Below are 55,849 nucleotides of genomic sequence, written 5' to 3' on the forward strand. Positions count from 1 at the left end.
AGATAGACTCTTTCAGAACACTTTTTCAGTCGCTAAGAAAGTCCGCACTGACACTGAAATTGGCGCCGCTGCAGTTTCTGTGGCATTTGCCGCGGTAAGCATGGCGAAACATATTTTCTCATCGATATCGACCACTAAAGTACTGTTGATTGGCGCAGGTGAAACCATAGAACTGGTTGCGAAGCATCTTAAAGATAACGGCGTGGCTTCAATGGTCGTAGCAAATCGGACGTTAGAACGTGCCCAAGGCATGTGCGAGGAGTTTGGCGCAACAGCAATTACACTGGCGCAGATACCAGATTATCTCCCAAAAGCCGATATCGTGATATCCTCTACCGCCAGCCCTCTGCCTATCCTAGGTAAAGGCATGGTCGAAAAAGCGCTAAAGCAGCGTCGCCATCAACCTATGTTATTGGTTGATATAGCAGTTCCCCGGGATATTGAGCCGGAAGTCGCCGATTTGGATGACGCGTTTCTGTATACAGTGGACGACCTGCATAGCATTATTGAACAGAATATGGCTTCTCGAAAAGAAGCCGCCGAGCAAGCTGAAGTAATTACTGAAGAACAATCTTTCCTATTTATGGATTGGATCCGTTCTTTAGAGTCGGTCGACAGTATTCGCGAGTATCGCAGCCAGAGCATGGCGGTAAAAGATGAGTTAGTGGAACGCGCCTTGAATAAATTAGCCCAGGGCTCAGACACTGAGCAGGTATTGATTGAACTAGCCAATCGCCTGACCAACAAACTTATCCACGCACCGACACAGGCCCTCACGGCAGCGAGTCGTCAGGGCGATTTGAATACTCTCGGTCAGTTAAGATCAGCGCTTGGATTAGATAAAAACTAAGGTTAGCGAGTTAAATGAAGGAATCCGTTATCCGCAAGCTGGAAGGCTTGCTCGAGCGCAATGAAGAAGTCATGGCTTTGCTGGGTGATGCTAGCGTCATTTCCGATCAAGACAGGTTTCGTGCGTTATCGAAAGAATATGCTCAGTTAGAAGACGTTGTTGCTGGCTTTAAAGCCTATCAGCAAGCGCAGGCCGATCTCGATTCTGCCAAAGAAATGCTGGAAGAAGACGATGCTGAAATGCGTGAAATGGCGCAGGAAGAGATGAAAGCCGCTAAGGCCAAACTCGAGCAGCTCGAAGACGAATTGCAAATTCTATTATTGCCAAAAGATCCTGACGACGATAAAAACGCCTTCGTTGAGATCCGCGCTGGTGCAGGCGGCGATGAAGCGGCTATTTTTGCCGGTGACTTATTCCGCATGTACAGCCGTTATGCTGAAGCGAATCGCTGGCAGATCGAAATCATGAGCTGCAACGAAGGCGAACATGGTGGCTTTAAAGAAGTGATCATGAAGGTCAGCGGTGAAGGCGTATACGGCAAACTTAAATTTGAATCCGGCGGCCACCGTGTACAGCGTGTGCCAGAAACCGAATCCCAAGGACGTGTGCATACTTCAGCGGTTACTGTAGTGGTACTTCACGAAGTGCCTGAAGCGGAAGCGATTTCAATCAACCCAGCCGATCTGAAAGTCGATACTTATCGTTCATCAGGTGCGGGTGGTCAGCACGTTAACAAAACTGACTCAGCTATTCGAATCACCCATATTCCAACTGGGATCGTGGTGGAATGCCAAGATCAACGTTCGCAACACAAGAACCGTGCCCAAGCCATGAGTGTACTGGCTGCACGTATTCAAGCTGTTGAAGACGAAAAACGCCGTAGCGCCGAAGAATCGACCCGTCGTAGTCTGGTTGCCAGTGGCGATCGCTCCGAACGTGTACGTACTTACAACTTCCCGCAGGGCCGCGTGAGCGAACACCGCATCAACTTGACCTTATATCGCTTGAACGAAGTGATGGAAGGCGATCTCGATGCTATTTTATTGCCTCTGATGCAAGAGCATCAAGCCGATCAGTTAGCCGCACTGGCTGACGAGCAGGGGTAATTTTGTCAGATCAATCTAGCATAGCCGAAGCCCTGCAATGGGCTTATGTGCAGTTAGCATCAACCTCTGAATCCGCTCATTTGGATGCAGAGGTTTTGTTGTTATATTGCCTCAATAAAAGCCGCAGCTATTTATACACTTGGCCTGAAAAATCCTTGACGGTTGAGCAGTGGAAACGCTTCCAGCAAATGGTACAGAAACGCCAAAAAGGCGTACCTGTGGCACATATTGTCGGTGAGCGCGAATTTTGGTCGTTGCCTTTTATCGTGAACGACACCACTTTGATCCCGCGTCCTGATACGGAAATTCTGGTTGAAACCGCCTTGAACCTGCTGCTTTCCACCTACGCCAAAGTGCTCGATTTAGGCACAGGCACTGGGGCGATTGCGCTGGCGTTGGCGTCTGAGCGTGAGTCATGGCAAATCACCGCGGTCGATAAAGTCGATGATGCCGTGGCTTTGGCTATCGCGAACCGCGAGAACTTAAAGCTGCCACAGGTCGAAATTCTCCAGAGTGACTGGTTCAGTGCTGTAAAGTCACGGGACTTTGATTTAATCGTTTCAAATCCGCCCTATATTGATGAATCAGACGAACACTTGCACCAAGGTGACGTGCGTTTCGAGCCCCAAAGCGCGTTAACCGCCGCCGAGGAAGGCTTTGCCGATCTTTATTATATTGCCAACACTGCCCGAGATTACTTAAAGCCTAACGGCTATATCCTGCTCGAACATGGTTTTGAGCAAGCTGTAAAACTCAGAGCTAAGCTTATCGAACTGGGCTACGAGAATGTCGCCACAGTGCGAGACTTTGGCAGTAATGATAGATGCACTATGGGTAAATGGGCGGAGTAAGTTACTAAAAATAAATTCGATGACCCAGAGAATAATGATGAGACTTTAGACTTATTAACTTGTCATCTTAAATATAACGCTATTGCCAATCTGCAATAGCGTTTTTTATGTGTAGGTATTTTCTTAAAATAGTGTCTTCAGTCAATATAAGATGACTATTCTTAGGAGATATAGTTATAGGATATAGTTTAATCAGCTGTGGAATGGGACATTTTTCTTCAGCATTTGCTATAAATTTTATATAGCGTTAATAGAAATAACGTAATTAATTATGATGAAAATGGATTTTTTATCGAATTCTAAATTAAATTTTTATTGGGAATATAATGCCAGTATTTACTGGCATTAAGGTTTTAAATTTATAGCCTTAGAAGCTGTAGCCTATTCCTACAGTGAAGCTCGTCATTTCAAATACTCCAGAATCCTGGTAGGCTAATGTTGTCATAATTTCGAAGCCATTATAAAAACGACAACGCCAACCTAATGCGGCATATAAGCCATATCCATCGTCTGAATACTCCTCTATAGTTATAACATCATCACTACTATTTTCGTAGTCATTCAATTGATAATTAGCTTTAGATTGAGATAATCCGGCCTTAAATATCGCATTATGTCTTGCTGATATTTGGTATGTATATGTGCCAGCAAGCCGAGAGGAATAAGAGTTCTCCAACACGTAATCGTCAAAAACACCATGTATTGCTGCGGTAAAAGGCTCACTTTGAAATGGTGTGTAACCTACTTCTACTCCCCAATCTGGGGTGAATTGATAGCGATAGGCAAAATCATAATGGGTAATGCCCCCATAGTCTTCTGTTGAGCCTAAACCCAAGCCTGCAGAGAAGCCATGGGTTTCGTCTGCGCTAGATGCTGTAGTGGAAATGAGTAAAGCTAAAAGTATAAATAAGCGTTTCATTGTACTTCCTGTAATCACATTAATCCATGAACTCTAAAAGTAATAGATTTGGTTGCTAATTGTAAATTTTTTGATTTTTATTTATTTCGTATGGTCTCCCGATAAGTGGGCAGATGTCAGTAAGCTTATATTGAAACAAATGTAATAATTTATTATTTCTTATTAGACTTCAGTAATTCGCTATGTATTTTACTTGGTAAACAGTGATTATTGTTAAATCCTCATTGTTTCTAAATGAACTAAATTAGATTTTTATAGTATGTTTTGTGTTGGTTGTATTCGTATACAGTGTGCGGAAATACATTTTTAATGAATGGGAGTTATTTCATTCAGATTTAAGGTTTGATTTTTATGTTAACGCTATTTTTGATAGCCACGAGTTCAAATCCGAAGTGCGAGATTTGGCAACTAAACCACTACTTTATTATCCAGTTAGAACACTAGGTTACTCGCTCCTTCCTGCATACCGTTCTATTTTTTCGAATGTTTAGGCCGTGATTTCGCGTTATTCTTTTGTAAACTTCCTTGTTATTCTGCCTGCATCAGCAAAGCGTTTGCGTCTTGTGTTAGCTGTACGGTCTTGGCGTTTCACGTATCGCTTTGCTCAACCGATAGGAGAGCAGCAATGAAAGTATTTAGTCAGTTTTCCGCCAAAGCCGCGATGGATGGCGATGGGGTCAATATTCGCCGTGTCGCCGATTTTGTGACGACTAAATTTGATCCTTTCTTGATGATCGACGAAATAAAATCCGATGATGAACAAGATTTTATTGGTGGCTTCCCCGCACATCCTCATCGCGGGATGGAGACCTTCACTTACATTCGTAAGGGCGGTTTTGAGCACCGTGACCAAATGGGTAATGTGAAGGCGATTTGTGCCGGCGATGTGCAGTGGATGAGTACCGGGTTCGGTGTAGTGCATTCTGAAATGCCACTTGCCGATGCTGTCGATGGTCTGCATGGATTCCAAATTTGGGTCAATATGCCCGCCAAAGACAAGTTGCGTCCAGCGAAGTATCAAGATACCGCGGGTAGCGCGAGCGTTGAAGTGACCAGTAACACTGGCGCTAGCTTAAAAGCCTTAGCGGGTGATTGGGGCTTTAAAGATCAACCGCTTATTAGTGCGACCATCCAAGGATTAGCGGGCGAAGCAGCCATTGCCGATCTGAGCCTAGCACCAAATGCTGAGGCCACGCTTGATTTGTCTCAACACGAGTTTGTCGCCTTGTACTTGTACCAAGGTGACTTAAGTAAAGGTGAAGACTCACAGTGGTCATATCATCAGGGCGAGTTTTTAGTGCTCGATAGCCAAAGTGTGCTTAAGTTTAAAGCCGATGAGCGCGGCGCTGGGATGTTACTGTTTGCGGGTAAACCTATCCGTGAAAAAATCGTCCAAATGGGTCCCTTTGTGATGAACACCCAAGCAGAAATTCAGCAGGCGATCCGCGATTATCAAGAAGGGCGTTTCGGCCACATCGCGTAATTTGTTAAATCTGCCGCGCTGAGCTAATTCTAAATCCAAGCCAATTTAAGTTTAAGCCCTGTATTCCTGCAGGGCTTTTTTGTTGCTGTTTACGCCTGCTATGTCTATTGCTTAAGGACTTGAGGCAAAAGCCGCGCTTTGTTGCTACAATAGCCGTGCTTTTGGGTTGAGCGAGCCTAGCGCTTAAATCTAAACTCAAGCTAGCCCAAAGCTAACCTGAATCTTGATAGACCAGTTTAATCGATAAGTAACGCAATTTCAGTAACCTAGCAGCCGCTTCGTTACCCACCACAGGATATTCACCTTGAGCAACTCTGATACTAAGCCTAATCCATCAATGGCTTTTGCGACTCTTAAGCTAAAACCCGAACTGCTTGAGAACCTTTCTTCTATGGGCTACAACGAGATGACGCCAATTCAGGCGCAAAGTTTGCCACCCATTTTAGCGGGGCAGGATGTGATAGGTCAGGGTAAAACTGGCTCGGGTAAAACGGCCGCCTTTGGCTTAGGGTTACTGAACAAGTTAGACGTTAAACGCTTTCGCATTCAAACCTTAGTGTTATGCCCAACCCGCGAGTTGGCCGACCAAGTGGCGCAGGAAATCCGTACCCTTGCCCGTGGTATTCATAACGTTAAAGTACTGACACTTTGCGGCGGTGTGCCTATGGGGCCACAGGTTGGTTCGCTGGAACACGGCGCGCACATTATTGTGGGTACGCCGGGTCGTATCGTCGATCACTTAGATCGCAATCGCTTAGATTTAAGCAATCTCAACATGTTAGTGCTCGATGAAGCCGATCGCATGTTAGAAATGGGCTTCCAACCCGCCCTTGATGCGATTATCGAACAAGCCCCGCGTGAGCGTCAGACGTTGCTATTCAGCGCGACGTTCCCTGAGCAAATTCAATCAATTGCCAAGCAAATCATGTATGACCCAAGCATGGTTAAAGTTGAAGGTAATCACGACAGCTTGAGCATAGCCCAACATTTTTATCATTTAGACGATGACAAGGCGCGTATGCAAGCGCTGCAATTATTGTTGTTAGAACATAAGCCTGAAAGCGCAGTGGTGTTTTGTAACACTAAACGCGAAACCCAAAAAGTGGCCGATGAGCTTGAAGGTTTAGGCTTTAGCGTATTGGCTTTGCACGGCGATTTAGAGCAAAGAGACAGGGACGAAACCCTGCTGCAATTTGCTAATAAGAGTGCCTGTGTATTAGTGGCGACCGACGTTGCTGCCCGTGGTTTAGATATCGATGCGCTGGATGCCGTGTTTAACTATCACGTCGCCTATGACACCGAAGTGCACATTCACCGCATCGGTCGTACTGGCCGTGCGGGCAGTAAAGGCGCCGCTTATACCTTCTATAACGACCAAGACGGTTACAAAATTGCCTTGTTAGAAGAGTATTTAGAGCGCGAAATTACCAGCGAATCACTGCCATCTGAAAGCCTGCTCGGCAACACGCCTGCAGCGCCAACCATGATCACTTTGCAGATCGATGGTGGTAAGAAGGAAAAACTGCGTCCAGGGGATATCTTAGGCGCGCTGACAGGCGAAAACGGTATCGAAGGCTCACAGGTGGGTAAAATCCAAGTGACCGATTACCGCGCCTATGTGGCCGTAAATCGTAAGGTTGCCAAGAAAGCACTGAACAAAATTACTGGTGGCCGCATTAAAGGAAAATCTTACCGCGCTTGGCCAATGAAGGAAGTTTGGCTTGAGTTGAATCGTACCTCGATTTAATTCGCTCTATTTTTAAAGGGAATAAACTCAGGTTTATTCCCTTTTTTATTGGGTTTTATAGCGGTAGTCACTACACCTTTGTGTCTACTTCACCTCGAATCTTATTGGGCGATTAAGTAACACTTTGTATTTGTCTGCTTAATTGATATGCCCCTCAGCTTGCCTGTGTTAGAAGTGATTCTGAGTAAAAAATAAATGAGCAGATAAACGGCTTTGTCAGGTGATAAGGCGTGCATCGGTTTGGAGTATTTATGTTTCGATGGACTATTTTACTAAGCATCTTTTTAAGCGCAGCGAGCGCTGCATCAATTCAGCCAGAGCCGCAACTGGAGTCTAAGTCAAAGCCGCAACCGTTACAGCACTTCATCTACATTAATCATCGTGAGGCCAACGGAGAAAACATTCGTGCCGATAAGGCGCTGCGCGATCTCCGTTTTGGCGGTGCGCAGATTGTTTATACTTGGCGCAGTTTAGAGCCTAAGCAGGGCGAATATGATTTCAGCGCGATTAGGGCCGATATTGCGTATCTCGATTCGATAGGCAAAAAATTGTGGATCCAGCTGCAAGAGAAATCCTTTACGCCCAGAGTCAATGTGCCGCGTTATTTGCTCGATGATCCGATTTATCAAGGCGGTGTGTTGAAGCAAAGCATGTTGAGTGCACCAGAGCGTGATCCCAATAAACCGGTGACGGATGATGAGTATGGCTGGTCAGCCAAAATGTGGGAGCCCTCAGTGCGTGCACGTTATCAACAATTGGTGCGTCAGCTTGGCCAAGAGTTTGATGGGAAAATTGCGGGCATTAACTTTAGTGAAAGCTCAATTGATGTGGGGACTGAAAACGCCGATGGAACGACCACCTTCCCCAGTGATTTTAATCCTAAAGCCTATATCGATGCGATTGGCGAGAATATGCAGGTATTATCTGAGTCATTTCAGCATTCAACCGCTATGGTGTATTTGAACTTTTTGCCAGACGAATGGCTGCCATGGAATGACAAAGGCTATATGCGAGGCTTATTTGCGCAAGCCAAATCGCTCAACATGGGTGTGGGTGGCCCAGATTTGATGCCTTACCGTAAAAGTCATATGGCACAAAGTTATGCCTTTATTAAAGAGTACCCAGCGACACTGGTGAAAGGTATGGCGGTGCAAGACGGTAATTTGCGGCAGATTAATCCTAAAACGGGTAAAAAGAATACTGTGCCTGAGCTGTTGGATTTTGCACAAAACTACCTAGGCTTAGACTACATTTTTTGGGTTGAAGATGAACCCTATTTTACGGATGAAGTCCTGCAGCAGTTGCCAGATACAAAGGCGAATTAACTTAGGTTGCCGTTTTAGGCTGTTTTTAAGGCAGTGATTGTTCAAAGCGTAGATAACGAGCTAAGCATCGATAAAGACAAACTAAGACAAACAAAAACGTCCAATTCCATACGGAGTTGGGCGTTTACGGCTAAATCGCTAAGCAAGTTCGCTTAGCTTTTGCATTAATCCTGTGAATGTCTTGGACGACTCGCACCGTTATTTGGGCGACGGGTGTTTTTCTTTGGGCCATTGGCGTAAGGATTCTCACCCGCTTGGCCACGATTCTCGCCAGCACCTGAACGGCTTTCACTTGGACGACTAGCGCCTGCGCTATTGGCTCGGCCATCGTTTGAACGTGGGGGACGAGGTTTGGCATCACTGCGGGATGCGCTACTGGCTTCACCGCTGTGTCTTGGATTCTTGTCGTTTGGCTTGTGACCGCGCGCGACGTCACCGCTGCGTTGACCGTCTTTATGCTCGGCGCTTCTTGGGGCACCATCGCGTGAGCTAGGTTGGTTTGAGCTGCGGGTATTTCTACGACTTGGTACTGATTTACCGCTACTTTTCCCGCCGCCACCTAAACGTGATTCTGGCAATTCATGGTTAAAGCCTTCAACCATTTCTCGGTCTAATACGCGATTGATCAAACGCTCGATATCGTTCAGCAGTTTGATTTCTTCGTTACTTACCAGTGACACGGCTTGACCCGATGCGCCAGCGCGGCCAGTACGGCCGATACGATGCACATAATCTTCTGGCACGTTTGGTAAGTCGAAGTTAACCACTTGTGGTAATTGGTCTATGTCTAAACCGCGGGCAGCAATATCGGTTGCTACCAGTACGCGAGCTTGACCATTTTTAAAGTCGGCCAAGGCTTTAGTACGGGCGGTTTGGCTCTTGTTACCGTGGATAGCGGCGGCTTTGATACCTGCCTCTTCAAGGCTTTTCGCCAGACGGTTAGCACCATGTTTAGTGCGCGAGAATACCAACACTTGTTGCCAATCGTTTTGCTTGATGAGTTGGATCAAGAGTGCCGATTTTTGGCTCTTATCAACAGGGCAAACCCATTGTTTTACTGTGGTCGCTGCCGCGTTACGCGGCGTGACCGAAATTTCGACTGGATCATTGACTAGGCCTTTGGCCAGCTCACGAATTTCATCGGAGAAGGTGGCTGAGAACATCAGATTTTGGCGTTGCTTAGGTAAAATGGCCAAAATCTTACGGATATCGCGGATAAAGCCCATGTCGAGCATGCGGTCGGCTTCATCTAACACTAAGATCTCAAGCTGGCTGAATTTCACCGCTTTTTGATTATATAGATCCATCAATCGACCAGGTGTGGCGACTAATACGTCGACACCGTGGCGCAATTTCGCGATTTGTGGATTGATAGGCACGCCACCAAATATCACCGCTGAGCGCAGTGGTAAATTCTTACCATAGGTTTCAACACTTTCTGCAACCTGAGCTGCCAATTCGCGTGTCGGAGTTAACACTAATGCGCGCACTTGGCCTGCTTGGGCACGGTTACCTTTACTCAGGAGTTCGAGCATAGGTAGGGTGAAACCTGCTGTTTTACCTGTTCCTGTTTGGGCGGCCGCCATCACATCTTTGCCTTGAAGCACAGCGGGAATTGCTTGAGCTTGGATTGGCGAAGGTGTGTCGTAGCCTTGTTCGGCAACGGCTTTAAGTATCGGGGCCGATAAGCCCAGGGAGGTAAAACTCATAGATTGGTCTCTTGTGGCAACACTGTGCTGCATTTATGGTCAATAGCCAGGTCTGCTGGCGGGCGTGCAGCTTACAGGATCAGGGCTTTAAGTGCCATCTAATAAAGGTTTTTGGGCTGGGTTTCATTCATATTGGCACATAAATCGCTTGTCGGCGGCTTTCACTCGGCCTCGCTTATCTTTTAGGCGCAAGTTTAGATGGCAGAGTTTGAGGTTATGGAAGTTAATTGATTTCAAGGAATAAGATGACTATTAGGCTTATTTCATAATATCAATTGAAGTCATAGGCATTTTTTATCTAGAGTTAGAATGAGTTAGCGGTAGATCACGCTACAATAATGAGAGTGGTATAAACTAAAGTCGATTGGAGTAGAATTAATCAATGACGCAATTGGTTTAGCTATCTGTTCAGTTCGTGATTGATGTTATTCGCTGAATTTTTAACAATGAACCGAGCGAAAGAATTATTGAGTGTTTTCACGGTCACGTTTAACTGAGTCATTCATGTTTAACTTAGTCATTTAGATGGAGTGGCTTAAGAGCAGTTCTCTGCATGCTTGCGATTTATCTCACGTTTATTTTAGGATGAGGCATTGTGGGAACGGTTAAACGCCTCTCATTTATAGGTGGATTATGACAGCGATACAGCATATTGAACGCCTTGCACGAGGACGCAGTGAACAAGCCGTCGCTGTGATTAAAAATGTGCAGCAGATGTCAAATATCCCCATGCATGAGATGCAACTCGCGCTTAAACAATTGCTCAACTGTGGCCGAATTGCGCTGCATTTTCATCCAGATAGAATTGATAGCCGTGGTATGACTGTTGCCGAAGGTTTACTGCGCGATGGTCAATACCGCAGCCAGTTTGAGACCCATATTTCCAATGGTCAGTTGTCACCTGAGTTAGGTGGCCCACGGGATCATTGGGAAAATCAGCTTTTTGGGGATGTATACAAGGGCACTAAATCTCGGCCTAAATACGGCGCACTCGATCTGGGGATGTGGCAGGACGGTCCCGCCCCACGTTTTGGAAGCTGTTATTTTTTGACTCATACGAGTGCGATGGCGCGCTCAACCTTTAGTTATCTTGACTCGTATCGTAATCCGAAAGAGAAAGGCACGCTGTCATGTTTCGATGATATTTTAGCGGCGCTGCTGACTGAGAGTTTTGAGCGTCACTATGCCTTAGGCAAATCCGACTTTAAGCCGCTGAATGTGATCCATTATTTGGGGCATCAGCTCAATGCTTCCTTGCTTTCACGTTTCGAGCGGCCGCTATCGAATAATCTTGACCATTATATAGAGGCGCAGATCCATGGCGATGTTTCCCTCGATGAAGATATCGCCATGCTGGTGGCGGACCCCAGTTTTAAGGGGACTGATATTGGCGCAAGCTTAAGTAAAATTTGCGATAAATATGATATTGAGCTGCAATATTATGATGGCTTTAGCCTGCATACGGCGCAGATCCCCAGTGATTTCCGTGGGCCAACTATGCCATCGCTGGCTAATCGGATTGCCATAGAAGACAGAGTCGATGCCTATGCCATAGGCGTGGCGGCGCGGGATTTATACCATTCCCCCCAGCATTGGCGCGACCGCGGTAATCGTGCGCAAGTCGCCCATGAACTTAAGTTGCTCTGGCATGTGCTGGTGAAATACGGTGGAGTGTAATAAGCGCGAACTCTTTAAAAATGCTTAATTGTAAACGTAAGCATTAACAACAAAATGAGTTTAGGTCGTAAATAAAACAGCGAGATAACATCAGGTTAATTCGCTGTTTTTTTTCTATAGATATTTTATCGTTAAGGTCGCCTAGCAACCAGTGTCGACTTTTTTATAAGTGGGGACGCCCGTTGTCTCCCATTTATAGTCGATATAACAATTTGTCGCTTCGACTTGCGCTTCTGTGGGCGTGGCAAGGTTCAGTTTTTGCTTTGGTGTGGCGATAACTTCATAGGTGCCGTTGGTGGTGTAAATTCGATAGGACCACTCATTCACATTTAGCCCTGCCGCTTTAAAAATTTCTGGCGGAGTCGTGTAAGCCGTACTTGGCGTTATACCGCTGGTGCTGGCAGCCCAAGGCTGATAGTTTTCGCCACGGATTTCGTCGTAAACGACTCTATTCGTGGTGCCGCTGTTAGCAATTTCCGACTTTGATTTGAATAAAGTGACGGCGGATTTCATCGAAGCCAGTGCACCTGATAGCTGACTCTTATAGGCATCTGATTGTAAATTAATGAATTTAGGTGCAGCTACTACGGCTAATACGCCAAGAATAATAATAACCACAACGAGTTCAATCAGGGTGAAACCAGCATTTTTATTTGGCATAGATAGAGGACATTCAATACAAAGAGCTTCATGCTACCTAAGTTTTTAAAATCAGGCTAGTACTAGGTAAAGTTCCGTTAACTCCTAGATTTATTTATCTTTAGCTCGTTTTTGTGAGTCCGCTAGCAAAAGTCTGTGATAGGGTTTCATCTGTTGTAGATGCCTGCGATACTGCGTCCCTATCGGAACTTTTTAGCTGTTGCAAGCCCCTTAAACTGAATTGTTATCGATAGTCGATCCCCGCTACGAGTCGCTTAATTGTTTTCTTGTTGGAGCACCATGGATAAGTCGTTAGAAAAATCCCTTCTTGTTTGGCTTAAAGCCCAGAAAAAAGCCTGTGGCCTGTTCCTTAAATTGTCGTTATGGCTTGGGATGATAAGCGCCGTCGCTATGGTGGCGCAGGCTTATATTATCGCGACGATTCTGGATGGCGTGATCATAGGGCAAGTTATACCGCTAACTGACAATGCCCAAACGATCAGTTCCAGCGTGAATATTGATACCTATACACCTCATTTTATTGCGCTAATTGCCTTGATGTTACTGCGTGCCTTGCTGGCTTATGGGCGTGAGCGCGCCAGTTTTGAGGCGGGTAAGCGTCTACGTGGCCATATCCGCGCGGCAGTGATGGATAAGCTGACTAAGCTAGGGCCAGCGTTTATTAAAGGTAAACCCGCAGGCAGTTGGGCCAGCATAGTCTTAGAGCAAGTCGAAGATTTACAAGATTTTTATGCCAGATACCTTCCGCAAATCAGCCTTGCTGGTTTTATTCCCATCCTCATTTTAGCGGCGGTATTCCCGATTAACTGGGCTGCAGGCTTAATCCTGTTACTCACAGCGCCATTAATCCCTATGTTTATGATCTTAGTTGGCATGGGCGCTGCCGATGCGAATCGCAAAAATTTCAGTGCGCTAGCAAGATTGAGCGGCCATTTTATGGATAGATTAAAAGGCTTAAGCACGTTGAAACTTTTTCACCGTGGTGATGCCGAGCTTAAGGTGATCGCGAGTGCTTCAGAAGAGTTTCGTAGCCGCACTATGTCGGTGCTACGCATGGCATTTTTAAGCTCGGCAGTCTTAGAGTTTTTTGCCGCGGTATCAATTGCAGTATTGGCGGTTTACTTTGGTTTCAGTTATTTAGGCCATTTGGATTTTGGCTACTATGGTGCCCATGCCAATATTAGCTCGAGTATAGTGCCTGAGGTGGGCGGTATTCCTTTCAGCTTATTTACTGGGCTATTTATTCTGATTTTAGCTCCTGAGTTTTATCAACCGCTGCGCGACATGGGGACTCATTACCATGCCAAGGCGCAGGCTATAGGCGCGGCAGAAGCTTTGATTACCTTGCTCGAACATCCGGAACCTGAATTTGCCGGCCACGTCCGTATCAATATCATAGAGACGCTGAGTGCCGACAATCTTGAGGTGTTCAGTGTCGATGGAACGCGTTTACTTGGCCCGCTGAGTTTTGAGTTAAAAGAGGGTGAACGCTTAGCCTTAGTTGGCCCGAGTGGGGCGGGTAAAACCAGTTTACTCAACGCCTTATTGGGATTTTTACCCTACAAGGGCCATTTGTTGATTAATGGCCATGAGTTATCCGCATTAGACTTAGCCCATTGGCGACAGCACTTAGCTTGGCTTGGACAGGAACCGCAGTTATTTCATGGCACAGTGCGGGATAACGTGGCCTTAGCCGACCCCACTCTGCCCGACGATACGCTGTGGCACTTACTGGCTGAGGCCAATATCAGCGACTTCGTTAAGGCGCAGCCATTGGGTTTAGATGCCCCAGTCGGTGAACAATCCTCCGGTTTATCCGTTGGCCAAGCTCAACGTATTGCTTTAGCAAGGGCGCTTGGGCAGCAGGCGAGTTTGTTTGTCCTTGATGAACCCACAGCCAGTTTAGATAGCCAGAGTGAGCAGGCGGTGAGTTCTGCGCTGAATCGCGCCATGGCGGGTAAGATGTGCATTATGGTGACCCACAGATTAGATCAATTAGATCAAATGGATACTATTCTTGTGCTCGATCAAGGCTTGATAGTGCAGCGGGGCGATTTTGCTACTTTGTCTAACACGCACGGCTTATTCCAAACTTTACTGCGTGAGAATGTTGAGTCGGTGGCGGATATTGAGCTTGTGTCTACAGAAATCGCGACGCCATCCACGACAAATGCCGAAGCCGCGAAAGGAGATGACCTATGAAAGTGCTGATCCCCTTTATCCGTCTGTTCTCGCACCAATGGCTGATGATGTCCGTGGGCTTGCTGCTGACCATTATTACGTTGATGGCTGGCATAGGTTTACTGTCACTTTCGGGCTGGTTTCTTTCCGCTACTGCTGTTGCAGGTTTGACGATAGTCACGGCGCAGTCCTTTAACTTTTTCACTCCTGCTGGCGGGGTACGTTTCTTATCTATTGCCCGAACCGCTAGTCGTTATGGCGAGCGTTTAGCGACCCATGAGGCGACCTTTAAGTTGCTGACTGAACTTCGTGTTTGGGCGTGGCGTAAACTCTTGCCGCTAAGTGCTAAAAATCTGCAAGGTCTGCGCCGTGGTGACATGCTCAATCGCTTAGTGGCCGATATCGATACCCTAGATCATCTTTACCTGCGACTGCTCACGCCTATGGCAGCATCCCTTCTGATGACGGGGCTCTTGTATCTGTTTCTTGCTTGGTTCGATGCCAAACTTGCTCTCAGTCTTTGCTTATTCTTAGTCGCTGTTTGGCTGGTGATGCCACTGCTATTTTATCGCCTTGGACACGGGCCGAGCCGGACTATGCTTGAAACCAAGCGTCATTATCGTGTGCAGTTGCTGGATATGTTGCAAGGCCAAGCCGAACTCAGTCTATTTGGCGCGAACGACAGATTCAGGCAGAAACTGAATGATGCTGAAATTGCACTTTTTCGCAGCCAAAGCGCGATGGCCAATATCACTGCTCTCAGCCAAGTCATGTTGATCCTCTCCACTGGCTCAGCCTTGATCATGATGCTTTATTTAGCCGCTCAAGGCGTGGGTGATGCCGTGCCGCCGGGCCCCATGTTTGCGCTTATGGTGTTTGCCACTATGGCCTGCGTTGAGATGATGATGCCGATTGCGGGCGCGTTTCAGCATTTGTCAGGCTGCGTATTGGCGGCGACACGGATTAATGAAATCACCGAACAAGAGGCCGATATTCAATTTGCTGTCGATACAGGCCTTAAGGCAAAGTCTGGCGCCTTACAGATTGAAGATATCCACTTTGGTTATCGAGACGATCAACACGTGCTGCAAGGCTTGTCCCTTGAGATAAATGCGGGACAAAAAGTCGCGTTACTTGGACCAACGGGTTGCGGTAAGTCGAGTTTACTGGCGCTGATTACCCGCGAATGGCAAGCGCAGCAAGGGCACATCAAGCTCGATAGTCTTCCTCTTTCAGATTACAGCGAGCGCGGCCTTAGGGATGCGATAACTGTGATTAGCCAACGCATCTATTTGTTTGCGGGCACCTTGCGGGAAAATTTAGTATTAGCGCTACCTGTTATCGAAGGTGAGAAACGCACGGCCCACGACGCGCGCTTGATTGATGTGTTACAGCGGGTTGGACTTGGCGCTTTACTCACGGGTGATAAACCGCTGGATATGTGGATTGGTGAAGGTGGACGTCAGCTTTCGGGCGGGGAGCAGCGCCGGATTGGTGTTGCAAGAGCGCTGCTGCGTGATGCGCCGCTGCTATTGCTCGATGAACCGACTGAAGGGTTAGATAAACGTACCGAGAGAGAAATTTTAAGTTTACTATTTGAGTTTGCTCAGGATAAAACCTTGCTGATGATTAGCCATCGTTTAACGGCTATGGCGAAGATGGATCAAATTCATTTACTCGGTCAGGGGAGGATTATTGCGTCTGGTACTCACCAGAGCTTAATTGAAGACAGTGCAGAGTATCAGGCCTTGTACCAAAGACTCGCTTAAGGTTTTGGATTTAATCTTTTAGAATTAAGACGTTGGCGCTCAATATTATAAATAGCGATATATTTTACCCATTAAAAGCGGATATGAATGTAGCGCGGCGCAAAAAGTGATCACGCCTAGCTATTATTATGATCACTTTGTTTTAGGGCTTACTTTACTGCTAAATGCCCACATTAAGTGGCCATTTCCATTTGTTTTACCAATTCCAAATGAGTAGCTCTTGTTGCTCTCCAGAACGTCCTGTACCTCCTACTGTATAACGTATTCCTAGCGTTTTCATTTGTAACCCAGCAAATGCCTCTCGCATTTCGGGGATGTCATTAACGCTGATCACCATCTTACCTTTGATAGTCTTCGCCAGCTCGGCCATCAACGCGTATTGCTCTAGTCCAAACTCTACTCCATAGCCTGTGGTACTCCAGTAAGGCGGGTCTAAATAGAACAAGGTTTCAGGTTTATCGTATCGTCTTACACATTCCGCCCAGTCCAACCGCTCAATATAAGTTCTCGCAAGCCGAAGATGCGCAATGCTGAGATCCTCTTCTATTCGCAGTAAGTTCAAACCTGCTGGGCGTGATGCCGAACTCCCAAAGTTCTGACTAGATACCTTGCCACCAAACGCCAGTTTTTGCAGATAGTAAAATCGGCTCGCTCGCTGAATATCGGTTAAGGTCTCAGGGTTAGTATTCTTCTGCCATAAGAACTCTTCACGACTGATTAAAGCCCATTTAAAGTGCCTTAGAAACTCTTCTAAATGATGTTTAATTACTCGATAAAGATTCACCAAATCGCCATTCATATCATTAACCACTTCCACCCGCGCTTCATCTTTGCTGAAGAACATAGCGGCACCACCGCAGAATGGCTCCACATAGGTATGATGCTCAGGGAATAACGGTAAAATCTCTTTAACTAATCTACGCTTACCACCCATCCAAGGGATGATCGGTTTTGGCATGTGAGCCTCCTTTTTTAGGATTTTTTATGCTAGGCTCGGTTCGCCGTGTCGACGCGGTGAGGGAGCCTTGGTTGGCTCACAGGGTGTTATCCTGTGTGTTGACGGTCTGGGAATGTTGGAAGCATTGCCAGACCGCTCTCTTTTTAAATCTGAATTAAACCTCCACTCCCTCCACTAAAACCGCCCCTTCAAACTCTGGCAAGGCCATGATGTGAGCATAAGCAGCATTCCGCGGTGTCATGTCATCAAAATCTGGATTATCCAGATTAATGCTAAACACCTTAGTGTTGCGGCCATCTTTAAATATCTCGACTGGTGGCTTGCCAGCATCAAACGCGGATTGGTCTTTAAAAACACTAACAATAGCACTACAGCCACGGCCGCCATTTTGTGACTTTAGTATTTTATAAGATTGATTTACTGCATCACCCACGCCGCCTGGCGCGGTCATAATGTCTAGCCGCTCTGAAGCCGATGAATTGTTACTGACGTTAAGTTCTGAAATCACCAGCATCGGATTAGCTAGTTCTAAACCCGATGCCAGCGTAAGTGTTGGTAATGTAAATGCCATAGTGACCTCTTATTGCTCTGTTGAAATGAGTGACAATGTTTGACGTGAAACAACGGTATTTGAAAACGGGCGTGAGTGACTAGAGATGTAAATTCTGTACGTTGCATTTGCAGTAGATGCATTACTATCAACGAATGTCGTACTGCCTGCACAGTTATACGAAACTCGATAAGTGGTCGGCCAAGTTTCTGTATTCACTTCTTTGAAAACGGTACCTGTAAATGTACCACTGGCTCCTGCAACATCTTGCCAGCTTCCTGCTATAAAACGCTGCACTTTCCAGTGCAATATTTCAGCTACTGTTACATTCCCAGGGTCAACTGTTTGCGAGTAACTAGCGCTGCAACTATATGAAACAACCACCGACTTTGGTTTGCCATTCGTGCTAAACGCCCCAACTTCAAGAGCGATTGATGCCGCTGGATAAAGGGCGATTGTGGTATTTTGTGCTCCATTCTTCAGCACTCCAGCACTCAACGAGCCGCCAAAATACTCAGCGCCAGTGACATCAGTCCATCGTGTAGCGTTCGATTTACGAATATTAGGCCAATCAGGATTACCGCCAACTAACAGCCTAGGGCCGCGCCAGTAAACAAGCGAATCAGGGCCAAACGGAGTGGCACTTTCAATTTTCATAATATTTGAGCCGATGAGCCTAACTTCACCGCCCTCAATAATCGGTGAAGTGATTTTTTCACCCGCCTTAATATGGCGGCCGAGAATCGCATCGGATGCAATCGAGTTAGCAGTAAGCCCACCGAACACGGCAAGGCGAGCAACTAGATCATTGAATAGCGCACTGGTACCAAACAGCTTATTGATTAGCGCGGTATCGGCTTGTATTTCATTTGCAGTAAGGCCACCAAACGCGCCTATGCGGGCTTTTAGCTTATCGAATAGGGCACTATTACCGATGATTTGATTAGCAGATATTTGACCGCCTCCAAGGACTGTTACCGATGGATGAATCCATCGGTCAATCCCCAAGACACCGCCATTATAATAGTTCAGTGCTCGAATACTCACGTTTCTACAGTTAGGCGCTAAACGACAAAAATGCTGTGCATTCAATGTCTCTGGAACCGCGTTAATATCAACCTCGCTACCTACTATGTAGCTTCTAATTCTACGCGTTTCACCTGGTTGCATGGTGCCGTTCCAGAAATAAAAATTGGATGCTTCAGAATAGCCACCCGACTCAATTACAAATACTTCTACAGGCCCACCGTCTGAAGTGATCCCGAGAAAATTCATACTGTTTGCGCTGCCAGCAACACGATGAAATGTAAAATTAACTTCGTATATTTTAGTATGATCAATATCGAAAAATGCAGTTTGTCCCGTAACTCCATCATAAGTAGCAACCTCCATAGCCCAAATATGAGTGCCATTGTGATAGTGGTTAACAATAGGGTAATCAGACCAACCAGTACGTTCACCAGTCACACTAAAGTTATTGATTAAGTTACGAGAAAGCACATCAAGCTTATCGACAGTGATAGCTTTAGCTGCAATAGAGTTAGCAGCCAAGCCACCAAACACCGCTAACTGGGCTTGTAGTTGATTGAATAGCGCTGAGTTAGCAACTAATGTAGATATCATTGCGTTTTGTGCAATGAAATTACCCGCAGCAATATCACCAACGGCTAAAAATCTTGCTGCATCAGCTTTAGCGCTTGAATCAGAAAATATGTCATTTGGTGAAGGAGACCAAGCGCTTGCCTTGTTTCCTTCTTCTACTTTATACCAGCTACAATGAACAGCCCCTGTTCGCTCTCCGCCCGACGGCAAGCAATATGAAGTTATGATATAAATCCCCGTTACCGGAGCAATAAAAGACCTGTGGAGCGTTGATTCTATTGTCGAGTTATTATCAAGACCGCGAACAAAAGACCAATCGCCAAGGTAGATCATGCTTGAAAACCAATGGCCTTGGTCTAACGCCAATTGCGTAGCATAACCAGCAGCAGAGAATACATACTCCCTACCAGCGATAAGATAGACAGTTTTATGACCAAATCCGTACTCTGTTGAGTCTATATTGACAAGTGAATAATCAACTAAATTTGTTCCACCAATTTTTATTTGGTCAATTGCAGTAATAGCCGCGTTTTGCGCCGCATCAGCCTTAGCCTGTGCACTGGCAGGCGTTTCACCACCTAATGCTGGCGCGGTAATGCCTTGGTTAAGCAATGACAACGCTGTGATCAAGTTATTCGCTAATGCAGGGTTATTAAGCGCATCTTGCGCGGCCAGCATGTCTTTGTCCGGCGCGTTCGGCAGTTTACCCGCCATCAGGTTATCAAGTTTGGCTTCTTCCTCTGGTGTAAAGACTGGGCCTATATCGGCTTTAATCTTTGACCAGGTATAATCTTGCCAGTTACCGCTTGGGCTGGCAGTTGGCTTATCGGTAGCAAGGCCCATATAGGCTTTACCATCACCCAAGGCTTCGACGGTAGTAAATCCGGTACCGCTTGCATCATCAGCCCAAGCAAACCAAGTGTAGTTTTTAAACGTGTTGCCAATCAGGTCAATGATCGATGAGTTATCTGCCGAGGTTGTCGCTTCTACAGGGCCATACCAACTGCTCACACCGTAGTTATTAATCGTGCGTGCCCAAACATGGTAACGAGTGTTCGGGTGTCTATCTGGCCATACTGCGTCTTTCCCAGTGCCGATAAGCGCGGCTTCAGCGATATTGTTGGTGATACTACCTAAGATCTCAAACTGTGTTGTTTGCGCAATTTGGGCGGCGGTAGTGGGGCGTAGTGTCAGGGTTAACGGCCCAGCAATCACTTCAATTCCTGTTACTGGGGCAGGCAAGGTCGCCCCAATAGTGATGGTCGCAGGAACATTAGAGCGGTTAGCAAAGAGGTTTAGCGCCCAAAGTGATACGGTGTAGAAACCCGTATCTAATTTAGGCAACATCGAGCGGGTAGCATCAGCATTGGTTTGATAAACCACTTCCCCAAGTCCGTTACTCACCTCGATCACATAGCGATAACTACTATTATTTGCGGGTGCGCTCCACGTCAGTTCGCCTTGCCATTGCGGGTCATCTTGATATTCAACGTACTGCAAACCAACGGGCGTTGGTACCGTGGCCGGATTGGGTAAAATCACGTTAGGGGTTAAGTCGCGCTCGGTATAGCTGCCCATGGCGTAGTCGAATAACTCGGGTGAGGTTTCAACCAAAATCAAACTAACGGGCTTACCGTAATCAAACTGCCAATCAACAATTTGAAAGGTACCATCAATCCCTAAGCGTGGCAGACTTAAGCCCACCACTTTACCCACGCTCACCGCCACACCAATCATTTTCACGGGCATAGAGATTTGCATGCCTGCACGCTTCTGTTCTAAGTACAGTTTACCTAGGCGCTGTGCTGTCCATACTGATTGGGTAAAGGGTAGATCTAAATCGTGATCAATATATTCGCCATCGTCTTGGGCACGATAATAGCTAGACTCATAGGGCGGAAAGTCCGTTGGCTGATAGAAGTTGCTAGGGTCAACAAAGGTACCGCGCACCGCGTTACACAAGTCGCTACGCGGCGTATACGGCCTAACATCAATATCACCTGCGGCGTCATCCTCAGTTAACACCAGTACTTCTGGCCCTTGGTACACGCCTGCATATAACCGATACTGGCCACTAACATACACATGCATACCAGCGCCTGCCGTTAGCATTTTCTCCATAATGGATGAAGGCGACACATCCTGGTTATAAGTGCCATTACAGGTATAACGCTTTTCAAACTTGCCCGTTTTATATTCAACCAGTTGATCACTATCGTTGGCAGCCGCCGCAAAATAACTGACGTCGATTTCATGTGCTGCTGCCCCAACGCCTGACTCAAAGCGGTTGTAGTCCAAGCAGCACAATGCCCAGTTATCAGACCATTCCCACGTGGCAGGGTCATTCCAGTTATGTGTGGGTTTACGCGGATCATATATCCGTTTTCCGCGCACCAACGCTTTGATATTGGGCACGCCGTTAGGAAACACTGTAGTGTCGAACTTTAAGCGAGCGTAGAGGTACGTGACACCAAAACCCACATGGGCCGATGTCCACTGGCTGCACTCGGTGGTTAAGTTTGGATCTGATGTGGTTTGATTGCCAAGGTGAATTTTTAGCCGTGCAAAAGTCGCGTACTTAGGCGACATAACACCATTCGACCAAGCGACTTCATCACCAAAATAGATTTTTTCAATGCCATCACATCGATGTCCAGCGAGTGGGATCACTAAATGCAGGTAGGCATTATCCGTTCCCGTTTCCTCGGCAAACACCAAAGGGCCAGATACCATAGCTCGCCCGTAAATCCCGCGCCTAGGTTCAACAGGGCTACGCAGCATTTGCTGCTGTGAGAACGCTTCATTTGCAAAACTACCACTATCAAATTTAGGTGTAGCAGCATAGGTTAGTGCTGCTGCACCAATCCCAATCGCAATGGCCGCAGCGGTAGAGACTACCCCAGCAGCAGCGACACCCGCCGCAATCCCAACGATTACTGGTGGCATGGCAACCTCCAACCAAACTCTACCAGCGTCAGCGGTAACACGACTGCACCTTGCTCACCCATAGCCCACACATTTGCGCCCCACACAATACCGAGCGCGGGTGCATCATCGGCGATCACCAGCGCAATATCGCCACGATTCAACGCTAATGTGGCCACTCGCTCACCAAATGCAGCGTCTGCAATATCACTGATAGAGTTAAAGCCCGCGCGACGTAGTGCCCGCGTTGCGCCCAACTTGCTGTGATAGCGACCGCGAAGTTCTGCCGCTGGGTCAAAACCACACATCTTTTGTACCCAGTTAGCAACAAACAAGCAGCAGTCACATTGGCCCCATTCAAAAGGGCGGCGACGGTAATAAGGTAAAAACTCAATGAAGTTGTTAGTCATTTCATCACCTTTGATTCTGCGCAGTGCCACGACCACCTCCACCGCCTCCACCACCAGAGCCGCCCACAGCTTTACCAGGCACGCCCCAAAAAATTTCTTTCTCAGCCATTTGGCTAACAAACTCAAAAAACTTATCACCCTGGTGGCGTGCTTGTTGGTCGGCATCGGTATAGCGGCTATTGCGTGGGTTCTTCCAATCCACACCACGGCTATTAAGATCAAGCTGGATAGTTGAAGGGTTGCCTAAGCGAATGTTCATCACATCCATGCGGCCGCTAAACAAGGTGTCACGGGCCACGATTTGACAAAAGTTATCGAGGGCGGCCAAGTACAAACTCCCTTGGCGATTCTGGTAATGCTCGGTTAAGGCGATCGACGCTAGCTCTTGCGGGATACCCGATAAGGTTAACCGTAGGCGGTAGGGTTGTACTTGGCCTGACTGCTTAACCATGCCGACTTTGCCAAGTACGCCCGTGCCCTTGTAAACCAAACCTTGATACAGGGCATCACCGACACCCGAGTGCAAACGCAACATGCCAGAGGCAAAATCGAGTTCGGTCATTAAGATGGCGCTGATATTGGGGCGACGTAACCACTGTTGCATTTCAGGCGTCATAAACTGATTCATAGACTGACGTCCTCGATAAGTGAAAGGGTTAAACTGGATAGGATCAGACGCTTAGTAGAACGACGACCACCTTGGTCATCGTCCTTTAGCATCATCACGGCTTTTGCTTTGCGCGTAATAAGTGCGGTGCCGTCATTAGGGATATGCCGCATGGGCGCTTCAAACAAAATCTGACAGTGACCTAATGCATTTGCAGTCGCATCTGCGGTCATAATGTGGAGTTGGTTATTGAGTTGAAAGTAATCACCCGTGCGTAAAAACAGGGTGTTAGGTTGGCAACCGCGCACAGTTAGCTGATGCCCAAACTGACCAGCACCATGCACAACTGGTGCGCCTAACGCACTACCACGCGGGTTAGCATACGCATGATCCCACAATAGAATCCGTCCAGCAGCACCACGTAATTGTGCTAACAGGCCAAACAAAGTAGCCCCTTTCGCACGGGTAAGCGTATCAAAGCGCAACTGTGCTTCCCACGCTGCACCAGGCAGTTCCAGCGTTTGGCGTGAGCTGTTAAACGGATTGCTAAATACCTCCGTTTGCGCTTTTAAGCGCCACACACATTCAGTGGGGTAGATATCATCAGGAAAAATTAACATAGGTCAGTCAACAAGGCCGCTAAATCAGGGTGTAGCCCAAGTGTGACTGACTAAGTGGTTTGGTTGGATTTGAACTACTTCAGGATTAGGTGGTGGTTTAACGGTTTGAACGATAAATCTCGCCGCGGTTATTCATGTCATCCACTACCGCGTCTTTCGTCATTTTAACTAACTGTGGCAATACATCTTCCAGTGTTCTGGCTTGACTTTCATTTTCAACAACTATGGTGTTGTACTGTTGAACCACCACACTACGGCCTGCCCCCCCGCCGTTCGCACTGGCCTGCATCGCATTCATCAAGGTTTGTTGCTGCTTGCGGGTGTAAATGGTTTCGCCACCATCCAGTAAATAAGTCCCTTCACGGGGGATAGTACCGCCACCGTGGAACTTACCGATGATGCTGGGTAGCATTGCCATTGCTGCTACCATGGCCGCCATACCAATCATGGCACCACTACCCATAGTTGCAATCGAGGTAGTTGCGGCTGCGGGGGCCATTGAGGCTGTAATTGCGGCTCCTGTGCCTGCAGCTGTCGTCGCAGCTGTAGTGGCATTGGTCGTCATTAGAGTATTATCAAATGCGGCCGCCAACGCTTTTTGCGCCATCCACTCAACTAACATTTGTACTGCGGCCTTACCCACACCTTTTAGCACTTGTGCAGTAGCATCACCAAAATCTTTAGCTTCAAACAATGCATCAGCGGTAGCACTACCTATCCCTTGGCTCATGCGTTCAACACTGTTCTGCCACATTTCATCCCAATCAAAACTCACACTTTTGTTAATATCCTTCATTGCCTCAGCATGGCGGCGTTGCTCAGCTTCAATCAGCGCATTAATTTGATTACGCTTTAACGCTTCAGACTCAGGGGTATCATTCAGCTCAGTATTGAGCACATCCAAATTATTGGTATGAGTTTGTTGCTCAGCGTATTGAGGGTCGAGTTGATTCTGTAACTGACTGTATGGAGTGCTTTCTTCATACTGATTTTTCAGTAGGCCGAGCAAACGAGTGCGCTCCGCAATTGGCGCATTGGTTGATTCAAAATAGGTCTTTAATAATGCTTCCTGTTTAGCGTATTCCTTCGCCGCTTGGGTAACGGGGTCAATAGCGCCCAACAAGGTGTTAAGTTGATCTTGGCGCTGCTTTTCAGCATCCTTATTTTTCTTGGTTTGTTCCTCCGCCGCTTTGGCAGCATCCAAATCAGCAGCAACTTTTTGCAACTTACTGGTCATCAGTGGGTCAAGGCCCTTAAGCGCCCCCATCTCCAGCTCATAACGCAGCTTAGCCGCTTCTGACGTTTGGCCATAAAGCGTTAACTGCTTTTGTAGATTGATCAACATTTCAGCGGCGGTTTTAGTCAGATTGGGATCGATAATTGTAATGTCAGTTTTAATCTCAGGCATACCTACAGTGAATAGTGCCTGTTGTTTTTTACTGGCAATATCCAGCTGTTTGTTCAATTCCACCGCACGAGCTTTTAGCCGTTCTATTTGGTCATCATTACCCGTCATACCGCCCCAAGCATCAAATACGGGTTCTCTATTGAGTCGGTCAATTTCTGTGGTCGTCGCAATCAGTTCATCCCGCACGGCCTTCATTTCTGTGGCCAGCACCCGCACTTTAGATTGACGCTCAAGCTCTGATAGCTTTTGATACTTCCCGACCAATGTTTCCATTGAATCACCCAACTCATTTGTTGGGTTTAAAGCCTCGCGCGCGCCGCTAGTCCAATAAATAAGCCCTAGTGCAGCCATCGCCGCTAAACCAACAGGCCCACCAACTAACGCCAAAGCAGCGTTAAATGTTCGCGTGGCTAAGGTTGCAGCAGTGGTTGCAGCAGTCACCGCCTGACGGGCAGCCGTAAGCCGTGCCTCGGCGACCACGGCTTGACCTGCCGAAATTGACGAAGCTCTCAGTGCAAGGGCCCGTTTTTCTTCTGCTAATGCTGCGGCCAAGGTCGTTGCTCGGGTTTTAGAACTCGCGATTTCAGTAACAATCAAACTCGTTGCATGAGTGCCAAGGGCGGCGGTTCCTCGTCCAAGCGCGACGGCTAACCCCAATCCAACCACATCGACTAAAGTGCCAAAGTTTTCGCTTAACACCACAATGCCACTAGCGAGCGTTGCGGTAGCGCCCAGGGCTTCATTGCTTTTGCCAATCCAATCGCTGTACACGTTATCCATCGCAGTCAGTGCATCACGCACTGAGGTGGGCATATCCTGCACCGCCTTGAGGTTTTTTTCGTGCGACTGCAATAGCGCATTGGTGAGGTCAGTAATCGATAGCTTGCCCGAAGTGCCAAGCAAACGGATCTCTGCCCCAGTTTTACCCGTCGCGGCAGTGAGATTGTTCAGTACGCTGGGCATCACGCCAAAAATAGATTGCCAGGCATCGGCATCCACTTTGCCAGACTGAATCGACTTAGAAAGTGCATCCTGTGCTTGCTGCGCTTTATCCGCACTCGCAGCGTTGGTCACCAGCAAAGCGCTGTAGCTGTCCACGATATCAATAGACTGGGTCAGGTTATAACCAAGGTCGCGCAAAATGGGTGACATACGGGTAAAGTTTTCGCGGGTTTCAGTCAGGCTGCGATAGGTTTGGTTCGCACTGGCCACCATGCGCGATTGGGCATACTCATAGTCTGCCACACTGGTGGTGGCCATCTTCATGCGTGAGACCATTTGGCCCCATTCATCCGCACGATCAATTACCGCCATCGTCGCCAGCCCAGCAGCTAACGAGATAGCCGTTTTGTACAAAGAGCCAAAGCTTCGCTCCGCGCCAACAGCCGACTTAGCGGTAGTATCTAACCCAACCGAAGCCGTTTTACCCGCTGTACCTGTGGTATGTAACTCACCCGTTAAGCCGATGAGTTCTTTTTTAGCACCGCCCACCACGGTCACCAGTTGGCGACCATCGGCGGTAAGTGTCAGCGCAAGCTTTAAATCATTCATCGTTAAGTTGCTCGTTAAAAATATGAGTGACCGTATTGGCGATCAGGCGCAGTCGTAAATAGTCATCCTTGCTGTACTTACGCTCTGCCATCTCTGCATCGGCTTTAACGGCCACAATATCTAGCCCCTCGCAAATGCGACCTTGCCAGCGCATCAGTTCTGCCACTTGGCACCACCACTCAATGGCGCTGTGGTGTTCTTCCCAAAACAGTACTTCCTCAATACCATCCTCTGGCTGCGCCTCAATCCCTAAGGCTTTTAGATCATTATCGAGTTCGCGCTGCTCTCTATCGTTTAGCGGGTTACGGGCATACAGTGCCCATAACCCATCCGTTAGTTTTTTCTTGCAGCTTCACCCGATGCAGCACGTTGATAGGCGCGGATAACCGCAATCGTAAAAGGTTGCCACTGGTATAGCGCTGCACGGTTGTCGAACGTGTCCTCCATCGGTTCACCGTCGGCATCGCTTATGCCATGCCACCCCAGCAACACCCGATCAAATGCAATCGAATGGCCTTTCTTGATGAGCTCAAGCCATTCATCTTCGGGGATCAGCTCTAGATCGAGGGCGATGTCATGCTCAATCACCGCACCTTTATCTTCGGCGACCTTTAGGGTTTCGGGCCATTCTTTAACAAGGCGTTTTTTAGTAAATACAAACATGGTGACTCCTATTTGGTGGTTAATAGATCGATGGTTGAAATCGGTTTAAACGGGATTTCATATGTCAGTGTGCCATCCTGATCGCCATACTCTGGACGGCCAAGTGATATCCGTGAGCTGCTCCAAATCACTTGATTAAGCGCAGAACCGTGGCTGAACTCCATGGCAACTTCAGTGTTGTTGGCGGCAAGGGCGAACGGATCGAAGTCGGCAAGGCTTGCCGCTTCGATAATGATCTTACCGCTGGGCTTAAAGTCGGTGATAAGCACTTCTTCAAAGCCCACATATTCTGCATAAGTGACGCTGTTGGCTTGGTCATATTCAAAGGAAATCAGTTTTGCAGGAGCACCCGCCAACGAAAAGGCGCTGTGTTTAACGCCCACTGGCTCTGGTTTTTTCCATGCGGCAAAGTTGGTTGCGGGCATTGCGGCGGCCGTCACGGGTACAAATAGCCCTGTAAAGGTGAACATAATGCTCGGCAATTCTTTCGCTTTTGCCGAGAGCTTAAAGGTGCCACGGGCACCCAATAGCGCATGCAGTACACCGTGGTAGTTCATGTACATGGTCAGCGAGGCGGTGCTGTCTTCATTAATGGCCATCACCACACTGGATGCACCAGGAGTAATATCCCGCGCACAGGCTTGCACCAGTGGTGCCCATGCTGGGGCTAAGTTCGCGCTGCCGCTTCCAGCCAAGTCCACGCTAAATTCAACCGTGGCATAGATTTCGGTTGCAAGCTCAGGGCTATTGCCGAGTTTGCCATCATCATATTTAAGTTCAGTATTGTCGCCCGCCATGGGGACAACTTTTACATCTCGCCCAAGCACTGCCACGGGGGCGCCTGCGGCAATCGCATCCACGCCGTAGGTGGCTTCGAGGGCAAACAGTAATGCTTTTTTACGTGTTTTACGTGCCATAGTGTTAAACGCCTAAGGCGTCCTCCGTGTATTCAGTCGTAAATTTATCGAGCCATGCAACAGTGCCAGGGCGCGATGGTTGTAACTGGCCACCGCTTAAGTACAGCGGCGTGTAATCTTCATGGGGTTCCCAGCCATAAAGGAGCGAACGGATCTGTTTTCTCTGTGCAATCACATCAGGTTGGGCATTATTACGGGCAGGTACCACAAGCAGCACGCCAATGGTCGTGGCAATGGTATGGCGATAAAGCCCCACTCCTTCAACCAGTTGACCAACACGCTCTTGTAAATCCAGCACAAACAGCTTTTGCCGTGGTACGTTTTTATCCTGCAAGTCACCGAGCGCCATTAAGCCTTCAACGTCAACGAATACAGGCTTAAGGCGAGCGATAACGAGATCAGGAATAGAGATCATACAAACCCCTTACTGGCCTTACGTGACCAAACAGAGCCTGCCGATTGCACCTCGGAGGTATTGCTACCCTCGGGGGTGTCAGTAAGCGGTAAACCCAAGGTCACTGAGCCATTGCTGATTTTATCCAGCAGTTTCAGTGCATCATCGTGGCGCTTGGTGACTTGCTCCGTTGCTCGCTCGTCGTATAGGTAGTAACGGGCTAAGTCGCAACTCACCCGATTGAGCACATCTGGCACAGTTGCAAGTGGCAAAGGATAACGTGCTGCTAAGTAGCCATCGATCGTGGCCGAAGCATCATTAAGCGCGGCATCGATCACCGCGCTATCCATCACACCAGCACCACCACGGTCACTCAAATCAATAAGCTCAGCCTCGCTAAAGCGGTTTTGCATGTCGAGTATCGTGGCGTAGTTCATGCTTATGCACCTTGCTCAGTGGTCAGTGCTTTGGTCGCATCGCCAGTGGCATCACTCTGGGCATCAGCAGGCACTTGCACCTGAACTGCCGCAATGGCAGCAACTAAATCAGGTTTGTTCATGCTCTTAAAACCGATAACTTCCAGTGACTCAGCCAGCTCCTTCAGTTCAGGAACTGTCATATCGTCCAAGCTCTTTTGCTCGCCATCGTGAGTAACGACGCCTCCAATCGTGCCAGTTAACTCAGTGGTGGCTACACCATCTGCACTATTTGCAGCGCCCACACTCCCTTGCGTTTGTGCCACATTAGCCGTTTTAGCCGAGCCTGCACTTGTATCATCTTGGGTTTCGTTAGCTTCAACTGAAACCACCAAGCGTGCATCACCTTCAATCGCCTGTAACTGGGCATCGGTAAGCTCACTTTCACTAAATACATTTTGTCCTTTAGTAAACGCGATACCTGCACGGCGATAGCCATCATGGGCGCGACAATTAATAACAATCTTTTTCTGAGACATAACATGGATTCTCCTACAAGGTAGGGCGACAAGGTGTTAAACCTTGGGCCCTAAGCCTGTGTAAAGTGGATTACAGATAGTCAGCAACCAGTACTTCTAGTTGACCAGACAAGGTGTTGGTTTCGCCGCCACCAATGTTTTGCTTCATGGCTTCGAGTGCTGCCTGTTGCTGAGTACCGCGTACCACCAGCATATTGGGCTTGATACCCAATGGCTTACCGCCATCGGCTTTAAACCCGCGCATAGCTTCAATCGCGGCCCACACGTTTTCAGCGGTTAGTGGCTTGGTGGAGCAATAGGCCATCTGCCAGAAGCCGTAACCCCCGTTAGCACGGCAATCTACGCCATAGCGGAACTGTTTAGAGGTAAATACTGCTTCATCATCCAGCTTTGTCATGGCAGTAAACTGCATGGCTTTACGGTTTTGGTAGATGAGCGGCTTTAAGGCACGGGTGGTATCGAGTAAGTACCACTTGGTTTGCGGTGCACCACCATTATCATCGTAGTTACTGACACTGGTCACAGCGCCTGTACCATCATGCTTGGCATACACTGGGTGGTCAGTATCAAAGAAGTATTGCCCGTCGTAGCACAAGCTAGCGGTACCCGCATCGAGCATCGGGAACAGCAGTTCGTCAGGGAACACTTCCGATGAGCGGCCCATTTCCTTCATCATGGGGGAGTAAATCCCAATGTTGTCATCTTCAATATCATCACGGTCAACGCCCACTGATGATTCAAAGGGTTTATTGACAACGGTGTATGCACTGGCTGTCATATCGTTAATCACCCGATCGCCAATCCATTCGCGAAATGACGGCCACTTACCCAGCCAGCCGTAAGTATTAGACTTACTTGTGGAGGGGATCACTGTCGCAATCTTTATGTACTGGCTCGTTGCTTGAGTCTTACCCTCTTCAAAGGCTTTGTTAAAGCCAGTCATCAGGGCGGTGAGTGAGGCTGGTGTAATAATCATTGGTCAATTACCCCTTTTTAGAAGCGGCAAAGTCTTTGTGACTAATGCCAAGTAAGTCGGCGACCTCTTTGTCTTCCGCTGTTAAGGCGGCTAACCCCTTGTCTTTATCAAGGTCAGTGGTCGTATTTGTGGTTTGGGTGGTGGTGAGCGCCGCAATCGCCACACGCTCGCTAAGCATGGCTTTAAGGGCTGCCACGCCTTTTTCTTTACCCACGGTTTCTAACCACTCACGATCAGATTTGCCGTAGATCTTGGCCTTTTCTTTTTCCAGCAACTCGGCCACCGCATCGGTACCCGCTTGCTTACTGAGTGCAGCCACTTGCACTTGCAACTCATTAAATGCCGCAACAGGCACAAACTTCGAGGGGTCGATGCCAGCACTGGACTGGGTGGCGTGAGTGGCTTTGAGCGCTGCGACTTCTGTCGCCGCAGATGTCGCCTTCTCGGTTTGTTCTTGGTGCGCAGTAATCGCCTTATCAATCAGCGCTTTTACGGCAGCAGCATCTTCGAGGTTTACCCCCTCGACGCTGATCCCGAGCGCTGCGAGTAGGCGCAGTAACTCTTCGTTCATGGTGTTGTCTCCATTAGTGGGGTTTCCAGAATAGGAACTTTTAAGTGCGGCGATGGCACGCATACCATCGAGCGCAGGATTATTGGTTAGGGCCACGTGCAGCAGCTCTAGCACTTGACCTGTGGTCTTGCTGTAGGAAAATACCGCGCTGATATAGCGGTATTCTTCGGCGGCGATATGAGCGCTGGCTTTAGGAGTCCATTTCACCGGATCTGCAAACAAACCTTGCCCTGGCACATAACGCAACGCCGCGCCTTTAAACCAGCCTGCAGCGGGGGCGGGTTGGCCGTTTTTCTCGGTGTTGAGGGTTTGGTGTTCATAGTCAAAGTGAAAGTCGTTCACTTTGGCTTTGGCGGCGGCTTGGATAGATTGCCAAGCCGCATCATTCATCAGCCATTGGCCACTGGGTACATCGAATGGGCGGCCATCCGTGGACTTAAACAATCCATCTGGGAGTATCTGTACACTGGTATCGCCAGGCTCCAGCGCTAACGAGCACGCCACTGTGCCCACAGTCTCTGACGCAGAGGCTTGTAGTGTCAGATTGGCTCTGACAGAAAGTGCAGCAATAGCAATGGCATTTAATCTAGGCATAAAAAATGGGTACTCAGTTAACGTGAGTACCCATTCTGTGGTGAGCGGTAAAACTATCGGATTGGAAAGGTTTCGGGATTAACAACCAAGAAGAGCGGCCTTCGGCCTGCTAGGCCCTAGATTCTAGACTCTAGCAGCGCAGCGCCCTGCGTTAGCGTTTAAAACCCGTTTAAATCCTCCTGAAATCGTTTAAGTGGTTTTTAGATAAGCCGTTATACCAAGTTGTGTATTGCGTCGCTTAAATCGCGTTTTAGGCGCTCAAGCAGTAAATAAATCCTAAGCCATTAAATAGCCGACAATGGTGGCAATAATCTCGGCCTCATCGGTTTCGCTAATCCCCAAATAGGGACGCGCAGGGATCTCTTTATTGGGGATCATGCTATTGGGCGCGGTAGTGCCACCAAATTGATGCATAGCGGCATAGACCATAGTGCTACCCAGTTGCATTTGGTCTTGGGTGGTTTGATAAACCAAGTCATACAGGTAACCCCGCTTGATCAAAATCTTGTCTTGGTTCCGACTTTTTACGCTAAGGGTATAATCGCTCAGTGGTGCAAAGGGGGTTCCGTCAGGGGACTCTCCTGCGGTGATGCGGTCTTGGGTGCTTCCTCTGAGGTATTCTGCAATAGCATTTAAGGCAGGTTGTAAATCCTGGCCTCTATCAATCAACTGTTGAAATGCAGTTAATGCGCCATCAAAACCCTGTTCTGTAATAGTGATCTGTGTGCCAGCCATGTGCTATGCTCTTAAGTGTTCAAGTGGTGAAGGTGAGGCTCGGCTCAATACCGTAAACCGCTGGCGGCACAGTCCGAGACTGGGCTCGCTCCTAATCCTTTTTGTCTGCTTTATCCTTTGCATCGTCTTCTGCAACATAAACTAACATTCCTGACCGCTGATTATTCACATAGGTAATTTGCTTTACAGGGATAAATGTCCATGCCTCCAACATACCCTTAGCCACTTGCGCTACCACTAATTGCCCCTTGTACTTGCCCGCGTTCACCATTCGAATAATCCGCCAGCGTAACTCAATCTTGCCCGTGCCTTTGTGGCGCTCAAAGGATGCCCACACTTCATCAGGTTGGGTTAACACTTCGGGCAATAGCGGTAGCAAAGGGGCGCGGGCGATATCGATATGCTTGGCTAGACTGGCGGCATTCACATACACAGGGTAAGGGCCACTTTGCCACACAGTATCAGCCCCACCGAGTACCTGAGTGACCAATGTTTGTAATTCGGCTTGCGTGCTTACCTTATCGGCTAAGGCCACAGTATTAGGGTGTAAGGGTAATAACTCAGGTCGGCCTGCGGTTCGCCAGTTCCCAGCGGTGAGTGGCTCCCACGCATCGCTTTTAATAGCCCGCCATTGGGCCATGGCTTTGTCACTGAGCTGCTGGCCTAAATGGGTTTGCCCTGGTGAATAATCAAAGCCAGGATCAATCCCTTTAGGCACCTTAAGTACTTCACCCGTTTTAGGGTTTACCCACTCATAGCTTTCATCTGCGGGCAACTGGCTAACGCTTAAGCCTTGGCGCTTAATTTGGCCCTCTGTCATCCCGCGTACTGAGCAAGTACAGCCCCAACCGTTTTGCGGAAAATGCGTGGTCCACCACGGGCTACTCGCTGGCAACACCATATCGTGCCAACGCAAATGGTCTTGCCTTGGGGTGGCGCTATGGCCGTGTTTATATTGCCAGTAGGGGAACTGTTGCAGTTGATCCCAACGCCCTGCGTTGTAGCTTTGGCGCATATTGGTATCGTAAATAATCTGCGCTCGCCAGTCGGCATTGCCCGTATGATCCCAACCGTGCTTGGCCACTATGGTTTTAAACTGCTTTTTAAACTCGTTTAAACTCATGCCCTCGCTTATGGCCTTATCAACCGATTGCCGCAAGTCGGTAAGCAGTTCGGCCTTTTGTGCGCCCGCCACCACAAAGGCGCGGCTGTGCATACCACCCCACAAGTCGTCCCACGCCTGCGTTGGCATATTCAACTTTTGCCGAAAGAAGTCGATAGCCTGCTGAAATTGTACGCCGCCGTATTGGGCCGTGGGCGCTGATTTTGAGGGCACGGATTTTGACGGCACTGATTTTGGCGACATTAGTTACCAAGCTCCACATCATAGCGGCCAGCCAACGCGGCAGTAGACATGGCTTGCTGCATAATAGCCGCGAGCTTTGCCGCACCTTGATTGCTGTAGGCATTTATTAGCACTTGCTCGATTTCATCCCAGCTTTGAGCCTTTTCAACTAACGCGGCAATACCTGTGATCTCCGCATCCAGCTGTGCCCCTGCGGCATTAGCAAGGGACTGAGTAAGTGGGGTTAGCTCCATGGTTTTACTGGGCATTTGCTTAAGCGCCGCCACGGGCATAGCACTAGGAACCTGTGAGACTCCAAGGACTGCTTCACCTTCTTTGGGCACCGGAATACGCAGCTTTTCATTTACCCAGGCGCTGGGGATTTTCGTACCAACCTGCACCAGTGCGGGTATTGCTTGGCTAAATTGCACTAGGTCTTCGGCTTGCTGAGTATCAAACACTAAGCGGGCGCGGCGGCGAGGATGACCAAAGGTAGTACCATTCATCATCACCAAGGGCCACACAAGATCGCGGGTTACGGTGGAGGCAATTTGGCGTAAATCTGAGAGCAGCAATTCTTCGCGCACTTCGTTATGCACATTACCAAGGGCATTAGTTGAACTCTTACCATCCGCTTGGCTGGTGAGTGTGCCGCCTAAAATGGCCTTAGATTGGCTGCGTTCTGCCCAATCAAGCATGGCCATATAGGGGTCGCTCGCACCACGGGCTGCATCCTTAAACTCAATTTCCATCCCCTTGGGGATAATCCCGCCCGCGTTATGGCCAATGCTCATAATCGCTTGCAGTAAGGTGGCTTTTTCGTCCTTACTTGCACCGTTAGGATATTTACCTAAACGGAGTGGCAGACCATAGATTTCTAAAAACTCGGCAAGATCCCTGACCGAATAGTTCTTAAACAGGAAGGGCCACGCCAGCACCCGCACTAGGCCCGCCCGAGCAACATAGCCCGACTTGGCTTTATGGGTATGTTGTATCCAGCCCAGTGGCCATAGTTCTTCCTTGCCGCCGCCATCAAGGCGCAGCAAGACTTTATTGCGGTTATCGTCATCGACGGTAAAACGACGCGCGGGGATCGACTCAAACTGACCTGGATACCAAATGCTGCCATCTTGATCCCAATGGATTTGACTATTAGCGACACAGCGTAAAATGCCGTCACCCATATCGAGGATTAAATCTTCAAAATCGGGGATGCCGTTAATCACATCGGTGACCATATCCGCATCACGCTGTTCGTCCTTGCTAGCGTTTGGGGGAGGCACAATTTGCCATGCCTTACCCAGCAGCGCATTCTTGCGCTTTTGCAGTTCTGCCATGATATGGGCGTCTTTCTCTTCAATATCATCGGCTAGATCAAACTGGGCCGTGAGATTGTTATATTCCGCATCCTGCATAATCGCCGCTAATCGCGCGGGGGTTAGCCCACTGGTAGGATGCTCAGCCCACTCTTTACGAATAAAGCCCACTTGGGCACGGTCTGTTTGTTGATTATTTAAGGCGGGGTTTGCACGCCCCAGCCGTTGTTTAATTTGCTCTGGCGTGGCCATTACCAGCCTCCTTTAGTTGATACACTATAGTCATCTTCATCAGCACGATTGCCAGATCTGCTATTGCTGTTGGCATCCCAACGACTAGTCGATTTAGGTAAAGCGGTAAACTCGATAGCGCCGCCCTCCATGTATGACGCACGAACGGCCATACACAGACCAACGGCAAAGTCACCGTGGCGCTTGCCTTTGCTATTGCTGGACTCTAAATCAACCTTACGACCTTTATCGATCGAGGGGATACCGTTAACTAACTTGATATGCTGTAAGTCATCGAGCACGCTTTGGTGACGGGGGATCTCAAGGTTAAATGCTTCAAACTCGCCCTTCATTTTTGGCATCCATTCGTGATACCAACTCTGCGACAGATGTACTTGGTCCACCATTTCAGTGCCGTATTTAAGCGCGGCTTGCTCAGCTAAATAACCGCCGTTACCCGTGGCATCAAACGCCAACCCCACCAGCCTTGGCATCCGGTCACAGATATAAAACATCACCTGACGCTGTTGCTCGTAGGTGGTATCGCGAAGTTCCACCACAAAGGGAAGGCGCTTTCTTAAATCGGGTTTAATCGCCAAGGGCACAAACACGGTTAAGTCGCCGCGCCGCGCAAAGTCTTCACCAAAGGAATGGTTATGCTCTGGATTTAGCTTGGCCAACTCTGCTTTTAAATGCTGCTCGCACCAATCGTGCACCTCGGCTTCGCGCATTTCTGGCGTCCAGCTCATGAAGTTTTCAGGCGCTTCAAAACGGTAAATAGGGATAGAACGATCGGCGACCATGGCCGCTTCAATCAGTACCCGACTGATGTAAGCACCACCCGATTTTTTAGGCACGCAGCCATATTCTTCATCGGCGCTTTCTTTATTGGTGGCGTTTTTATACAGCCCCTCGCGCCAGGCAATTTCACCCGCAAGCGACCATGTTTGGCCTGTGACATAACAGATACGCTTATACAAGCCATCAGCAATGGCATCATCCAGCGTGATGCGGTGGATGCTGTAGTCTTTACGGCCCTCTCGGGCATCATTAATCAGGCTATTAAAGAGATTATCCACGCCATTGTGGGTACTGATTAACCTGACCTTGTTGCCCCACATGGTTAATGCTAACGCCGCCTTAAGCAGTTCTTCTAAAGACTCGTGGAATGCGGCCTCATCGATAACCACATCCCCCTGTAAACCACGCAGGTTAGAGGGGCGCGAACTGAGCGCCTGAATTTTCCGCCCCGTCTTTGGGAAGCGGATCATGTAGGTGAGGATTTCTTCTTTCTTCTGCGAATCCCAGAATGTTTGCTCATACACATCAGCTTCTGCGAGCTGGTTAAAAGCACGGGCAAACAGCGCACAAGCGGCGATATATTCCAGCGCCATCTCTTTTTTGCTACCAACGTAAAAGGTATTGCAGCCCCCACGGCTGCGCGGTTTGGCGGCTTTAATCACATTGCGGCCAGCCTCTGCCCAAGTTAAGCCGGTGCGGCGGCTTTTTTCGGCAATCATGATCGGCGCTTCATCTTCAAACCAGCGCTGCTGATATGGCAAAAATACGGGCTCATTAGCAGGTTGAGCGTCACCAATATCCTGCGGTACATCCACCCCAGCCAGCGCCATTTCTTCGGCTAAATCGATTTTGCGAGGACTGGTGATAGGTGTTAGATGCAAGCCTGATTTAGCCATTATGCTTTCCCTAATAGAATTTGGCGGATTTTGCTTTCGAGCTGCTCGCTCATACCATCTTCCCCGCGTAACTCTTCAGTCACGGCATTGGCGGCCTCGGCGGCAAAGGCTTGGCGGATCTCCTTCTCGCGCTTATGGCTGGCCATGGCGGCAGACTCCAAGCGTTGCACCGCTAACATGGCATCTTTAATCATGCCAACGTCGGCACCTTCACCCGTTTCAGATTCGTTTAACAGGGCTTTAAATAGCTGTGAACGAGCCATTTCAAGGATCAGTTTGGTGACTTCGCCCGTGGGTTTGTCCCCCAGTTCTGCCGTCCACACTTGGGTGATTTCCCGCATCTCGCGCAGGCTTTTACCTACGGCCTCCATCTTGGTGGCATAGCGATTAATGCCAGCGCGGGAAAGCTGCTGTTCTTCTGGTAAGCCTGCGGCCTTAATCAGGGCATTGATTTCATCAAGCAGATCAATTTGCTGAATCGAGCCATCGCGCAGGCCGCTATCCAAGCGTTTGCGGATATTCGCGGGCAGCAAATCCACTTTAGAGCGGCGGCCTCTGGTTTCACTCGCCATCTTCTAACCCCTCCCATTCTCGCAGCCACTGCGCACGAACTAAGTGGATCTGCTTCTGTAGTTCGGCCTCTGCCGCAAACACCTTGGGAACCGTCTTTTTAAGGCGCTGTTCTAGCTCTTTGATATGCGGCTTAACGTGCTCGTTTTTACCAAGCACGTTCTTTTCTAGGTCGCGGATCACCAACAAATCCGCTAGTAAGCGGATGCCTGCAATCTCCCCCTGATTTAGCTTTGCTTGTGCCATGGCTATTCTCCCGCCCGTGGGCGCTTAACGCCTGGCACTGTTGCGCGGCCTGTGGCTACATCTTGGCCGCGACCTGTTAGCGTGGCCGTGGTCACTTTGCCCACTTGCTCAGTTTTAATCAGCCCTTGCTCGGCCAGCCACGCGAGCTGCACCTTTAACGAGTCTCGGCTAATATCGAGACCATAGGCAATCAAGCCATCTTGTAAGATGGACTCATTGAGTGCGAAGGCTCCCGCTTCTGTCAGTAATCGAAGCACCACTAGGCGTTGGTGCTCATTGATAATTTGCTGCATCGCCATTAATGGCCTCCTTTCAGTTCGTTTTCGAGAAGCATGTCGGTCTTGGTTTCGAGTCGCCTAATGCCTTGTTCCATTGCGCCAAAGCGTTCACCTAAACCTGTGAGGGTTTTATCGAGCGCATGCAGTTCGTCGCGTGTTGGCATGTATTCCAATTGCATTTCAGTTTCGCTAAGGCGCTTGTCGATTCCGGCAACCATTTGGACCACCTTTTCGTGCTCAATGCGCGGGGTAAAGCGAGTGCTAAACCACGCCATTAACAGGGCGCAGAAAACGCTAATCACGCTGCCAATAAAGCCCCAGTACTTAGCAAAAAATTCAAATAGCGATTCAATCATAAACGCGTCCCATAGCGCTGCTTTTGGCGCTTATCTTCATCCTGTTGGCAACTGATACAGCGCGGGGCTGTGCGTCGTTCTGGCTCCACAGCCTCAAGGCAATCAATGCAAATACCATTGCCCTGAGGCTGTTGTTTGTGGCGGGCGGCAGCGATACGGGCATCACGTTCACGCATTTCGGTATCGCTGGCGCGGTCTAATTCGTCCATTGGGTTCCTTACTGGTTCTTATCTTTTTGGTGTCGTTGGCGCCAATCGTGTAGGGCTTGCCAGTCGAGGTTGCATTGCCCTAAGTCAGTGAGTAGCGAGAGCATTAGCTCCGCTAACTTGGGATTGAGAAGGCACACCATCGGTTGGGTTTGCAGGCACTGCAAGACCTGTTGTGGTACTTGAGTGACGTTGCACTCGCGCATCAGCACTTCGGGCGGCAACACATACTGGGTCTTGTAAGTTGGCACGTAACGCACAGCGGGCGGCGCTGTGGTACACGCGCACAACATCGTTAGGCACAGCAGCCACACGCCATGTTTGCGTTTGTTCATCTTGGGCGTCCTCAAGTAGCTGGGTCAGTTGGTGGTTAAGGTCTTGATTGCGGGTAGCTAACGCGGCCTTTTGTTGTTCGATGGTTTGCACCTGCTGGGCAAGAGTTTCGCCTTCAGCTTTAAGGGAAACGCGTTCAAGGTTGGCGTCTTGCAGCCATTGCGCTAGGGTGTCGGCGCTCTGTTGCAGGGCGGCATTGTCAGCTAACGCTTGGGTAAGTTGGCTTTTTGTCGTGGCTAATTTGTATTGCGCTAAACAAAGCACTGCCACAAAAAGCGACACAATCAACCATTGAATGGCGGTACTAAATTGAGCTGGCGTCATTGCGTTAACCCTCCGGCTGTTAGCTCGGAGAGGCCCAGTTCGCTTAGGCAAAGGGCTTGCTCTTCGGCGCGGCGTTTAATCAGCCCATTTAGGCGTACCTTGACACCTAGGCGGGTGCCATAGGTCCAACCATTACAGACGCGTTCACCCGTTTGCGGGTTGGTAGAACATGCCTGGGTTAGCTCCTTGCAGGCACCCACACGATCCCCCGCAAGTAACTTTTTACGCAAGGTTGAGCTGGCAAAGTTGCCGTATCCCGCCCAATGCATAAACGACAGGTAAGCCGCGTGCTCACTATCAGTGAGCCTTACAGGGGCCGTGAGTTGCAGTAGCTGCTTATCGGCACGGGCGATATCCTTGGCGAAAATCTCCATGCACTGCTGCTCAGTAAAGGTTTGATAAAGCTTTAAGTCTTTACTTGTGTGGCCTCGGCAAGCGGTGAGAACGCCCACCGCATCGAAATAAACCGTTAGGCTATTGCCTTCCCATTTATCGGCAAGCTGTGCGCCAGTGATGGCCGCCGAACTTAAGCCAGCGGCCAGTAAAATCGCCTTGAGTTTACTGTTCATTAGGCACCGCCATAGCTTGTGCCTTGCGTTGCTCGCGGGCTTTTAAAACATGCAGGTGAGTGACGGCATGCCAGCCCTGTGAGTAATAACTCTGGCGGGTGGCGCTGTGGCTATAAAGTGGGACGGTTGCAGGTACATCGCCAGCTAACTCAGCTTTAATGCGTGCATTAAAGCCGTCCTTGGCACACTGCCGATAAACACGGTTTTGAATGCGCTTAGGTCGCGCGTTCGCAATTGGCATACTGTTAACGCCGCTGCGAAAGTTGTTGTGGGTGACAAAGGCCATAAAAAAACCGAGACAGTGAACATGGGTTCATTGTCTCGGTTTAGGGATTTTCAGCGGATTGGAAAGGTTTCGGGATTACTTATAACAGCTTTGACCACCAAATTCACTTACAGGAGTTGTGCTTCCTTTAAGGCGATTTAGCTCAGTCGCAACCTCCCATACTTGGCATGAGTGTATGGCAGTATCAGCCTGACCATTGCCGTGTATTCTGAATAGATATACCCCCGCAGGATTGATAAGTTTTTCTTTTATATCTTCCCATTTCATTATTGTTGCGACTTGTGTTATCCAGCGACAAGCATAAAAACCAGTACTTTTATCGCATTTCAGATCAGTCCATACCTGCCTTGTCTCGAATTTTTTACCCTCTTTATCTTCGGCAAAGGTTGGATAAAAGCTGTTGTCAGACGTTAAATATGTCATTGCAATAATGGAAATATCATCCATTTTAGGGGATTTCAGTGCAGATATGAAAGATGGATTATCTCTTATCATATTAGCAGTGAGTCCAACTTGAGTGCTGCTGATAATATAGTTACCGTTAAAAGTATCTAACTTAACTTCTACCTTAGAATGAGGCTCATAACCAGCATAGTATTTAGCCATACTTGCACAGCCTGTAGTGGCTAAAGTGACAAGTGCCAGTGTAAAAATTTTGAGCTTAGTATTCATCTTATATCCTTATAAATATCACTATAACCTAATGAATTAAAATTTGTTTTTATAAGTATGAAGTTACTTTATCTGTTTGTTACAACTTTTAAAACAACCGTCTTTGCTTTCTTGCGATAAGTACTGCTCGTTGTTCGGCAATGATCTCGCTGATACGCCGTTCGGTCAAACCATAATCTCGGCTTAACTGTTCCAGATTATTCCCCCTAAACTCCCGCCAGATTTTAATATCTCGCAGTGCTTTTTTAAGGCTTTCGCCATTGGGAATATACATATCACGGCCACCAAAGTAGATGCTTAAGCCTGTGGCTAAATCTTCACTAATACGATCAGCATTACTTATCCCATGCTTTTTTAACGTCACTTGCATTAACGCGCTCAGGCTTTGCAGCGTAGAGGGCCAGCGGTGAATAAAGTCGCTACGTTCATCGTCTTTGAGTTCACTCAAGGCAGCCAATGCTTGTTCCAATTCGGCTGCATTGCTCGATAACAAATCGAGTTGGTTATCCTGTTGGTTATCTAAGTCAGGCTTCATCATTACCTCCGCGATCCATGGGCTTCCTCGACTTTGCTTTAAACTTTGCCATCTGCGCATCAAACTTGGCTTTGGTTTCAGCCAAACTTTCAGGGCGGCCATAGCTGGTGATCTCAATGCTTGGCTTGGCATTAGCGGTAGGCGCGGCAACTGGTGTGATGGCATGCTGACTAATACTTTCAAGCACTTTTTTTAAGTAATTGTGGTTGGTTAGTGGGCGACTTTGGCCGTCAATCCGCGCCGCACGCAATTTGATCACCGTTTCTTCCAACGCCGCACGCAGCCAGTCGCGATTAGAAGTTAGTGCCAGAGTGTCGTTCACCAGCGTGAGCGCACGGTTAAAACTCAAGTCGCTTTTAACAGGGCGGAATAAGCCGATATAGTTCATTAAAATCCGTCCAGTAGCACCATCCATCGGCGCAAGTGTGGCGAGCAGTTCACGCGCAGCATCGTCATTCACTAAGGCATCTAAGTGGATATTGCTATGGCACACAGGGCAACGGCAGAGTTTCATACATGGCCCTCATACTGGGCGACAATCACTTCATAACTTGCAGGGCGAGTGCCTTTTTCATTCATTTTTAAACGCTCGCCACGGGCGATAATGCGATCAATCAACACCCGCTTGTGCCAGTTTTTAAGGCTTTCAAGCACCTTGTAGGCTTGCGGTTCTGTCATCCATGGGGTGGCATCCACGCCCTCATTTTTACTGCGTAGCGTCATGCGACGTACATAGGCATCAAGCGCCGATTCACTGTTATCCTGGATCACTAAGTGGTGGCCCATGGTGATCCAAATGGCACGTATTTTATCTATGCTGGCCAGTTTGCTTTTACCCGCAGCAGGACTTAAACGGCGTTTAACCGCTGTTTTATTGTTGGTTGCAGTAGGTTTAAAGCCCTTTTGTTTAAACACTTCTAGCGCCTGTTCAAGCTCTGGCAAGTTCATTGCCCGCAAGGAGTCTTTACCCGTGGCATTTTTCAGCATGGCGCGGTAGATGGCTTCATCGAGCTGCAATGATCCCTTAGCCACATTGATTAAGGTGATCAGGCGCTTCTTGTGTTGAGCGACTGGGTGCGCCTGCGCATTAGTCTGCACAGGGGCTTTTTGATTAGTTTCTAACATTCGTCATCCTCATCGGTTGTCGCACTGGATACTATCTTGATGGCTTTAGGCTGAATCTTAAGCTGCTGCCAATTCGGTGTTGCTGCATTTAAAAAGTTAACAGCCCAAAGCTCACGATCGGCGAGCAGTTCTGCCTTAGTTTTCCCCTTACGAACGGGCCTAACTGGGCAGTTCGCAATGGCATATTTGAGTAAGCGTTTAGCATAGGGTGTCATTTCATTCGCTCTTAAAATGAGTTCATTTTGTTAGCTGCTCATCAGTACCCGATCACTACATCGGATAGACGCCTATTGGCGTTTCGCAAAAGGTGGCGGAGGTTTATTTCCTCCGCCAATTCCCCTAAAGTAATTGCGCCAACAAACACTTAAGGGAAATAACCATGGAACCATCAAAACTCTTTGAACTTGCTGTAAACCTCACTATTGCCGACATCAATGCCTCTGTTATTGGTCCTGCAACGCTGGGGCGTGATGACCATATTCAGGACCGCATTGCCCATCACTTGGCGGTATTGCGTCGGCTGTGGCAGACGTATCACAACGAGGATAATATCGATCGCATTTACTGATAGGGTCATACACAGTTTGCCCACTGAGTGTGCTTGATATGAGTAGTGCACTAGAAGGAAGGTGAAGCCTATTTACTTCACCTTCTTCAGCAACAAACAACCAGTTAAGATCAATGCCAAAATCTCTATTCAACTTAATTGCAACATCAATAGGCAACGATCTGTGACCGTTGACATAACCGCTAAATGTGGTGGTAACAACGCCTAATGCGGCCGCAAACTGTTTATCCTTTAAGCCAAAACTGCGAGCGATAAGCCTTAATTTAAAACCTACTATCTGGTCAGTGGTGCATTTGACCACCTGTTCATTTGTCATCAGTTTGGTCATTTTTTGTGTATAGCGATTTAACGCTTTATCTGTCATTTCCATCCGTAGCTCCTTAGCTGCTCATCAGTACCCAGCCACTACGCTGGATAGACCGCGCCCCATAACTGAGGCGGGTTTCGCTTGAGGTTAGACTTGTTGGTGAAATTCCTGCTGGCAGAGCACATCAAGGCAGCGTTTGGCGGCATAAAACACTATTTGGCGTTTGGCGCACATAGTCGCTGACTCAAAGCCGCGCAGGGCTTGCAGCAGCGCGGCGCACAGCTGCAAGGTGAGGTGCGGCGTATCCACGGCGGTGTGGCTGAATGTGCGGCGCAGGACGTCATTGTCCGCATCCAGCAGTTCGGCCAGTTGCAGTTTAAATTTGACGTTATCCAGCGACTGCTGGTTGTCGGCTAATAGGCTATTGATTGGCTGCATAAGGCCTCCTAAAGAGTGCTGATATCCATTGGTAAATTGTTGTATTTGCCGTTTGGTTGACGTTCATACAGGCGCAGATATTCGCTCGTACCCGTGATTTGAATTGCGTCGGCAATGGCCTCCATTGCTTGTTTCCAATTGGCGTCGTCCATATCCAGCTGGCGCAAACTAAGCACCTGGTTAACGTCGATACGGCCTTGCTGGTTTACCCGAAACGCATGCTCAACCATGGCCATAAGGCGATGGTCAGCACCGCCAGACCAGTTTTGAATGCATTTATCGATCAGCTTTTTAGCGGTTTGGATACGTTCGTCGAATACCCGATGCTCACCCACGGCGCGACGGATTTGGTATTGGCCATCGAAGCTGGTCAGCAGGATATTGCCCTTGCTGCCACCAACCTTAACCCCGTACTCAATAGCGGATAGTTCCGCAAAGTCATTGATTAGGGCGTTAGTGCTTAACTTGAATTCGACCATTGCCTGGCGTAATACCTTGGCCTTAGTAACTATGTCGCTAACGACTTCATCGCGCAGCTTATCCAGTGGGCGAATACGATCTTCGTGTATTAGGTCGCCCTTGGCGTTTCTGCGGTAGCCTTCGGGGATTGCGACTGTTGAATTTGTTTGGCTTGTCATCTTATTTATCCTTATTCAATGATTACGGTTAATTCATCTTCAAATTTGAATTCTTGTTTAGAACCATCCTTGTAAAACCAAATGCTTATGCCAACGCGATAAATATCCCGAAGTGTTCTTGATGCCATTTGCCAACCTTCCTTATCGTTGAACACAAAATTCATGGCTTCACCTTTCCGATTGAAAAGCGTTAAACAACCATCACCGCCTATAGTCCGACCTAGGTCGGTCATATCTTCAAACTTCTTCTTGGCCATTTCTCATTCCTCCCAGCGCACGGTAACGCCGTGAAATTGCACCGCCATACAACGGCGACGAATGCCTTTAATGTTCTCGATAATGTCCACAGCCATGCGGCGAAAATCAGCGGTTGGTTTGTCGATTTGCACGACCTTCACGCCACTGTGGACAACCTTCATACCGCGCAGTCTTAGCGCGCTAATCACATCGAATTTAGGGTTCTGGTGTCTCATATCTTGCTCCTTCATCTTTGATTCAAAGTTACTAATAGGTGGAGAGTGCAGGACTCGAACCTGCGTACACTTTCGAAAGTGTCTGGGATGTTGGGGGCGCGACCCTTACCATTGCCCAGCTCCTGATCCGGCAGGCGGCTTTCCTCTAGCCCAACTCTCCAGAAATTCTTATTCCACGCCTTCAAGGTCTTTAAAGGCGGCACGTAAATGGTTAACGCTAATAGCGCTATTGCTGCCGCTGGCCATCATGGCGGCTAGGCGTAGGGTTTGGTTAAGTAGGCGCAGCGCACCTGGGCGTTCGGATATTTGAGTCATCAGGGCGCGTTCGCTGTCACCGTGAATGCCCCAAGCGGTGGCGATAGCGGTTACATCGTTTTTCTTGGCTTTATGAATGCCGACCTTTTTGGCGATACGGCTAAACAAGCGGGCAAAATCTTCATTGCGGCGGCCGCCAGTCAGTTGGGCATAAACGCGGTTATTACCAACCAGCACCATGCCGACTTGGGTTTGTTCCTGCAAAATGCGCAGTTCTTCTAACGTGGCGTAATCCAAATGATCCGCCTCATCGATGATCACCAGTCCACCTGTACCCGTTAAGCGGCGTTTAATGGCGCGAGCCAGTGGGCCTTTGCGGCGAGGCGCATCATCCATGCCGAGCTCTAATGCCAGTTCATACAGGCATTCGCTAAGACTGGATGCGCTGGGTGAAGCTGTAATCATCCACACATTGGGGTTATCGTTGGCGTAGTGTTTAGCCGCTGTGGTTTTACCCACGCCAGAGGCTCCAAATACCACGCTGATACACTCGGCTGCATGGGCATATGCCAGTGCGGTATGGATTTGGTTTGCAGTTTGGGTTTGCACAAACTTAGGCGCGACAGGATTTGTGGCGCGGTTCGTCTGCAGGGCAAGCCATGCGGTGAGCTTTTCGGTTACTCCTGCTGCATCACCACCGATACCATCATATTTACCGTTGAGATATTGACTGATCACGCTAGTGCTAACATCGATCTCTTTAGCCAGTTTAGATTGGGTCACTTTTTTGCTATCGATCATCGCTTTTACTGTGTCGATAACTTGCTGCTGTTGTGAGCCTTGGATTTCTGCTTGAGAAATACTGACAACCTTGTTCATCATATTTTTCCTTTTGGTCGTAATTAACTTGGGTTTAAACGGGTGTTAAAGTCGATTTTTATTTTTCTCGGCAAACAGTGCCGATACGCCTAGCGCAAAGGCTTCTTCAAAGTTTTCAGACTCTGGCTGGGCTGCTACAGTGCGAACGGTATTGCCGTGGCGGATATGCACTATCTCGGTGGCTGCTGGCGTTAATGGCGGCTCAGGTTCAACCCCGCGCATTAACTCAGCGGCTTCAATGTTGCTCATGCGCTTATGTGCTTTGGCAGCTAACTTATTAGCCTTGGTGAATTGGGTACGGTGGCGAGTGTGTTCGCGGGCGGCATCGGTATCACCAAAGCCAGTCGCTTGAATACAGTTGGCCTCACAGATCAGCAGACCAGACAGCGTGTAACACACCACCATGCCATGCAGGTTGTCGGGGTCAAAACGGGCGACGATCTTCTGGCCGACATAGCTATATAAAGCTTCGTGGTGATAACGGTTTTTACGGCTGGCAACCGCGCCGCCAGCATCAAGCACTATCGTTGCTTGGCTGCTAACACGTACAGCTTCGGCGCTGAGTAACAGCATGCGTTTTTGTTCCGCATTAGCTTTACGCACCGTGGCGTTTTGATAACTGGCAGCAAAGGCTTCGTCGAATGACATTACGCCGCGACACACTTCAGTTTCACGGTTTGGCCTTTGGTTAAAGGTCTGTACACCTTCGGCTAACACCCGCATAAACACCTCGGCATCCACGGCTTTACTGCCATAGTTATCGGGTTTTGCCATTGGGTTTGCGCCAGTAGATGCCCCCTCAAAAGCAATGTTTTTATCCACAAACTCACCTAAGCCGCCCACGCCAAAGGCGCGTTCGATTGGCTTAGCTTGACCATGACCTTTACCTAAAATCACGCTCGACCAATGCAGGGTGATCCCAAGCAAGGGGATCAACCCCATAGGGTCGTCAGGCTTGACTTTAAAACGGAAACGATTCGGCACACCGCCCGTCATCCACTTGTTGGCGGCTGCGCGGGTGTTATCGATAGTGATATGTTTGGGGATGCCATATTGATTCACCACATCCATTAGCGACAGGCGAATCGTGTCGGTGTTTTCAGACACACCAACGCGCCAAGCGAGGATCTTGCGGGTGCGAATATCTGCCCAAAACCATGTTTTCGGACGTAGGATTTCGCCGTTATGCCAGCGCACAAACACGTTGTGTTGATAGCCGTCACCGTTGATCCACTCCATCGCCTCGATATCCAGCACGGTACGTTGCTGTGCTGGGTAGAGTTGCATCAGTGCGTGTTCGCCTCGGCGTAACATCACTTGCTGCTCAAACGGCACTTCTTTATCTAAACGGCGTTTCAAGCTATCAACCGACGGCACTTGCCAACCATGATCTTTAGCTGTTTTCTTCAAGGTGACGTAGCTAGTGGCAAAGTTAGGTTGTTCTAACCGCAGGTAGTCGGCTTTAAACCATTCCCATGCTTCATCACTCACGGGGGCTAAACGGTTGGCGGCGTTGTTCATCGCCGCAATTTTGTTTTTGGTCAGCAGTTGCGGTGCCCAATCGGCTTTATCAAAGCCTGCAACCTTTTTGCAGTCACGGCGCAGGGTTGGCACGGCTACACCAAACTCAGCGGCGATATGCTCATAAGCCGCCATTTTGTTGGTACCTGTTTCAACTAGCGCATAAAAGGCACTGACATAGGCCAGTTTGCTTTTAGCGACAGATTGCGCATGTTCACCTGCACGTTCCCACAATTGCCACAGGCTAGCGGCATCGTAACGCTCACGCGCGGCTTTAGGTTTGGGGGCATTTAATACGGTACCGTTAAGCTCAATCTTGCCTTGCTGTGCAAGCAACTTAGCTTTAGCTGCGGGAGGTAAACTATTGAGATGATATTCAAAACCACCACCACGACCTTCACGCTTGCGGCATGTCCAAGATTCGCGTTTGGCTTTCTCTGTTATACGACGATTTGTTGATGGAATATCTGGTAAGCCAACTAATTCGGCAGCACTAAACCATTGTTTTTGTATTGTGCTCATTCATCTTCTCCATCAAACATCGCCAGTTCTGGTGCTTGGCTTTTGCTGACGTTTTCGCTATGCCAAGCGATGCCTCCCATCACATGATTGAGTGCGGTGATGGTATCTTCGGCGGCGCTTTGTCCTTGGTAAAAACGGATCAGCAAACCCATAGCTTCACTAAAGGAACCTTGTAGTTCGTTGACTTCGGCATTAGTGGCTTTACGGCCGCTGGGAATATCGATAACAAGGCGGTTGCTAGAGGTTGCGATATACAAGGTCATATAATCCGCACCACAGGCGTGCTCAAAAGGGCGGATCAATACGGCAGGAATACGGCCATTCTCAAGCCACTTATATAGTGTCCATTTACTAGGTAACCCCATCAGATCGGCAACGCGGTCTACTGAAAGATTTTGTTTTTCGCGAGCAAACTCTAAGCACAGCTCCATTGCATGGCGCAGGCTATTGGCTCGTACCTTTTTCCAGTTGCGTTTCGCCATTGGAAACCCCTATAAAATTCAGTTCCAAACAAAGTCGATCGTTGCGCTTGTCGGAGCGATCGCATTGCTCATACACTTCAATGCAATTCAATCAATAAAACAGGCTAACTATGACCAACCCTCTCAACGTACCAAGCCAACTCATCCCCATGGATGCAGAAACACTCCACGACTTGGTGACGTCATTTATCTTTGTTTCCATTGATTCTTTGCATGCTGAGCTGCAACAAATACGCAATCTCTTGCCAGACGTTTTAGTACCCGAAGTTCGTCCCAGCACGTCAATATCCAACGTAATGACACTAGGCGAATGTGTTGGTAGCGCGTTGCCTTTTCCTGTAACGCCCACTGACGGCGAGCTTCGCTATGCGCTCTCGCATCTTCAACAGTCCCAAATCCAACTTTTAGCCTTACGTCTGCAAAAAGTTGCGCATTGCTTGGTTCAGTTAGAAGAAGATCATCACTGCCAGTTACTGGCGGTATCACCTGTATGGCATCAACGTTGGCGCTTGCTGATTGAGGGGCGGTTACATCCCGCTTACATAGGGGGCATGTTTTTTTAGATGCGCTCATTTACGCGACCTCTTGAACTTGTTTGTGCGCACTTTTATTAGCTGTTGTGCTAATATCATTTCCAACGAGTTTGTTAGGATGTGAGTATCGGCTAGGCCAGATCTCAGCGGCATCAATGCCAATGGCATCAGCAATTATGCGCTCGCCCTTTGGCCAAGAAACCCGCAAGGCATTTTGCAAAGTGTTTGAGGCTAAGCCATTCTCACGGGCAACGGCGGATAAGGTCGTGCCTTGTTTACGGATGGCGGCAATAATATCTGCGCGATGCCAGTCATCTTTGATGCGAAGTGAAGTAGTTTGCTTGCGCATTTTTTTTGCTCCTGCTTATAGCTGTTTATCTAACCAATAAAAGTAAATCGCATAGCTATTATTGAGATAAATAAATCGCACGTCAAGAGCTAAATGTCGCGTCCATGTTGTTGTGGTGAGCTTTATTGTTCGTAGCATGGTAATTTATTTATAAATCAGTTGGTTAAATATATGAGTGGTGATAACAAAAAATCTCAGACGCAGCGTCTTAGTTTGGATAATGAACTAGGACGTTTCGGTGAACGTGTTCGAGAAGTTGTCGGAAGTAATAGTGCGCGCTCTTTTGCTCGCACTTTAAATATCTCAGACAACATTTTGCGCAAGTATATGGATGGTATATCTGATCCAAGCAGAACCAACTTAATTGCTATAGCTGAAGCTGGTGGAGTGACCGTTGAATGGCTTGCTACGGGCAAAGGGCCAAAGTATCCAAATGGAATTATTGAGTCTGGCCATCAACAAATCATGGAGGGAAGGTGTGGGGCTTATAAAGCCAACAATGACTTTCTATCTGAGTTTGCCTTGATACCTGGATATAATGTCCAAGTATCTGCTGGCTGGGGTTGTGAAGGGAGTGATGAGCTAGAACCAACACGTTATCTAGCATTTAGAAGACGTTGGTTAAAATGGCGCGGCTTTTCTGAAAATGACTTAACCCTAGTTTGGGCTAAGGGTGACAGTATGGATACTACCATTAGCGATAACGATACACTGTTAGTGCATATGAAGCGCAATCAACCTACTGACGGTAATATCTTTGTTATTCGTAATCACAACCAGTTATGGGTTAAGCGTGTGCAAGTTATGCCTAACTCGTGGCTTTTGCTCAGCGATAATAAGGTATACCAATCTATTGAAGTTCCAATGGATGAACAGCACAACTTCCAAGTCATTGGTCAGGTAGTGCATATTGCGAAGGACATTGGAAATTAAGATTTAAACCTCTTTTAAACGCCACATGGGTTTAAATCACAGTGATCACTTTTTTAGCGGCATTAACTTAAATTGGATCTCCATTGATCAAAATTGAGATCGCACACACTAGAAACAAAAAAGGCGCGGTAGCCAGGACAAATCCACCAGCAAACCCGCGCCATTCCTCAATCGATCTCATTTATTCAGGCCAAATTTTATCTAATCTCGATTTAATTGGTTTCTGATCATTATTTAAGAGTCTATACAATGAATCTATGAACCCTGCGATGCCAGAAGCATTAGCCCCACAAATTAATGCTCATTTTAATGGTAAGTTTGAGGTCGAGCTTAAATATCGTTTATTGGATCGCCACGCTTTTTTCGCTGCCTTACAAATGAGAAATCCCGAGGTCATGCTCGAAGATAACCTTGAGCATGACTGTTACTTTGATCTGCCATCACAATCACTTAAAGGTGAGCACAAGAGCTTGTGTATCCGTGAGATGCAGCCATCGGGGATAATGCTGTGGATAGTGAAAGGGCCAGAAAAAGACCGCTGTGAAGCCGTGAATATCACTGAAGCAACAAAAGCAAAAAGAATGCTGCAGACCTTAGGTTATGAGTGCGTACTAGAAATTAAAAAGCGCCGCAGTATCTATTTTCTCGGTGAATTTCATCTAACAATTGATCATATCGAAGGTTTAGGGAATTTTGCTGAACTCGCGATTATGACAAATGATGAAACCCTGTTGCCTAAGTATGAAGTTCAATTGCAACAACTCGCTGCTGACTTAGGCCTAAGTGAAGTGCAGCGAGAGTGGTTATCCTATCGGCAGTTGCAGCAGGCTTTAAATAATAAGTAATGGTTCAATCTTTTGGATTAACAGCTTGAGGCTTAATAGCTTAAAGTTCCATAGTTTAAGTTTTATGGTTTGCACTGCTAAATTCGGCTAATCAATCCACTGCAACAAACCGCTATGGCTCAGTTCAAATCCCTTTGAGCTTCACTGTCCATATCGCATTCACTGTCTGTTTGAACTCGCTATCAACGACTTAAACTTAAGCAGTGTACTTAAATTCGAGTATCACATTTCAATTCAAGCCACCTTCACAAACTCAAACGGCTTAAATACTGATGACTCAGTTTTATTTGCCGTGAGTTACTTGATGCGTTTTAGCCTAAGCGTTGTGAAAAGGCGAGGTAGCGTTTAACTTCCGCTTCAGGGAATTTTAATTCGTCACCATCTTGAACACTTGAGAGTAAATTCTCCCGAGCGAAGCGTTTAATGGTCGCTGGTGTTTTATCTAGCATTTTGCACACTTCATCTAAGGTTAATAAGTTATCGCTCATGGCACTCTCCCAGTAATTCAATAGAAACATAACCCAAAGAGTATAGAACAATAATTCCAATCAAGATGACGCCAGCGGCCTAAACTGCCAAGGCTATGATTCTATTTTATGGTTGCGGGCGGTTTCCCGCACTTGGCTCTCTATTTGGAGATGGCCTTTTGCTGCCGTGATCGCCAGAACGGCACGGGACTTGAATTCGCGGCGATATAAGGTTGCGACCACAAATAAGCTGGCCGAGATAAAGAGTATCGGGTGTACAAACCAGCACAATACCGCCATTGAAAAGTAATAGGCGCGTAAACCATAGTTATAGGAGTGTGCCGCTTGATCTTGCACTGTCGCCATTTGTCTTGCATAGGCTTTGAGATTGTCATTTGAGCCATCGGTGTCCAGAGGACCCGCGCCTATCATCACGTTCACAAAGCCGTATTGACGCATTGACCAAGTAAACTGGAAGAAGGCCATCACAAAAATGCCGACTAGCAGAGCTAACTTGACTTGCACCAGCGCATGATTCGGTGGCGTAGCGAAGGGAATCGTCGCAATAACACTTTCTAGTCGTTCAACTTGCGCAAATAAGGTCAGTACACCCGCAAGCACAAACAGCGTGGTCGAGGCAAAAAAGGCAATATTGCGTTCTAAGTTGGCCAGTAGTGCCGCATCACCCACGCGCACACCGCGGGTCATCACCTCAAGCATCCAGTAAATTCTATGCTTATGCAGACCACGGGCAATACAGTCTGTATCTCTCGCCTTGCTACGGGCAAAGGCGGTGTAGCCAGCCCAAGAAACGATAAACCACACCAATGCAGAAATATCTAACAACGAAAATGTCATAGCCACCTTAGTAAAATGTAATATGGGGAGAAAGAGAGAGATTAGTCATGTGCAGATTATGAGGTCTATGAAAGATTTGGTGCAACTGAGAAACGATTCCCAGTAATGATTTTTTTGCATAGTGATTGTGATTTCACATTAGGATAAAACTGTTTTATGACAACTCCTGTGTCAGTCGCTTAAATATCTTCGATATAAAGTTGCTCACAAATTTCAGCCTTAATTAATATTTTGGTTACATCAGTATCAACTTTAGATTGACTTTTTAGGGCTAATTCCTTCTAATCCTTAACTTAATTTATTGCATCTAAAATTCAATTTTGAATTTTTAAAAAGTTAGGGATGACTATGAAGTCAAATTTGAAATCCATATCGCTCGCAGTTGCTGGCGTATTAGCGCTTAGCAGTTGTGCCATCACTCAATCTGTTGAAGATAATAAAGAAACTGTTATTGGTTGTGCTATTGGTACTGGTTTAGGTGTACTGATTGGGAATTATTTAGGTGGCAATGAAGGTATGCTTTATGGCGGTGCCGCTGGTGCTGCGATTGGTTGTACCGTTGGTTATGATTTTCAGCAAAAACGCGAAGCATTAGAACAGTTAGCGAAAACAGAAAATCTTGATATTCAATTTACTTCAATCAGCGCTTCAAAAGCATCAGATGAACAACAAAGTAGCTTACTGATCAGTTCAACCGAACAAACCATGTCGAAGGAAGATTCAGAAAAGTACGCTAATTATCAAGTTGTGGGTATGGCTGCGACAGTTTCGAGTAATAGTGAAGTGATGTTTGCTTCTGGAGCTTCAGAGGCGACGCCACAAGCTAAACAAAAATTTCAAAAACTCGCCGCTATCTATAAAGACTCTAAACAAAACATTTTGATTACAGGTCATACAGATGCCAGTGGTGCTGAATCGTTAAATCAAGAGCTTAGCGAAGCGAGAGCGCGTTATGTGGCAACCCTCTTTAATCAAGCTGGCATTCCGACTGAGCGATTATTCTTCCAAGGTGCAGGGGAGTCACAGCCTGTTGCAGCTAATAGTGATGACGCTGGCAAAGCAAAAAATCGTCGAGTAGAAATTATTGAAATTGACGGTAAACCGGATCAATTACTGGCTTATTCATACAAACAGAAGGCAAATTTGAGTTATTTATCCCGCCGATCGCAGGATAAAGTGGCAGCAGCCAAGCCTACTAATCAAGTGGAAAAGCAGCCTACAACTCAGCCAACTAAACCGAGCACTTCTCGCCTTGAACCAGCTCAAATACAAATGACGGAGTCGGAAATCGTCAAGTTACTTGAGCCAGTGAAACTGCAAAAAGCCTTGGTAGATTTTGGTGGTAAGAAAATGCTCGACCCATCGACAAACTTTACCCAGTTAGTGGGTGCTAAAAAAGAGAGCGGTTTTGCATTATTTAGCAAGGCGTATGCATCTGAAGTCTCTAGCCTAAATTGCGCCGTTGAGGGACCGAGAGTCACGGGGGACGTGAAGAGTTTAGCCACAGGTGAGAGCTATAATCGTAAGGATTACAACACAGCAGATTATTTACCGGGTATGAATGGTACTGCTTGGGGTTATAAAGTGAATGGCCATTATATTGGTTTGACCCCTGTTGCTGTGATTAAGGACAGTGGCACTGCTGTTTCTGCGCCTAAAGTGAATATTTGGAAGAATTACAAAGGTTCAAGTAAAGATGATCCAAATTATCAGCTTACGAGCCATGTAGAGACTTATTATGGTGATAAAGGCTTGTTATATCGTGTTTTTACAACGGAAAAAGACTCTCCTGTGCGCTGTATAGATGTGGTGATGCCAATCGATCGTTCAGCGACCGCGATTGCTGGCAAGTTGTACTACGAGAAGAATAAAACGGTTTATGAAGCCGATTTTGAACCCAAATTGTTATAAGCAATGTGCTTAGGAGCGGTAAATGGATTTTGTGTCTATGTTATTTAATGAGTATCGCACGTTAGTGTCGCTGTTACTTTCGTTGATGGTATTAGTGGTCATTATTACGGTTTGGTGGGATAAGGTCAGTTTCTGGTGGCTTAATACATGGTATGCCTTTCCGGTAATCGGTAAGGAGAGTCGCTTAGCGAAAGATTATGAAACCCAAGTTAAGATTTACGATAAGGATTGGTTGAATACTGAAGTCGCACTGTGTACTGATTTTGCCGCTCATTATGAGAAAGTGAATAAGGACGAGGAGCTTTTCAGTAAAAGCCAAGACTATTTAGGTAAAGTGACAGAAAATGGTCGTAACAACTTACATATTTTGGGGTGGATATTGATTGCCGCTTTAGTGTTTGTTGAAGCAATGGGATTTAGTTACGTTCTTTCAGGTTTCACGATTCCCGGAGCATCGGAAAAACTACAGCAGCAAGGTGCTGTGGGTATCGCCTTCATAATCTCGGTTTTACTGGTAGGTTTAACTCACTTTACTGGACATGAGCTGCATGCTAACTCGCTCATTAAAAAGGCCAAGGTCTGGTGGAAGAATGCTAAAAACCGCGACAAATCGACGCCAGAACTGGCACCTAATACTCGCATTAATTTAGATAAAACCTTTGAGGATGATAATGAGCCTCAATATAAGCAACTCATTAATCGGATCTCTACTAACGCAGAGGTTAAGCCCCGTTATTTCATCACCACGGTTACTGCTATTGCGATCCTAGTTATTGCAGTATTGGCAACCTATGTGCGTGGTCAAGTGCTTGAAAAAATGCACATTGATGAAGTCAATATTCAGCAAACGAGTGGATTGTATCAAGAACAAGACCCCTATGCTGAAGCACCTCCAGCACTCTTACTGGATGAGTCTAAAAGTGCAGGTGATAAAGCAAAGGATGACGTGTGGGATCGTGAACAGAAAGGCGGTTGGGGAACTTTTATTTTTCTTGCTTTCTTATTCATCCTATTACAGATTTTCGGTATTTTAATTGGTTTTAAAACCGGATTTGCTGGCAAACATTC

At 47.8% G+C, this 55,849-nt stretch carries 60 protein-coding genes, 1 tRNA gene and 2 other RNA genes (2 of these 63 only partly in view); 14 read left to right on the forward strand and 49 right to left on the reverse strand.

Annotated features, from left to right (window positions below):
- The 3 genes in view from hemA to prmC are tightly spaced (at most 14 nt apart) and all read left to right on the forward strand, a layout consistent with a single transcriptional unit that may run on beyond the window.
- Positions 1 to 850 carry the 3' portion of a glutamyl-tRNA reductase gene (gene hemA / locus L5M10_RS00260; RefSeq protein ID WP_028761678.1) on the forward strand. 401 nt of this gene lie to the left of the window's left edge, so 850 of the gene's 1,251 nt are visible here — the last part of the coding sequence; the start codon falls outside the window, past its left edge; its stop codon occupies positions 848 to 850.
- A gap of 14 nt (positions 851 to 864) precedes the next feature.
- Entirely contained in the window at positions 865 to 1,956 is a 1,092-nt protein-coding gene (gene prfA / locus L5M10_RS00265; protein WP_113939045.1) for a peptide chain release factor 1, read from the forward strand.
- A 2-nt stretch (positions 1,957 to 1,958) separates the two neighbouring features.
- Entirely contained in the window at positions 1,959 to 2,807 is an 849-nt protein-coding gene (gene prmC / locus L5M10_RS00270; protein ID WP_263254623.1) for a peptide chain release factor N(5)-glutamine methyltransferase, read from the forward strand.
- Positions 2,808 to 3,174: 367 nt separating this feature from the next.
- Here prmC and L5M10_RS00275 read toward each other — a convergent pair whose 3' ends face one another.
- On the reverse strand, positions 3,175 to 3,726 hold the full coding sequence (locus L5M10_RS00275; RefSeq protein WP_263161511.1) for a porin family protein: 552 nt from the start codon (positions 3,724 to 3,726) through the stop codon (positions 3,175 to 3,177).
- 625 nt (positions 3,727 to 4,351) lie between these two features.
- Between L5M10_RS00275 and L5M10_RS00280 the strand changes: the two genes are divergently transcribed.
- The 3 genes from L5M10_RS00280 to L5M10_RS00290 all read left to right on the forward strand — a co-directional run bounded on the left by L5M10_RS00280 (position 4,352) and on the right by L5M10_RS00290 (position 8,281).
- Complete coding sequence (locus L5M10_RS00280; RefSeq protein ID WP_263235944.1) at positions 4,352 to 5,209, forward strand: pirin family protein; 858 nt, start codon at positions 4,352 to 4,354, stop codon at positions 5,207 to 5,209.
- 337 nt (positions 5,210 to 5,546) lie between these two features.
- On the forward strand, positions 5,547 to 6,956 hold the full coding sequence (dbpA, locus tag L5M10_RS00285; protein ID WP_263254677.1) for an ATP-dependent RNA helicase DbpA: 1,410 nt from the start codon (positions 5,547 to 5,549) through the stop codon (positions 6,954 to 6,956).
- Between the two features lie 251 nt (positions 6,957 to 7,207).
- Positions 7,208 to 8,281, forward strand: coding sequence for a hypothetical protein (locus tag L5M10_RS00290; RefSeq protein WP_263254624.1), 1,074 nt, complete (start codon positions 7,208 to 7,210; stop codon positions 8,279 to 8,281).
- A 164-nt stretch (positions 8,282 to 8,445) separates the two neighbouring features.
- Here the strand turns inward: L5M10_RS00290 and L5M10_RS00295 are convergent, their stop codons facing one another.
- Entirely contained in the window at positions 8,446 to 9,990 is a 1,545-nt protein-coding gene (locus L5M10_RS00295; RefSeq protein WP_263254625.1) for a DEAD/DEAH box helicase, read from the reverse strand.
- 633 nt (positions 9,991 to 10,623) lie between these two features.
- Here L5M10_RS00295 and L5M10_RS00300 point away from each other — a divergent pair.
- The gene (locus tag L5M10_RS00300) at positions 10,624 to 11,667 is read left to right on the forward strand and encodes a DUF3626 domain-containing protein (RefSeq protein ID WP_263142696.1); all 1,044 of its coding nucleotides are present in this window, start codon (positions 10,624 to 10,626) and stop codon (positions 11,665 to 11,667) included.
- A gap of 141 nt (positions 11,668 to 11,808) precedes the next feature.
- Here L5M10_RS00300 and L5M10_RS00305 read toward each other — a convergent pair whose 3' ends face one another.
- Entirely contained in the window at positions 11,809 to 12,327 is a 519-nt protein-coding gene (locus L5M10_RS00305) for a type II secretion system protein (RefSeq protein WP_105251541.1), read from the reverse strand.
- Between the two features lie 279 nt (positions 12,328 to 12,606).
- Between L5M10_RS00305 and cydD the strand changes: the two genes are divergently transcribed.
- Both cydD and cydC read left to right on the forward strand, forming a co-directional pair.
- Entirely contained in the window at positions 12,607 to 14,529 is a 1,923-nt protein-coding gene (gene cydD / locus L5M10_RS00310) for a heme ABC transporter permease/ATP-binding protein CydD (RefSeq protein ID WP_263186803.1), read from the forward strand.
- Positions 14,526 to 16,277, forward strand: a complete 1,752-nt coding sequence (gene cydC, locus L5M10_RS00315) for a heme ABC transporter ATP-binding protein/permease CydC (RefSeq protein ID WP_263254626.1) — start codon at positions 14,526 to 14,528, stop codon at positions 16,275 to 16,277. Before cydD ends, cydC begins: the two co-directional genes overlap by 4 nt.
- Positions 16,278 to 16,473: 196 nt before the next feature.
- Here cydC and L5M10_RS00320 read toward each other — a convergent pair whose 3' ends face one another.
- The 43 genes from L5M10_RS00320 to L5M10_RS00530 form a co-directional block, all read right to left on the reverse strand.
- Positions 16,474 to 17,235 (reverse strand): DNA adenine methylase, encoded by a 762-nt coding sequence (locus L5M10_RS00320; RefSeq protein ID WP_263254627.1) that lies wholly within the window; start codon positions 17,233 to 17,235, stop codon positions 16,474 to 16,476.
- A 154-nt stretch (positions 17,236 to 17,389) separates the two neighbouring features.
- Positions 17,390 to 17,806, reverse strand: a complete 417-nt coding sequence (locus tag L5M10_RS00325; RefSeq protein WP_263254628.1) for a hypothetical protein — start codon at positions 17,804 to 17,806, stop codon at positions 17,390 to 17,392.
- Positions 17,807 to 17,815: 9 nt separating this feature from the next.
- Entirely contained in the window at positions 17,816 to 22,333 is a 4,518-nt protein-coding gene (locus L5M10_RS00330) for a hypothetical protein (protein WP_263254629.1), read from the reverse strand.
- On the reverse strand, positions 22,321 to 22,722 hold the full coding sequence (locus tag L5M10_RS00335) for a DUF6950 family protein (RefSeq protein ID WP_263254630.1): 402 nt from the start codon (positions 22,720 to 22,722) through the stop codon (positions 22,321 to 22,323). The genes L5M10_RS00330 and L5M10_RS00335 overlap by 13 nt, the downstream gene beginning before the upstream one ends.
- A 4-nt stretch (positions 22,723 to 22,726) precedes the next feature.
- Positions 22,727 to 23,350, reverse strand: a complete 624-nt coding sequence (locus L5M10_RS00340) for a hypothetical protein (RefSeq protein WP_263254631.1) — start codon at positions 23,348 to 23,350, stop codon at positions 22,727 to 22,729.
- Positions 23,347 to 23,949, reverse strand: coding sequence for a hypothetical protein (locus L5M10_RS00345; protein WP_263254632.1), 603 nt, complete (start codon positions 23,947 to 23,949; stop codon positions 23,347 to 23,349). Before L5M10_RS00345 ends, L5M10_RS00340 begins: the two co-directional genes overlap by 4 nt.
- Before the next feature lie 97 nt (positions 23,950 to 24,046).
- A complete protein-coding gene (locus L5M10_RS00350) occupies positions 24,047 to 26,908 on the reverse strand; it encodes a tape measure protein (RefSeq protein WP_263254633.1) in 2,862 nt (953 codons plus the stop codon).
- Complete coding sequence (locus L5M10_RS00355) at positions 26,901 to 27,074, reverse strand: hypothetical protein (RefSeq protein ID WP_263254634.1); 174 nt, start codon at positions 27,072 to 27,074, stop codon at positions 26,901 to 26,903. The genes L5M10_RS00350 and L5M10_RS00355 overlap by 8 nt, the downstream gene beginning before the upstream one ends.
- Positions 27,075 to 27,241: 167 nt before the next feature.
- Entirely contained in the window at positions 27,242 to 27,571 is a 330-nt protein-coding gene (locus L5M10_RS00360) for a hypothetical protein (RefSeq protein ID WP_263254635.1), read from the reverse strand.
- Between the two features lie 8 nt (positions 27,572 to 27,579).
- Complete coding sequence (locus L5M10_RS00365; protein WP_263254636.1) at positions 27,580 to 28,488, reverse strand: phage tail tube protein; 909 nt, start codon at positions 28,486 to 28,488, stop codon at positions 27,580 to 27,582.
- 4 nt (positions 28,489 to 28,492) lie between these two features.
- Positions 28,493 to 28,903, reverse strand: a complete 411-nt coding sequence (locus L5M10_RS00370; RefSeq protein ID WP_263254637.1) for a hypothetical protein — start codon at positions 28,901 to 28,903, stop codon at positions 28,493 to 28,495.
- Complete coding sequence (locus L5M10_RS00375) at positions 28,900 to 29,319, reverse strand: gp436 family protein (protein WP_263254638.1); 420 nt, start codon at positions 29,317 to 29,319, stop codon at positions 28,900 to 28,902. Before L5M10_RS00375 ends, L5M10_RS00370 begins: the two co-directional genes overlap by 4 nt.
- A 2-nt stretch (positions 29,320 to 29,321) precedes the next feature.
- Complete coding sequence (locus tag L5M10_RS00380) at positions 29,322 to 29,837, reverse strand: HI1506-related protein (RefSeq protein ID WP_263254639.1); 516 nt, start codon at positions 29,835 to 29,837, stop codon at positions 29,322 to 29,324.
- A gap of 70 nt (positions 29,838 to 29,907) precedes the next feature.
- Positions 29,908 to 30,813, reverse strand: coding sequence for a Mu-like prophage major head subunit gpT family protein (locus L5M10_RS00385; protein ID WP_263254640.1), 906 nt, complete (start codon positions 30,811 to 30,813; stop codon positions 29,908 to 29,910).
- Positions 30,814 to 30,820: 7 nt separating this feature from the next.
- Positions 30,821 to 31,978: a phage protease gene (locus L5M10_RS00390; protein WP_263254641.1), complete on the reverse strand. Its 1,158-nt coding sequence runs from the start codon at positions 31,976 to 31,978 to the stop codon at positions 30,821 to 30,823.
- A 276-nt stretch (positions 31,979 to 32,254) separates the two neighbouring features.
- The gene (locus L5M10_RS00395) at positions 32,255 to 32,713 is read right to left on the reverse strand and encodes a phage virion morphogenesis protein (RefSeq protein ID WP_263254642.1); all 459 of its coding nucleotides are present in this window, start codon (positions 32,711 to 32,713) and stop codon (positions 32,255 to 32,257) included.
- A 91-nt stretch (positions 32,714 to 32,804) separates the two neighbouring features.
- Positions 32,805 to 34,079: a PBECR2 nuclease fold domain-containing protein gene (locus tag L5M10_RS00400; RefSeq protein ID WP_263254643.1), complete on the reverse strand. Its 1,275-nt coding sequence runs from the start codon at positions 34,077 to 34,079 to the stop codon at positions 32,805 to 32,807.
- Positions 34,079 to 35,626 (reverse strand): DUF935 domain-containing protein, encoded by a 1,548-nt coding sequence (locus L5M10_RS00405; protein ID WP_263254644.1) that lies wholly within the window; start codon positions 35,624 to 35,626, stop codon positions 34,079 to 34,081. The genes L5M10_RS00400 and L5M10_RS00405 overlap by 1 nt, the downstream gene beginning before the upstream one ends.
- On the reverse strand, positions 35,626 to 37,302 hold the full coding sequence (locus L5M10_RS00410) for a hypothetical protein (RefSeq protein WP_263254645.1): 1,677 nt from the start codon (positions 37,300 to 37,302) through the stop codon (positions 35,626 to 35,628). Before L5M10_RS00410 ends, L5M10_RS00405 begins: the two co-directional genes overlap by 1 nt.
- The gene (locus tag L5M10_RS00415) at positions 37,302 to 37,874 is read right to left on the reverse strand and encodes a DUF3486 family protein (RefSeq protein WP_263254646.1); all 573 of its coding nucleotides are present in this window, start codon (positions 37,872 to 37,874) and stop codon (positions 37,302 to 37,304) included. The genes L5M10_RS00410 and L5M10_RS00415 overlap by 1 nt, the downstream gene beginning before the upstream one ends.
- Positions 37,864 to 38,118: a hypothetical protein gene (locus L5M10_RS00420; RefSeq protein ID WP_263254647.1), complete on the reverse strand. Its 255-nt coding sequence runs from the start codon at positions 38,116 to 38,118 to the stop codon at positions 37,864 to 37,866. The genes L5M10_RS00415 and L5M10_RS00420 overlap by 11 nt, the downstream gene beginning before the upstream one ends.
- Positions 38,119 to 38,120: 2 nt before the next feature.
- On the reverse strand, positions 38,121 to 38,417 hold the full coding sequence (locus L5M10_RS00425) for a helix-turn-helix transcriptional regulator (RefSeq protein WP_014611524.1): 297 nt from the start codon (positions 38,415 to 38,417) through the stop codon (positions 38,121 to 38,123).
- Positions 38,417 to 38,752 (reverse strand): DUF2730 domain-containing protein, encoded by a 336-nt coding sequence (locus L5M10_RS00430; protein WP_263254648.1) that lies wholly within the window; start codon positions 38,750 to 38,752, stop codon positions 38,417 to 38,419. Before L5M10_RS00430 ends, L5M10_RS00425 begins: the two co-directional genes overlap by 1 nt.
- Positions 38,749 to 38,961 (reverse strand): hypothetical protein, encoded by a 213-nt coding sequence (locus L5M10_RS00435; protein WP_263254649.1) that lies wholly within the window; start codon positions 38,959 to 38,961, stop codon positions 38,749 to 38,751. The genes L5M10_RS00430 and L5M10_RS00435 overlap by 4 nt, the downstream gene beginning before the upstream one ends.
- An 84-nt stretch (positions 38,962 to 39,045) precedes the next feature.
- Entirely contained in the window at positions 39,046 to 39,615 is a 570-nt protein-coding gene (locus L5M10_RS00440) for a hypothetical protein (RefSeq protein WP_263254650.1), read from the reverse strand.
- Positions 39,612 to 40,184 (reverse strand): lysozyme, encoded by a 573-nt coding sequence (locus L5M10_RS00445; RefSeq protein WP_263254651.1) that lies wholly within the window; start codon positions 40,182 to 40,184, stop codon positions 39,612 to 39,614. Before L5M10_RS00445 ends, L5M10_RS00440 begins: the two co-directional genes overlap by 4 nt.
- The gene (locus tag L5M10_RS00450) at positions 40,174 to 40,470 is read right to left on the reverse strand and encodes a hypothetical protein (protein WP_263254652.1); all 297 of its coding nucleotides are present in this window, start codon (positions 40,468 to 40,470) and stop codon (positions 40,174 to 40,176) included. Before L5M10_RS00450 ends, L5M10_RS00445 begins: the two co-directional genes overlap by 11 nt.
- A 75-nt stretch (positions 40,471 to 40,545) precedes the next feature.
- Positions 40,546 to 41,142, reverse strand: coding sequence for a hypothetical protein (locus L5M10_RS00455; protein ID WP_263254653.1), 597 nt, complete (start codon positions 41,140 to 41,142; stop codon positions 40,546 to 40,548).
- A gap of 88 nt (positions 41,143 to 41,230) precedes the next feature.
- Positions 41,231 to 41,680 (reverse strand): Mor transcription activator family protein, encoded by a 450-nt coding sequence (locus L5M10_RS00460; protein WP_263254654.1) that lies wholly within the window; start codon positions 41,678 to 41,680, stop codon positions 41,231 to 41,233.
- Positions 41,667 to 42,191 (reverse strand): hypothetical protein, encoded by a 525-nt coding sequence (locus tag L5M10_RS00465; protein WP_263254655.1) that lies wholly within the window; start codon positions 42,189 to 42,191, stop codon positions 41,667 to 41,669. Before L5M10_RS00465 ends, L5M10_RS00460 begins: the two co-directional genes overlap by 14 nt.
- Positions 42,188 to 42,802, reverse strand: a complete 615-nt coding sequence (locus tag L5M10_RS00470) for a gp16 family protein (RefSeq protein WP_263254656.1) — start codon at positions 42,800 to 42,802, stop codon at positions 42,188 to 42,190. The genes L5M10_RS00465 and L5M10_RS00470 overlap by 4 nt, the downstream gene beginning before the upstream one ends.
- Positions 42,796 to 43,017, reverse strand: a complete 222-nt coding sequence (locus tag L5M10_RS00475) for a hypothetical protein (protein ID WP_263254657.1) — start codon at positions 43,015 to 43,017, stop codon at positions 42,796 to 42,798. Before L5M10_RS00475 ends, L5M10_RS00470 begins: the two co-directional genes overlap by 7 nt.
- Before the next feature lie 28 nt (positions 43,018 to 43,045).
- An RNA gene (locus L5M10_RS00480) (hammerhead ribozyme type II) lies at positions 43,046 to 43,106 on the reverse strand.
- Positions 43,107 to 43,245: 139 nt separating this feature from the next.
- Positions 43,246 to 43,740 (reverse strand): helix-turn-helix domain-containing protein, encoded by a 495-nt coding sequence (locus L5M10_RS00485; protein ID WP_263254658.1) that lies wholly within the window; start codon positions 43,738 to 43,740, stop codon positions 43,246 to 43,248.
- A gap of 8 nt (positions 43,741 to 43,748) precedes the next feature.
- Positions 43,749 to 43,820: hammerhead ribozyme type II (locus L5M10_RS00490), an RNA gene on the reverse strand.
- 4 nt (positions 43,821 to 43,824) lie between these two features.
- Entirely contained in the window at positions 43,825 to 44,115 is a 291-nt protein-coding gene (locus tag L5M10_RS00495) for a hypothetical protein (protein WP_263254659.1), read from the reverse strand.
- Between the two features lie 8 nt (positions 44,116 to 44,123).
- On the reverse strand, positions 44,124 to 44,753 hold the full coding sequence (locus L5M10_RS00500) for a DUF3164 family protein (protein ID WP_263254660.1): 630 nt from the start codon (positions 44,751 to 44,753) through the stop codon (positions 44,124 to 44,126).
- A gap of 11 nt (positions 44,754 to 44,764) precedes the next feature.
- The gene (locus L5M10_RS00505) at positions 44,765 to 45,010 is read right to left on the reverse strand and encodes a hypothetical protein (RefSeq protein WP_263254661.1); all 246 of its coding nucleotides are present in this window, start codon (positions 45,008 to 45,010) and stop codon (positions 44,765 to 44,767) included.
- Between the two features lie 3 nt (positions 45,011 to 45,013).
- Positions 45,014 to 45,226, reverse strand: coding sequence for a hypothetical protein (locus L5M10_RS00510; RefSeq protein WP_014611540.1), 213 nt, complete (start codon positions 45,224 to 45,226; stop codon positions 45,014 to 45,016).
- 39 nt (positions 45,227 to 45,265) lie between these two features.
- Positions 45,266 to 45,386, reverse strand: a tRNA-OTHER gene (locus tag L5M10_RS00515).
- 8 nt (positions 45,387 to 45,394) lie between these two features.
- A complete protein-coding gene (locus L5M10_RS00520) occupies positions 45,395 to 46,363 on the reverse strand; it encodes an AAA family ATPase (protein ID WP_263254662.1) in 969 nt (322 codons plus the stop codon).
- Between the two features lie 42 nt (positions 46,364 to 46,405).
- Positions 46,406 to 48,403 carry a transposase domain-containing protein gene (locus L5M10_RS00525; protein WP_263254663.1) on the reverse strand — a complete coding sequence of 666 codons (1,998 nt, stop codon included), beginning with the start codon at positions 48,401 to 48,403 and terminating at the stop codon, positions 46,406 to 46,408.
- Positions 48,400 to 48,885 carry a hypothetical protein gene (locus tag L5M10_RS00530; RefSeq protein WP_263254664.1) on the reverse strand — a complete coding sequence of 162 codons (486 nt, stop codon included), beginning with the start codon at positions 48,883 to 48,885 and terminating at the stop codon, positions 48,400 to 48,402. The genes L5M10_RS00525 and L5M10_RS00530 overlap by 4 nt, the downstream gene beginning before the upstream one ends.
- 110 nt (positions 48,886 to 48,995) lie before the next feature.
- Here L5M10_RS00530 and L5M10_RS00535 point away from each other — a divergent pair, with 110 nt between their 5' ends.
- Positions 48,996 to 49,448, forward strand: a complete 453-nt coding sequence (locus L5M10_RS00535) for a hypothetical protein (RefSeq protein ID WP_263254665.1) — start codon at positions 48,996 to 48,998, stop codon at positions 49,446 to 49,448.
- A gap of 10 nt (positions 49,449 to 49,458) precedes the next feature.
- Here L5M10_RS00535 and L5M10_RS00540 read toward each other — a convergent pair whose 3' ends face one another.
- Complete coding sequence (locus tag L5M10_RS00540) at positions 49,459 to 49,767, reverse strand: helix-turn-helix domain-containing protein (RefSeq protein WP_263254666.1); 309 nt, start codon at positions 49,765 to 49,767, stop codon at positions 49,459 to 49,461.
- 171 nt (positions 49,768 to 49,938) lie between these two features.
- On the opposite strand from L5M10_RS00540, the gene L5M10_RS00545 reads away from it, so the two are divergent.
- Both L5M10_RS00545 and cyaB read left to right on the forward strand, forming a co-directional pair.
- Positions 49,939 to 50,700, forward strand: coding sequence for an XRE family transcriptional regulator (locus tag L5M10_RS00545; protein ID WP_263254667.1), 762 nt, complete (start codon positions 49,939 to 49,941; stop codon positions 50,698 to 50,700).
- A gap of 257 nt (positions 50,701 to 50,957) precedes the next feature.
- Positions 50,958 to 51,545, forward strand: coding sequence for a class IV adenylate cyclase (cyaB, locus tag L5M10_RS00550; protein WP_263146496.1), 588 nt, complete (start codon positions 50,958 to 50,960; stop codon positions 51,543 to 51,545).
- A 311-nt stretch (positions 51,546 to 51,856) separates the two neighbouring features.
- On the opposite strand, the gene L5M10_RS00555 is transcribed toward cyaB, so the two are convergent.
- Complete coding sequence (locus tag L5M10_RS00555; RefSeq protein ID WP_006082937.1) at positions 51,857 to 52,033, reverse strand: helix-turn-helix domain-containing protein; 177 nt, start codon at positions 52,031 to 52,033, stop codon at positions 51,857 to 51,859.
- Between the two features lie 93 nt (positions 52,034 to 52,126).
- Entirely contained in the window at positions 52,127 to 52,870 is a 744-nt protein-coding gene (locus tag L5M10_RS00560; RefSeq protein ID WP_131524297.1) for a DUF599 domain-containing protein, read from the reverse strand.
- A 348-nt stretch (positions 52,871 to 53,218) separates the two neighbouring features.
- On the opposite strand from L5M10_RS00560, the gene L5M10_RS00565 reads away from it, so the two are divergent.
- On the forward strand, positions 53,219 to 54,781 hold the full coding sequence (locus L5M10_RS00565) for an OmpA family protein (RefSeq protein WP_263146494.1): 1,563 nt from the start codon (positions 53,219 to 53,221) through the stop codon (positions 54,779 to 54,781).
- Positions 54,782 to 54,803: 22 nt separating this feature from the next.
- Positions 54,804 to 55,849, forward strand: the 5' portion of a protein-coding gene (locus L5M10_RS00570; protein ID WP_263142684.1) for a hypothetical protein. The gene runs 565 nt beyond the window's last position; the window shows 1,046 of its 1,611 coding nt (coding positions 1-1,046); it begins with the start codon at positions 54,804 to 54,806; the stop codon falls past the right edge of the window.

Source organism: Shewanella sp. SM32 (assembly GCF_025654235.1).
GTDB lineage: Bacteria > Pseudomonadota > Gammaproteobacteria > Enterobacterales > Shewanellaceae > Shewanella > Shewanella oncorhynchi.

What these genes read in the sequence shown, in the direction of transcription:
- L5M10_RS00420 (WP_263254647.1), bottom strand. Translation starts at nt 38,118, where the DNA reads ATGGCACAAGCAAAGCTAAATCAGGGGGAGATTGCAGGCATCCGCTTA.
- L5M10_RS00290 (WP_263254624.1), top strand. Translation starts at nt 7,208, where the DNA reads ATGTTTCGATGGACTATTTTACTAAGCATCTTTTTAAGCGCAGCGAGC.
- L5M10_RS00450 (WP_263254652.1), bottom strand. Translation starts at nt 40,470, where the DNA reads ATGGCCTTTGTCACCCACAACAACTTTCGCAGCGGCGTTAACAGTATG.
- L5M10_RS00320 (WP_263254627.1), bottom strand. Translation starts at nt 17,235, where the DNA reads ATGCCAAAACCGATCATCCCTTGGATGGGTGGTAAGCGTAGATTAGTT.
- L5M10_RS00475 (WP_263254657.1), bottom strand. Translation starts at nt 43,017, where the DNA reads ATGACACCCTATGCTAAACGCTTACTCAAATATGCCATTGCGAACTGC.
- L5M10_RS00395 (WP_263254642.1), bottom strand. Translation starts at nt 32,713, where the DNA reads ATGGCTGGCACACAGATCACTATTACAGAACAGGGTTTTGATGGCGCA.
- L5M10_RS00325 (WP_263254628.1), bottom strand. Translation starts at nt 17,806, where the DNA reads ATGGCATTTACATTACCAACACTTACGCTGGCATCGGGTTTAGAACTA.
- L5M10_RS00465 (WP_263254655.1), bottom strand. Translation starts at nt 42,191, where the DNA reads ATGAAACTCTGCCGTTGCCCTGTGTGCCATAGCAATATCCACTTAGAT.
- L5M10_RS00280 (WP_263235944.1), top strand. Translation starts at nt 4,352, where the DNA reads ATGAAAGTATTTAGTCAGTTTTCCGCCAAAGCCGCGATGGATGGCGAT.
- prfA (WP_113939045.1), top strand. Translation starts at nt 865, where the DNA reads ATGAAGGAATCCGTTATCCGCAAGCTGGAAGGCTTGCTCGAGCGCAAT.
- L5M10_RS00565 (WP_263146494.1), top strand. Translation starts at nt 53,219, where the DNA reads ATGAAGTCAAATTTGAAATCCATATCGCTCGCAGTTGCTGGCGTATTA.
- L5M10_RS00380 (WP_263254639.1), bottom strand. Translation starts at nt 29,837, where the DNA reads ATGTCTCAGAAAAAGATTGTTATTAATTGTCGCGCCCATGATGGCTAT.
- L5M10_RS00540 (WP_263254666.1), bottom strand. Translation starts at nt 49,767, where the DNA reads ATGCGCAAGCAAACTACTTCACTTCGCATCAAAGATGACTGGCATCGC.
- L5M10_RS00305 (WP_105251541.1), bottom strand. Translation starts at nt 12,327, where the DNA reads ATGCCAAATAAAAATGCTGGTTTCACCCTGATTGAACTCGTTGTGGTT.
- cyaB (WP_263146496.1), top strand. Translation starts at nt 50,958, where the DNA reads ATGAACCCTGCGATGCCAGAAGCATTAGCCCCACAAATTAATGCTCAT.
- L5M10_RS00410 (WP_263254645.1), bottom strand. Translation starts at nt 37,302, where the DNA reads ATGGCTAAATCAGGCTTGCATCTAACACCTATCACCAGTCCTCGCAAA.
- L5M10_RS00440 (WP_263254650.1), bottom strand. Translation starts at nt 39,615, where the DNA reads ATGACGCCAGCTCAATTTAGTACCGCCATTCAATGGTTGATTGTGTCG.
- L5M10_RS00430 (WP_263254648.1), bottom strand. Translation starts at nt 38,752, where the DNA reads ATGATTGAATCGCTATTTGAATTTTTTGCTAAGTACTGGGGCTTTATT.
- L5M10_RS00500 (WP_263254660.1), bottom strand. Translation starts at nt 44,753, where the DNA reads ATGACAAGCCAAACAAATTCAACAGTCGCAATCCCCGAAGGCTACCGC.
- L5M10_RS00370 (WP_263254637.1), bottom strand. Translation starts at nt 28,903, where the DNA reads ATGATCTCTATTCCTGATCTCGTTATCGCTCGCCTTAAGCCTGTATTC.
- L5M10_RS00555 (WP_006082937.1), bottom strand. Translation starts at nt 52,033, where the DNA reads ATGAGCGATAACTTATTAACCTTAGATGAAGTGTGCAAAATGCTAGAT.
- L5M10_RS00485 (WP_263254658.1), bottom strand. Translation starts at nt 43,740, where the DNA reads ATGGAAATGACAGATAAAGCGTTAAATCGCTATACACAAAAAATGACC.
- L5M10_RS00385 (WP_263254640.1), bottom strand. Translation starts at nt 30,813, where the DNA reads ATGATTATTACACCAGCCTCACTCACCGCCCTGATGACTGGCTTTAAC.
- L5M10_RS00330 (WP_263254629.1), bottom strand. Translation starts at nt 22,333, where the DNA reads ATGCCACCAGTAATCGTTGGGATTGCGGCGGGTGTCGCTGCTGCTGGG.
- L5M10_RS00345 (WP_263254632.1), bottom strand. Translation starts at nt 23,949, where the DNA reads ATGTTAATTTTTCCTGATGATATCTACCCCACTGAATGTGTGTGGCGC.
- cydC (WP_263254626.1), top strand. Translation starts at nt 14,526, where the DNA reads ATGAAAGTGCTGATCCCCTTTATCCGTCTGTTCTCGCACCAATGGCTG.
- L5M10_RS00455 (WP_263254653.1), bottom strand. Translation starts at nt 41,142, where the DNA reads ATGAATACTAAGCTCAAAATTTTTACACTGGCACTTGTCACTTTAGCC.
- L5M10_RS00350 (WP_263254633.1), bottom strand. Translation starts at nt 26,908, where the DNA reads ATGAATGATTTAAAGCTTGCGCTGACACTTACCGCCGATGGTCGCCAA.
- L5M10_RS00460 (WP_263254654.1), bottom strand. Translation starts at nt 41,680, where the DNA reads ATGATGAAGCCTGACTTAGATAACCAACAGGATAACCAACTCGATTTG.
- L5M10_RS00510 (WP_014611540.1), bottom strand. Translation starts at nt 45,226, where the DNA reads ATGAGACACCAGAACCCTAAATTCGATGTGATTAGCGCGCTAAGACTG.
- L5M10_RS00445 (WP_263254651.1), bottom strand. Translation starts at nt 40,184, where the DNA reads ATGAACAGTAAACTCAAGGCGATTTTACTGGCCGCTGGCTTAAGTTCG.
- L5M10_RS00425 (WP_014611524.1), bottom strand. Translation starts at nt 38,417, where the DNA reads ATGGCGATGCAGCAAATTATCAATGAGCACCAACGCCTAGTGGTGCTT.
- dbpA (WP_263254677.1), top strand. Translation starts at nt 5,547, where the DNA reads ATGGCTTTTGCGACTCTTAAGCTAAAACCCGAACTGCTTGAGAACCTT.
- L5M10_RS00470 (WP_263254656.1), bottom strand. Translation starts at nt 42,802, where the DNA reads ATGTTAGAAACTAATCAAAAAGCCCCTGTGCAGACTAATGCGCAGGCG.
- L5M10_RS00400 (WP_263254643.1), bottom strand. Translation starts at nt 34,079, where the DNA reads ATGTCGCCAAAATCAGTGCCGTCAAAATCCGTGCCCTCAAAATCAGCG.
- L5M10_RS00405 (WP_263254644.1), bottom strand. Translation starts at nt 35,626, where the DNA reads ATGGCCACGCCAGAGCAAATTAAACAACGGCTGGGGCGTGCAAACCCC.
- L5M10_RS00300 (WP_263142696.1), top strand. Translation starts at nt 10,624, where the DNA reads ATGACAGCGATACAGCATATTGAACGCCTTGCACGAGGACGCAGTGAA.
- L5M10_RS00505 (WP_263254661.1), bottom strand. Translation starts at nt 45,010, where the DNA reads ATGGCCAAGAAGAAGTTTGAAGATATGACCGACCTAGGTCGGACTATA.
- L5M10_RS00295 (WP_263254625.1), bottom strand. Translation starts at nt 9,990, where the DNA reads ATGAGTTTTACCTCCCTGGGCTTATCGGCCCCGATACTTAAAGCCGTT.
- L5M10_RS00435 (WP_263254649.1), bottom strand. Translation starts at nt 38,961, where the DNA reads ATGGACGAATTAGACCGCGCCAGCGATACCGAAATGCGTGAACGTGAT.
- L5M10_RS00415 (WP_263254646.1), bottom strand. Translation starts at nt 37,874, where the DNA reads ATGGCGAGTGAAACCAGAGGCCGCCGCTCTAAAGTGGATTTGCTGCCC.
- L5M10_RS00340 (WP_263254631.1), bottom strand. Translation starts at nt 23,350, where the DNA reads ATGAATCAGTTTATGACGCCTGAAATGCAACAGTGGTTACGTCGCCCC.
- L5M10_RS00375 (WP_263254638.1), bottom strand. Translation starts at nt 29,319, where the DNA reads ATGAACTACGCCACGATACTCGACATGCAAAACCGCTTTAGCGAGGCT.
- L5M10_RS00390 (WP_263254641.1), bottom strand. Translation starts at nt 31,978, where the DNA reads ATGCCTAGATTAAATGCCATTGCTATTGCTGCACTTTCTGTCAGAGCC.
- L5M10_RS00545 (WP_263254667.1), top strand. Translation starts at nt 49,939, where the DNA reads ATGAGTGGTGATAACAAAAAATCTCAGACGCAGCGTCTTAGTTTGGAT.
- L5M10_RS00360 (WP_263254635.1), bottom strand. Translation starts at nt 27,571, where the DNA reads ATGTTTGTATTTACTAAAAAACGCCTTGTTAAAGAATGGCCCGAAACC.
- L5M10_RS00560 (WP_131524297.1), bottom strand. Translation starts at nt 52,870, where the DNA reads ATGACATTTTCGTTGTTAGATATTTCTGCATTGGTGTGGTTTATCGTT.
- L5M10_RS00530 (WP_263254664.1), bottom strand. Translation starts at nt 48,885, where the DNA reads ATGGCGAAACGCAACTGGAAAAAGGTACGAGCCAATAGCCTGCGCCAT.
- L5M10_RS00335 (WP_263254630.1), bottom strand. Translation starts at nt 22,722, where the DNA reads ATGACTAACAACTTCATTGAGTTTTTACCTTATTACCGTCGCCGCCCT.
- cydD (WP_263186803.1), top strand. Translation starts at nt 12,607, where the DNA reads ATGGATAAGTCGTTAGAAAAATCCCTTCTTGTTTGGCTTAAAGCCCAG.
- L5M10_RS00520 (WP_263254662.1), bottom strand. Translation starts at nt 46,363, where the DNA reads ATGATGAACAAGGTTGTCAGTATTTCTCAAGCAGAAATCCAAGGCTCA.
- L5M10_RS00365 (WP_263254636.1), bottom strand. Translation starts at nt 28,488, where the DNA reads ATGGCACGTAAAACACGTAAAAAAGCATTACTGTTTGCCCTCGAAGCC.
- L5M10_RS00495 (WP_263254659.1), bottom strand. Translation starts at nt 44,115, where the DNA reads ATGCAGCCAATCAATAGCCTATTAGCCGACAACCAGCAGTCGCTGGAT.
- L5M10_RS00525 (WP_263254663.1), bottom strand. Translation starts at nt 48,403, where the DNA reads ATGAGCACAATACAAAAACAATGGTTTAGTGCTGCCGAATTAGTTGGC.
- L5M10_RS00275 (WP_263161511.1), bottom strand. Translation starts at nt 3,726, where the DNA reads ATGAAACGCTTATTTATACTTTTAGCTTTACTCATTTCCACTACAGCA.
- L5M10_RS00535 (WP_263254665.1), top strand. Translation starts at nt 48,996, where the DNA reads ATGACCAACCCTCTCAACGTACCAAGCCAACTCATCCCCATGGATGCA.